Annotated in this window: 53 protein-coding genes (2 of these 53 cut by a window edge); 27 read left to right on the top strand and 26 right to left on the bottom strand. The window is 73.4% G+C overall.

What is annotated here, in order from left to right; all coding sequences use genetic code 11:
- Positions 1-226, top strand: the end of a protein-coding gene (locus tag O7546_RS13875) for an alpha/beta hydrolase (protein WP_281601043.1). The gene continues 656 nt to the left of window position 1, outside the view; only the last 226 of its 882 coding nucleotides appear in the window; the start codon falls outside the window, past its left edge; its stop codon occupies positions 224-226.
- A gap of 50 nt (positions 227-276) precedes the next feature.
- Here O7546_RS13875 and O7546_RS13880 read toward each other — a convergent pair whose 3' ends face one another.
- Positions 277-1,248: an ABC transporter permease subunit gene (locus O7546_RS13880; protein WP_269696929.1), complete on the bottom strand. Its 972-nt coding sequence runs from the start codon at positions 1,246-1,248 to the stop codon at positions 277-279.
- The gene (locus O7546_RS13885; RefSeq protein WP_281601044.1) at positions 1,245-2,078 is read right to left on the bottom strand and encodes an ABC transporter ATP-binding protein; all 834 of its coding nucleotides are present in this window, start codon (positions 2,076-2,078) and stop codon (positions 1,245-1,247) included. Before O7546_RS13885 ends, O7546_RS13880 begins: the two co-directional genes overlap by 4 nt.
- A gap of 119 nt (positions 2,079-2,197) precedes the next feature.
- Between O7546_RS13885 and O7546_RS13890 the strand changes: the two genes are divergently transcribed.
- The 4 genes from O7546_RS13890 (at position 2,198) to O7546_RS13905 (ending at position 5,803) form a co-directional block, all read left to right on the top strand.
- On the top strand, positions 2,198-3,316 hold the full coding sequence (locus O7546_RS13890) for a histidine kinase (protein ID WP_281601045.1): 1,119 nt from the start codon (positions 2,198-2,200) through the stop codon (positions 3,314-3,316).
- Positions 3,316-3,963, top strand: a complete 648-nt coding sequence (locus tag O7546_RS13895; RefSeq protein ID WP_281601046.1) for a response regulator transcription factor — start codon at positions 3,316-3,318, stop codon at positions 3,961-3,963. The genes O7546_RS13890 and O7546_RS13895 overlap by 1 nt, the downstream gene beginning before the upstream one ends.
- A gap of 65 nt (positions 3,964-4,028) precedes the next feature.
- Complete coding sequence (locus tag O7546_RS13900; protein ID WP_194802470.1) at positions 4,029-4,997, top strand: ATP-binding cassette domain-containing protein; 969 nt, start codon at positions 4,029-4,031, stop codon at positions 4,995-4,997.
- Positions 4,994-5,803: an ABC transporter permease gene (locus O7546_RS13905; RefSeq protein WP_269696933.1), complete on the top strand. Its 810-nt coding sequence runs from the start codon at positions 4,994-4,996 to the stop codon at positions 5,801-5,803. Before O7546_RS13900 ends, O7546_RS13905 begins: the two co-directional genes overlap by 4 nt.
- A gap of 43 nt (positions 5,804-5,846) precedes the next feature.
- On the opposite strand, the gene helR is transcribed toward O7546_RS13905, so the two are convergent.
- Positions 5,847-8,018, bottom strand: coding sequence for an RNA polymerase recycling motor ATPase HelR (gene helR, locus O7546_RS13910; protein WP_269696934.1), 2,172 nt, complete (start codon positions 8,016-8,018; stop codon positions 5,847-5,849).
- Between the two features lie 224 nt (positions 8,019-8,242).
- On the opposite strand from helR, the gene O7546_RS13915 reads away from it, so the two are divergent.
- The 5 genes from O7546_RS13915 (at position 8,243) to O7546_RS13935 (ending at position 11,405) form a co-directional block, all read left to right on the top strand.
- Positions 8,243-9,034, top strand: a complete 792-nt coding sequence (locus O7546_RS13915; RefSeq protein WP_194802473.1) for a TetR/AcrR family transcriptional regulator — start codon at positions 8,243-8,245, stop codon at positions 9,032-9,034.
- A 102-nt stretch (positions 9,035-9,136) separates the two neighbouring features.
- Positions 9,137-9,283, top strand: coding sequence for a hypothetical protein (locus tag O7546_RS13920; RefSeq protein WP_162959099.1), 147 nt, complete (start codon positions 9,137-9,139; stop codon positions 9,281-9,283).
- Positions 9,283-10,503, top strand: a complete 1,221-nt coding sequence (locus O7546_RS13925; RefSeq protein WP_281601047.1) for a putative sulfate exporter family transporter — start codon at positions 9,283-9,285, stop codon at positions 10,501-10,503. Before O7546_RS13920 ends, O7546_RS13925 begins: the two co-directional genes overlap by 1 nt.
- A 33-nt stretch (positions 10,504-10,536) precedes the next feature.
- On the top strand, positions 10,537-11,070 hold the full coding sequence (locus O7546_RS13930; protein ID WP_281601048.1) for a flavin reductase family protein: 534 nt from the start codon (positions 10,537-10,539) through the stop codon (positions 11,068-11,070).
- Positions 11,071-11,093: 23 nt separating this feature from the next.
- The gene (locus O7546_RS13935; RefSeq protein WP_269696937.1) at positions 11,094-11,405 is read left to right on the top strand and encodes an NIPSNAP family protein; all 312 of its coding nucleotides are present in this window, start codon (positions 11,094-11,096) and stop codon (positions 11,403-11,405) included.
- A 15-nt stretch (positions 11,406-11,420) separates the two neighbouring features.
- Here O7546_RS13935 and O7546_RS13940 read toward each other — a convergent pair whose 3' ends face one another.
- A complete protein-coding gene (locus O7546_RS13940; protein ID WP_332367420.1) occupies positions 11,421-12,416 on the bottom strand; it encodes a WYL domain-containing protein in 996 nt (331 codons plus the stop codon).
- Between the two features lie 95 nt (positions 12,417-12,511).
- Here O7546_RS13940 and O7546_RS13945 point away from each other — a divergent pair, with 95 nt between their 5' ends.
- Positions 12,512-13,090 (top strand): DinB family protein, encoded by a 579-nt coding sequence (locus tag O7546_RS13945; protein ID WP_269696939.1) that lies wholly within the window; start codon positions 12,512-12,514, stop codon positions 13,088-13,090.
- A 20-nt stretch (positions 13,091-13,110) separates the two neighbouring features.
- A complete protein-coding gene (locus O7546_RS13950; RefSeq protein WP_281601049.1) occupies positions 13,111-14,202 on the top strand; it encodes a winged helix DNA-binding domain-containing protein in 1,092 nt (363 codons plus the stop codon).
- An 8-nt stretch (positions 14,203-14,210) separates the two neighbouring features.
- Here O7546_RS13950 and O7546_RS13955 read toward each other — a convergent pair whose 3' ends face one another.
- A complete protein-coding gene (locus tag O7546_RS13955; RefSeq protein ID WP_281601050.1) occupies positions 14,211-15,422 on the bottom strand; it encodes an aminotransferase class I/II-fold pyridoxal phosphate-dependent enzyme in 1,212 nt (403 codons plus the stop codon).
- Between the two features lie 34 nt (positions 15,423-15,456).
- On the opposite strand from O7546_RS13955, the gene O7546_RS13960 reads away from it, so the two are divergent.
- Positions 15,457-16,026, top strand: a complete 570-nt coding sequence (locus O7546_RS13960; protein ID WP_281601051.1) for a GNAT family N-acetyltransferase — start codon at positions 15,457-15,459, stop codon at positions 16,024-16,026.
- On the opposite strand, the gene O7546_RS13965 is transcribed toward O7546_RS13960, so the two are convergent.
- From O7546_RS13965 to O7546_RS13975, 3 genes are read right to left on the bottom strand one after another with little or no spacing between them, the layout of a single operon-like run.
- Complete coding sequence (locus tag O7546_RS13965) at positions 16,013-16,789, bottom strand: PQQ-binding-like beta-propeller repeat protein (RefSeq protein ID WP_281601052.1); 777 nt, start codon at positions 16,787-16,789, stop codon at positions 16,013-16,015. The two genes, O7546_RS13960 and O7546_RS13965, sit on opposite strands and share 14 nt — an antisense overlap.
- Positions 16,790-16,833: 44 nt before the next feature.
- Positions 16,834-17,655 (bottom strand): MOSC N-terminal beta barrel domain-containing protein, encoded by an 822-nt coding sequence (locus tag O7546_RS13970; RefSeq protein WP_281601053.1) that lies wholly within the window; start codon positions 17,653-17,655, stop codon positions 16,834-16,836.
- Between the two features lie 10 nt (positions 17,656-17,665).
- Positions 17,666-19,294 (bottom strand): acyl-CoA dehydrogenase family protein, encoded by a 1,629-nt coding sequence (locus O7546_RS13975; RefSeq protein WP_281601054.1) that lies wholly within the window; start codon positions 19,292-19,294, stop codon positions 17,666-17,668.
- Between the two features lie 179 nt (positions 19,295-19,473).
- Between O7546_RS13975 and O7546_RS13980 the strand changes: the two genes are divergently transcribed.
- The 6 genes from O7546_RS13980 to O7546_RS14005 are packed head-to-tail and all read left to right on the top strand — an operon-like array spanning position 19,474 to position 26,695.
- Entirely contained in the window at positions 19,474-21,012 is a 1,539-nt protein-coding gene (locus O7546_RS13980) for an ABC transporter substrate-binding protein (RefSeq protein WP_194802485.1), read from the top strand.
- The gene (locus O7546_RS13985) at positions 21,012-21,956 is read left to right on the top strand and encodes an ABC transporter permease (RefSeq protein ID WP_269696946.1); all 945 of its coding nucleotides are present in this window, start codon (positions 21,012-21,014) and stop codon (positions 21,954-21,956) included. Before O7546_RS13980 ends, O7546_RS13985 begins: the two co-directional genes overlap by 1 nt.
- Positions 21,953-22,834: an ABC transporter permease gene (locus O7546_RS13990; RefSeq protein WP_269696947.1), complete on the top strand. Its 882-nt coding sequence runs from the start codon at positions 21,953-21,955 to the stop codon at positions 22,832-22,834. Before O7546_RS13985 ends, O7546_RS13990 begins: the two co-directional genes overlap by 4 nt.
- Positions 22,835-22,869: 35 nt before the next feature.
- Positions 22,870-23,865 (top strand): ABC transporter ATP-binding protein, encoded by a 996-nt coding sequence (locus O7546_RS13995; RefSeq protein ID WP_281601158.1) that lies wholly within the window; start codon positions 22,870-22,872, stop codon positions 23,863-23,865.
- Entirely contained in the window at positions 23,862-24,896 is a 1,035-nt protein-coding gene (locus O7546_RS14000; protein WP_281601055.1) for an ABC transporter ATP-binding protein, read from the top strand. Before O7546_RS13995 ends, O7546_RS14000 begins: the two co-directional genes overlap by 4 nt.
- An 11-nt stretch (positions 24,897-24,907) precedes the next feature.
- Positions 24,908-26,695, top strand: coding sequence for a gamma-glutamyltransferase family protein (locus O7546_RS14005; RefSeq protein WP_281601056.1), 1,788 nt, complete (start codon positions 24,908-24,910; stop codon positions 26,693-26,695).
- Positions 26,696-26,739: 44 nt separating this feature from the next.
- Here the strand turns inward: O7546_RS14005 and O7546_RS14010 are convergent, their stop codons facing one another.
- Positions 26,740-27,819, bottom strand: a complete 1,080-nt coding sequence (locus O7546_RS14010) for an IS110 family transposase (RefSeq protein WP_194802082.1) — start codon at positions 27,817-27,819, stop codon at positions 26,740-26,742.
- Between the two features lie 391 nt (positions 27,820-28,210).
- Positions 28,211-29,614, bottom strand: coding sequence for a Si-specific NAD(P)(+) transhydrogenase (gene sthA, locus O7546_RS14015; RefSeq protein ID WP_194802489.1), 1,404 nt, complete (start codon positions 29,612-29,614; stop codon positions 28,211-28,213).
- A gap of 82 nt (positions 29,615-29,696) precedes the next feature.
- Here sthA and O7546_RS14020 point away from each other — a divergent pair, with 82 nt between their 5' ends.
- Positions 29,697-31,175, top strand: coding sequence for a M1 family metallopeptidase (locus O7546_RS14020; RefSeq protein ID WP_281601057.1), 1,479 nt, complete (start codon positions 29,697-29,699; stop codon positions 31,173-31,175).
- A 44-nt stretch (positions 31,176-31,219) separates the two neighbouring features.
- Here O7546_RS14020 and O7546_RS14025 read toward each other — a convergent pair whose 3' ends face one another.
- Positions 31,220-32,581: a glycosyl hydrolase family 18 protein gene (locus O7546_RS14025; RefSeq protein ID WP_281601058.1), complete on the bottom strand. Its 1,362-nt coding sequence runs from the start codon at positions 32,579-32,581 to the stop codon at positions 31,220-31,222.
- A 142-nt stretch (positions 32,582-32,723) separates the two neighbouring features.
- Here O7546_RS14025 and O7546_RS14030 point away from each other — a divergent pair, with 142 nt between their 5' ends.
- Positions 32,724-33,968, top strand: a complete 1,245-nt coding sequence (locus O7546_RS14030; RefSeq protein WP_269696952.1) for an ROK family transcriptional regulator — start codon at positions 32,724-32,726, stop codon at positions 33,966-33,968.
- A gap of 25 nt (positions 33,969-33,993) precedes the next feature.
- Here the strand turns inward: O7546_RS14030 and O7546_RS14035 are convergent, their stop codons facing one another.
- From O7546_RS14035 to O7546_RS14100, 14 genes are all read right to left on the bottom strand, one after another.
- Positions 33,994-35,406, bottom strand: coding sequence for a GH1 family beta-glucosidase (locus O7546_RS14035; RefSeq protein ID WP_194802493.1), 1,413 nt, complete (start codon positions 35,404-35,406; stop codon positions 33,994-33,996).
- A gap of 39 nt (positions 35,407-35,445) precedes the next feature.
- Positions 35,446-36,453, bottom strand: a complete 1,008-nt coding sequence (locus O7546_RS14040; RefSeq protein ID WP_194802494.1) for an ABC transporter ATP-binding protein — start codon at positions 36,451-36,453, stop codon at positions 35,446-35,448.
- Entirely contained in the window at positions 36,450-37,496 is a 1,047-nt protein-coding gene (locus O7546_RS14045) for an ABC transporter permease (protein ID WP_194802495.1), read from the bottom strand. Before O7546_RS14045 ends, O7546_RS14040 begins: the two co-directional genes overlap by 4 nt.
- 3 nt (positions 37,497-37,499) lie before the next feature.
- Positions 37,500-38,477 (bottom strand): ABC transporter permease, encoded by a 978-nt coding sequence (locus tag O7546_RS14050; protein ID WP_269696953.1) that lies wholly within the window; start codon positions 38,475-38,477, stop codon positions 37,500-37,502.
- A complete protein-coding gene (locus O7546_RS14055) occupies positions 38,474-39,562 on the bottom strand; it encodes an ABC transporter ATP-binding protein (protein ID WP_269696954.1) in 1,089 nt (362 codons plus the stop codon). Before O7546_RS14055 ends, O7546_RS14050 begins: the two co-directional genes overlap by 4 nt.
- A gap of 87 nt (positions 39,563-39,649) precedes the next feature.
- Positions 39,650-41,326: an ABC transporter substrate-binding protein gene (locus O7546_RS14060; RefSeq protein ID WP_269696955.1), complete on the bottom strand. Its 1,677-nt coding sequence runs from the start codon at positions 41,324-41,326 to the stop codon at positions 39,650-39,652.
- Between the two features lie 117 nt (positions 41,327-41,443).
- The gene (locus tag O7546_RS14065; RefSeq protein ID WP_194802499.1) at positions 41,444-42,445 is read right to left on the bottom strand and encodes a LacI family DNA-binding transcriptional regulator; all 1,002 of its coding nucleotides are present in this window, start codon (positions 42,443-42,445) and stop codon (positions 41,444-41,446) included.
- Positions 42,446-42,673: 228 nt separating this feature from the next.
- Positions 42,674-43,396 (bottom strand): FkbM family methyltransferase, encoded by a 723-nt coding sequence (locus tag O7546_RS14070; RefSeq protein ID WP_269698098.1) that lies wholly within the window; start codon positions 43,394-43,396, stop codon positions 42,674-42,676.
- Between the two features lie 650 nt (positions 43,397-44,046).
- Positions 44,047-44,427: a YccF domain-containing protein gene (locus O7546_RS14075; RefSeq protein WP_175438877.1), complete on the bottom strand. Its 381-nt coding sequence runs from the start codon at positions 44,425-44,427 to the stop codon at positions 44,047-44,049.
- A gap of 41 nt (positions 44,428-44,468) precedes the next feature.
- Positions 44,469-47,273 (bottom strand): DUF5682 family protein, encoded by a 2,805-nt coding sequence (locus O7546_RS14080; RefSeq protein WP_281601059.1) that lies wholly within the window; start codon positions 47,271-47,273, stop codon positions 44,469-44,471.
- Positions 47,270-48,382 carry an AAA family ATPase gene (locus O7546_RS14085; protein WP_120569954.1) on the bottom strand — a complete coding sequence of 371 codons (1,113 nt, stop codon included), beginning with the start codon at positions 48,380-48,382 and terminating at the stop codon, positions 47,270-47,272. The genes O7546_RS14080 and O7546_RS14085 overlap by 4 nt, the downstream gene beginning before the upstream one ends.
- A gap of 13 nt (positions 48,383-48,395) precedes the next feature.
- Positions 48,396-49,718, bottom strand: a complete 1,323-nt coding sequence (locus O7546_RS14090) for a VWA domain-containing protein (protein ID WP_281601060.1) — start codon at positions 49,716-49,718, stop codon at positions 48,396-48,398.
- A complete protein-coding gene (locus tag O7546_RS14095) occupies positions 49,715-51,112 on the bottom strand; it encodes a hypothetical protein (RefSeq protein WP_281601061.1) in 1,398 nt (465 codons plus the stop codon). The genes O7546_RS14090 and O7546_RS14095 overlap by 4 nt, the downstream gene beginning before the upstream one ends.
- A complete protein-coding gene (locus tag O7546_RS14100; protein WP_281601159.1) occupies positions 51,112-51,582 on the bottom strand; it encodes a hypothetical protein in 471 nt (156 codons plus the stop codon). Before O7546_RS14100 ends, O7546_RS14095 begins: the two co-directional genes overlap by 1 nt.
- A gap of 225 nt (positions 51,583-51,807) precedes the next feature.
- On the opposite strand from O7546_RS14100, the gene O7546_RS14105 reads away from it, so the two are divergent.
- From O7546_RS14105 to O7546_RS14125, 5 genes are read left to right on the top strand one after another with little or no spacing between them, the layout of a single operon-like run.
- On the top strand, positions 51,808-52,968 hold the full coding sequence (locus tag O7546_RS14105; protein WP_269696959.1) for an FUSC family protein: 1,161 nt from the start codon (positions 51,808-51,810) through the stop codon (positions 52,966-52,968).
- Between the two features lie 10 nt (positions 52,969-52,978).
- A complete protein-coding gene (locus tag O7546_RS14110; protein ID WP_194802505.1) occupies positions 52,979-54,088 on the top strand; it encodes a Xaa-Pro peptidase family protein in 1,110 nt (369 codons plus the stop codon).
- A complete protein-coding gene (locus O7546_RS14115) occupies positions 54,085-55,227 on the top strand; it encodes an acyl-CoA dehydrogenase family protein (RefSeq protein WP_194802506.1) in 1,143 nt (380 codons plus the stop codon). The genes O7546_RS14110 and O7546_RS14115 overlap by 4 nt, the downstream gene beginning before the upstream one ends.
- 9 nt (positions 55,228-55,236) lie before the next feature.
- Positions 55,237-55,452 carry a DUF433 domain-containing protein gene (locus O7546_RS14120; RefSeq protein WP_013286269.1) on the top strand — a complete coding sequence of 72 codons (216 nt, stop codon included), beginning with the start codon at positions 55,237-55,239 and terminating at the stop codon, positions 55,450-55,452.
- Positions 55,453-55,511: 59 nt separating this feature from the next.
- Positions 55,512-56,015: an Lrp/AsnC family transcriptional regulator gene (locus O7546_RS14125; protein ID WP_128138189.1), complete on the top strand. Its 504-nt coding sequence runs from the start codon at positions 55,512-55,514 to the stop codon at positions 56,013-56,015.
- Here O7546_RS14125 and O7546_RS14130 read toward each other — a convergent pair.
- Positions 55,948-56,559 carry a histidine phosphatase family protein gene (locus tag O7546_RS14130; protein WP_194802507.1) on the bottom strand — a complete coding sequence of 204 codons (612 nt, stop codon included), beginning with the start codon at positions 56,557-56,559 and terminating at the stop codon, positions 55,948-55,950. The two genes, O7546_RS14125 and O7546_RS14130, sit on opposite strands and share 68 nt — an antisense overlap.
- A 160-nt stretch (positions 56,560-56,719) precedes the next feature.
- Here O7546_RS14130 and O7546_RS14135 point away from each other — a divergent pair, with 160 nt between their 5' ends.
- Positions 56,720-56,856 carry the 5' portion of a CsbD family protein gene (locus O7546_RS14135; protein WP_073829538.1) on the top strand. The gene runs 58 nt beyond the window's last position, so 137 of the gene's 195 nt are visible here — the first part of the coding sequence; it begins with the start codon at positions 56,720-56,722; the stop codon falls past the right edge of the window.

Genomic DNA, 56,856 nt, shown 5'->3' on the forward strand with positions numbered 1-56,856 from the left:
CGACGTGACGCACGACCGGGCGGACCGGGACGCCGGGCGGCAGCTGACCATGCCTACCACAGTCATCCAGCAGGACTGGGGCGCCGCGCTCGGCTACGACGCGGCGGCGGTGTGGCGGGCCTGGGCCCCGGACCTGGAGCATCGCACCACCACGGCCGGGCACTTCATGGCCGAGGAGGCGCCGGGCGAGATCGCCGAGGCGCTGCGCGCGTTGTTCAAGCGCTAGGTACGGCGGTCCGGGCGCGCGTGGCGCCCGGACCGTCCGCCCCCGTCCGCTCAGCCGGCCCGTCTCCGGACGTGCCACAGGCCGAGCGCCGCCAGCAGACCCGCCGCGCCGAGGTGGAGTGCCAGCTCGATCCACTGGAACGCCCAGAACCGGCGGTTCGGCTGGTACGCCAGGTCCACGTGCAGGCCGAGCTTGCCGAGGCAGACCGCGGTGTCGCCGAACGTGCCGGTGGCTCCGGTACGCGGCGGGTCACGGAAACAGGTGCCGAACGCCTCGTCGGAGAGCTGCCGCCCGTCGGCGGTCCGCAGCGGGCTGATGCCGGTGACCCACGCACCCGGCACGTCCAGCCCGCCGACGACCGGCGCGCCGGTGATGCTGCCCAGGTTGCGGGCCCGGTTGACGGTGTCGGCGGTCATCGGCACGGTGACCCGCTCCGGCGGCAGGTAGTGCGGGCGCAGCAGGTTCGGCACGGCGAGCTGCACCACGACCACGGCCAGGAACACCACTGCCATCGCCGGCAGGGTGCGGCGCAGCAGCAGCCCGGCGACCACGCCGAGGACGAGGCCGAACACGGCGTACCCGACCGGCGCGATCCCGCGCGCGCCGAACAGCACGGTGCTGAATCGGTCGCCGGCGACCCGGTCGACGGGCGCGGCCGCCCAGGTCAGCAGCGCGCCGAGCACACCGGCGACGAGCGCGGCGGCGGCCGACAGCACCGCCAGCTTGACCGCCAGCCAGCGGCGGCGCGGCACGCTCTGGTTCCACACCAGCCGGTGCGTGCCCTGCTCCAGCTCCCGGGCCACCAGCGGCGCGCCCCAGAACGCGCCGATCAGCGCGGGCACCAGCGCGAACCCGCCGGCGAGGAACAGCATCGTCTGCGCGTACCGGCCGGGCAGCCGGGCCGGATCGGGCACGGCCCGGATGTCCGCGCCGAGGCGCAGCAGGTAGGCGCCGGCCAGCACCAGCAGGACGGCGCCGACGAGCGCCGGGAGGCGGAACTGCCGCAGCGTCATCCGGATCATCTGGTCACCGCCGGGCGGGCGGCGGCCCGGGACAGGTACGCCAGGACCAGTTCCTCCAGCGTGACCGGCGCGTCGTCGCGTACCGCCGGGCCCCGGACCACGACGCGGCCGGGCTCGGCCCAGACCACCTCGGCCCCGGCGGGCGCGGCGGTGCTCCGGTGGTGTGTGGCGAGCAGGTCCGGGACCGGACCGGCCACCTGCACCCGGGCGGCACAGAGTACGACCAGGTGATCGCAGACCTGCGCCACGTCGCCGAGCAGGTGCGAGGAGAGCACCGCGCCCGCGCCGAGTTCCCGCACGAAACCGGCCAGCCCGTGCATGAACTCGCGGCGCGCGAGGGGGTCCAGCGCGGCGGCCGGCTCGTCGAGGATCAGCAGCTCGGGACGTTTCGCGGCGGCCAACGCGAGGGCCAGTTGCGCGCGCTGGCCGCCGGAGAGCCGGCCCGCCTTCTGCGCCGGATCGAGGCCGACCTCGTCGACGCGCCGCCGGGCCAGCGCCGCGTCCCAGGACGGGTTGAGCCAGGCGCCCATCCGCAGGTGCTCGGCGACGGTCAGGGAGGCGTAGACCGGTGTGTCCTGGGCGACGAAACCGACCCGGGCCAGGTGCGCGGCGTCGGCGGCCGGCGGTGAGCCGAGCACCGTCAACGTGCCCGACGTCGGCGCGATCAGGCCGCAGGCCAGTTGCAGCAGCGTGGACTTGCCGGCGCCGTTGGGGCCGACCAGGCCGACCACGTGCCCGCGCGGAACGCTCAGGTCGCAGTCGGCAAGCGCGGTGCGGCGGCCGTACCGTTTGGTCAGCCGCTCGGCGTGCAGGGCGAGTGGTGGATGCATGCGGCTCATCCTGGGCACGCCCGGACCGGCGGGCATCGGTCCGGAGCAGGGTCCGGCACTCGGGCGGCCCCTACTTTCGGCCGGTTCGCGACGGCCCGCGATCTCCTAACGTGCTGGGCATGGCTGGTGAACGGATCACCCGCGTGGCGGCGACGGCGGGGCTCGCCGTGGTGCTGCTCGCCGCGATCGGCGTCCAGGCGGTGGCGATCGCCGCGAGCTGGGGGCTGCCGTACTGGCTTCCCGGCGGCACGGCCGCCGTCGTGGTCGGCGTGCTGGCTCTGGTACGCGACAGGCAGCGCGTCGTCACCGCCACCGCCGGACTCGTCGTCGCCGGGTCGGCCGTCGCCGTCGCCCGGCTGTTCGACCTGCCCACCGAGCCGGGGCCGGCGCTGGCGCTCGCGTCGGCCGTCCTGGTCGGATCGGCGGTACGCGCGCTGCCGCCGCCGCCCGCCGGACTGATCGGCGCCGGTGGTCTCGTGGTGGCGGCCGGGGCGTGGCCGGCCGCCCGGCCGGGGGCGGGCGGGTCGGGGGTGGTCGCGCTCAACGGGCTGTGCTGGCTCGGCGGGGTCGCCGCCGGGCTCACGCTGCGGCTGCTCGACGAGCGGGCGAAGGTCACCGCCGAGCGGGTACGCCGCGACGAGCGGCTGGAACTGGCCCGGGAACTGCACGACGTGGTGGCCCACCACGTCACCGGCATCGTGGTGCAGGCACAGGCCGCCCACCTGGTCGGGCGCCGGGATCCGGCGCGCGCCACTGAGTCGCTGGCCGGCATCGAGGCAGCAGGCGGCGAGGCGATGCGGGCCATGCGCCGCCTGGTCGGGCTGCTGCGCGACACCGCGGACGCGCCGCCGGCCTCGGCCGGTACCGAGCAGATCGAGGAACTGGTCGAGCGGTTCCGCCGGCAGGGCCCGCCGGTGCGGCTGCGGCTGCCGGCGGAGACGGCCTGGCCGCCGGAGGTCACCAGCACCGTGCACCGGATCGTCCGGGAGGCGCTGACGAACGTGGCCCGCCACGCGCCGCACACCGGCCAGGTCACAGTCGACGTGGCGCAGGAGCCGGACGCGGTGGTGGTCGAGGTGACCGACGACGCGTCCGCCACGCCCGCCGAGTCCCGGGGCGGATACGGCCTGATCGGCCTGCGCGAGCGGGTCGAGGCCCTCGGCGGCACGCTGACCGCTGGTCCCTGCCCCGGCGCCGGATGGTCGGTCCGGGCCTCCGTGCCGTACGGGAGGCGGTGATGACGATCCGGGTGCTGCTCGCCGACGACCAGGCGATGGTTCGCGGCGGGCTGCGGCTGATCCTGGAGGACCAGCCGGACATCACAGTGGTCGCCGAGGCGTCCGACGGTGTCGACGCGGTCGCCCAGGCCCGCCGCCTGCGACCCGATGTCTGCCTGGTGGACATCCGGATGCCGCGGCTCGACGGGCTCCAGGTGACCCGGGCGCTCGCCGGGCCCGAGGTGGCCGACCCGCTGCGCGTCGTCGTGGTCACCACGTTCGACCTGGACGAGTACGTCTACGGCGCGCTGCGCGGGGGAGCGGCCGGGTTCCTGCTCAAGGACGCCGGACCGGCGCTTCTGGTGGAGGCGGTGCGGGCGGCGTGCCAGGGTGACGCGCTCGTGTCCCCGTCGGTGACGGTCCGGCTGCTGCGGCACCTGACCCCGCCCGCGCCGCCCCGCGACGAGCGCCGCCCGGCGTTGTCCGAGCGGGAGATCGAGGTGGTACGCGAGATCGCCCGGGGCCGGACCAACCTGGAGATCGGCGCGGAGTTGTTCATCTCGCTGAGCACCGTGAAGAGCCACGTCTCGACGGTGCAGACGAAGCTCGGCCTGCGGAACCGTACCGAGATCGCGGTCTGGGCGTGGGAGCACCGGATGATCGGCTGAATCATTGGCGGACGCCATACCGTACGTTGTACGTTAGTGCCCTCGTCGACGGAGGGGGAACAGACGTGGAACATGCGATCCTCGCGGAGGGCCTGCGCAAGCGGTACGGGGACACGGCCGCGCTGGACGGCTTCGACCTGCGGGTGCGACCGGGCACCGTGTGCGGGCTGCTCGGCCCGAACGGCGCCGGCAAGACCACAGCCGTCCGCATCCTGGCCACGCTGCTGCGCTTCGACGCCGGGCGGGCCGAGGTGGCCGGCTTCGACGTGGCCGGGCAGGCCGACCGGGTGCGCCACCGCATCGGCCTGGTCGGCCAGCACCCGGCGGTGGACGAGGCACTGAGCGGCCGGGAGAACCTGGTCATCTTCGGTCGCCTGTTCCACCTGGACCGGGCCGCTGCACGACGGCGGGCCACCGAGCTGCTCGACCGGTTCGGGCTCGCCGACGCGGGCGGGCGGCCGGTACGCACGTACTCCGGTGGCATGCGCCGCCGCCTCGACCTGGCCGCCGGGATGATCCTCGCGCCGTCGGTGCTGTTCCTCGACGAGCCGACCACGGCGCTGGACCCGCGCGGGCGCAACGAGGTGTGGGAGGCGGTACGCGATCTGGTGCGCGCCGGCACCACGGTGTTGCTGACCACGCAGTACCTGGACGAGGCCGACCAGCTCGCCGACCGCGTCTGCGTGCTCGACGCCGGGCGGGTGATCGCCGAGGGCACCCCCGATGCGCTCAAGTCCCGCCTCGGCGGCGACCGGATCGACCTGGTCGTTCGTGACGCCGCCGACCTGGCCACCGCCGCCGCGCGGCTGCGCGCCGTGGCCCGTACCGAACCGGCGCTCGATCCGGACCGGCGGGCGGTCAGCGCCCAGGTCGGCGACCGGGCCGGCGCGCTGACCGAGGTGCTGCGTGCGCTGGACGCCGACGGCGTGGACGTGGCCGACGTGGCGCTGCGGCGACCCACACTGGACGAGGTGTTCCTCCAGCTCACCGGCGGGCCGTCCGCCGACCGGACCGGCGTGGAGGTGACCGCGTGACCGCGACGGTGACCCCGGCCCGGCGCGCGTCGCTGGCCGGTGACGGCCTGACGCTGACCGGTCGTGCGCTGGCGCACTGGCGGCGTGAGCCCGGACCGCTGATCGGCTCGCTGGGCTTCGACATCCTGATGGTGCTGATGTTCGCGTACCTGTTCGGCGGCGCGCTCCAGGTACCGGGCGGCGGCAGCTACCGCGAGTTCCTGATGCCCGGCATGTTCGCCATGACGATGGTCTTCGGCATCAGCATGACCACCCTGGCGGTCTCGGCGGACCTGGAGCGTGGCGTCACCGACCGGCTGCGGTCGATGCCGGTGTCCCGGCTGGCCCCGCTGCTCGGCCGCGCTGTGGCCGACCTGATGTTCGCGGTGGTGACGCTCGCCGTCATGCTGCTCGTCGGCCTGGCGATCGGGTGGCGGGCACGCGGCGACCTCGGCGACACGCTCGCCGCGCTCGGGCTGATCCTGCTGCTGCGGTTCGCGCTGGTCTGGGTGGGCGTCTTCCTCGGCCTGACCGTGAAGGGGCAGAGCGCGGTGACGGCCGTGCAGACGCTGGAGTTCCCGCTGGGCTTCCTGTCCAGCGCGTTCGTGGCGCCGTCCACCATGCCCGCGTGGCTGGGCGCGGTCGCCGAGTGGAATCCGCTGTCCGCGACCGTCGGGGCCACTCGCGAGCTGTTCGGCAACCCCGGCTGGGGCGGCGACTCGTGGGTGGCCGCGCATCACCCGCTGCTGGCGGTGCTCTGGCCGCTGGTGCTGGTGGCGGTGTTCCTGCCGCTGTCGCTGCGCCGCTACCGGGCGCTCAGCCGCTGAGCCGGACCCCGGGGGCGGTCTGTGCGCCGCCCCCGGGGCCCGGTCACGGCCCGGTCAGCACGACCAGTTCGCCGGTGGCCCGGGTCATCGCGACGTACCGGTCCACCGCCCCGGCGACCCCGTCGCCGAACGCCTCCGGGTCGACAAGCACCACCAGATCGAACTCCAGCCCCTTGGCCAGCACCGGGCTCAGCGACCGGACCCGCTCCGAGGCCGGGAACGCCGGATCACCGATGACGCACACGACGCCCTCGCGGTGGGCGGTGAGCCAGCCGTCCACCACCGCGCGCAGCTCCGCGCGGGAGCCGTACCGCACCGGAGCGCCGTCGCGGATCGACGTGGGCACGTTGGCGTCGGGCAGCACGGCCCGGATCACCGGCTCGGCCGCCGCCATCACCTGCGCCGGAGTGCGGTAGTTGACGGACAGCGTCGCCACCTCGACGCGGTCGAACCCGGCCCGCGCCAGCCGCTGCGGCCACGACTCGGTGAACCCGTGCCGTGCCTGCGCCCGGTCACCGACCACCGTGAAGCTGCGCGACGGGCAGCGCGCCAGCAGCATCTGCCACTGCGCGTCGGTCAGCTCCTGCGCCTCGTCCACCACGACGTGCGCGAACGGCCCGGCCAGCAGGTCCGGATCGGCCACGCTCAACACGCTGGAGTCGACCAGGCTGGTGCGCATGTCCTCGCCGTACAGCATGGTCATCAGACCCTCGCCGTCGTCGTAGGCGTGCGACGCGATCAGCGCGTCGACCACCGTGTCCATCTCGGCGCGCTGCGCCGCCAGAACCCCCTCGTCGCGGCGCCGCCGCAGCGACGCCTCCGGGTCACCGACCCGCCGCCGGGCCGCGTCCAGCCACGGCAGGTCCGCCGCCGTCCAGGCTCGAGGGTCGGCCCGCCTCAGCGTACGGATCTCCTCGACGCTCAGCCAGGGCGCGCACCGGCGCAGGTAGGCCGGCACCGACCACAGGTCGGCCACCACGTCGAGCGGGTCGAGCAGCGGCCACGCCCGGCCGAACGCGGTGACCAGTTCCCGGTCGCGCCCCAGCGCGCGGCGGACCGCCTCCTCCGGCTCGTCGCCGCGGTACTTCTCCACCAGGATCGTGAGCAGTTCCTCCCACACCTCGTCGCGGGCCTCGTTGTGCGGGACGCCCGGCCCGGCCACCTCGAACGCCGTCGCCCAGTCGCCGGCGGTCAGCCGCACCTCGGCGTCCCCGACCCCGACAGTCATTGCGGTCGCGGGCGGCTCCTCGTAGAACCGGACCGCGGCGTCGACAACGCGCACCACGTCCCCGGACGCCTTCAGCCGCGCCACCTCCGGGTCGGTCTCCGGCGCCGCCGCCGCGCCCTCCGGCACCAGGTCGGCGAGCGTGCAGATCTGCACGTCCTCCTCGCCCAGGCTGGGCAGCACGTCGGAGACGTAGTTCAGGTACGGCTGGTGCGGCCCGACCACCAGCACCCCGCCCCGGCGCTCGCCCAGCCGCGGGTCGGCGTGCAGCAGGTACGCGGTGCGGTGCAGCGCCACCACGGTCTTGCCGGTGCCGGGGCCGCCGTCGACCACCAGCGCACCCCGCGACCCGGCCCGGATGATCGCGTCCTGATCGGCCTGGATGGTGCCGAGCACGTCGCGCATCCGCGCCGACCGGGTCGCGCCCAGGCTGGCGATGAACGCCGACTGGTCGTCCAGCGCGGCGTGCCCGGCCAGCCCGTCGGCGGTGAACACCTCGTCCCAGTAGTCGGTGATCCGGCCCGCGGTCCACCGGTACCGGCGGCGGCTGACCAGGCCCATCGGGTCGGCGTGGGTCGCGCCGAAGAACGGCTCGGCGGCGGGGGAGCGCCAGTCCAGCAGCAGCCGGCCGCCCGCGCCGTCGGTCAGGCCGAGGCGGCCCACGTACACCGGTTCGCCGCCGTCCGCGCCGACCATCCGGCCCAGGCACAGGTCCAGGCCGTAGCGGCGCAGCGTGCGCAGGCGCGCGCTCAACCGCCGGACCTCCTGGTCCCGGTCGACCGCCTGCCGGCCCCGGCCGCCCGCGGCCCGGCGCGTGGCGTCGAGCCGGTCGGTCAGGTCGGCGATCGAGCGGCGCAGGCTGTCCGCGATGGCGGCGAAGTGCCGCTCGTCGGCGGCGATCAGCTCGGGGTCGGCCTTCGCCGACAGTCGCTCGGGTAGATCGAAAACGCTCGTGGCAGGCAGGTTCAACTCGTCTCCGATCGCGGGCACGGCCGAGCCTCCGCTCTTCGCGGCTTTTCGAATGGCACGGCAATGGGTTACGGCCGGCAATTGTGCGCCGTCACCCCGGTCTTGCGGCAAGACCGGGGTTGCGCTATATGTTGGTAGTGGCGGGAGAACCCGCCATTCTTTTTGCCCGAACAATTCTCGGGCTCCCCTTTTCCGGCGTCCCGCCGACGGCTGGTGACCGGCCCGGCCGGTAGGATGACGGCACCATGTCGAAGGAGCGCCGGCGCAAGGCCGATCCCGCCCGCAGCCTGGCCCTTCTCTGGCGCACCCGGGAACCGGCCAGCCGCGGCGCAGGTCCCGGTCTCAGCGTCGACCGGATCGTGCGGACCGCGATCGAGATCGCCGACGCCGAAGGTATCGACGCGCTCACCATGCGCCGGGTCAGCGAGGCACTCGGCGTGGGCACCATGTCCGTCTACACGTACGTGCCGGGTAAGGCGGAACTGCTCGACGTCATGGTGGACGCCGTCCTCGGTGACCTGCCGCGCCCGGCCGACGTGCCGGGTGGCTGGCGGGGCCGGCTGGAACGCATCGCGCGGGACAACCTCGCCCTCTACCGGGCCCACCCGTGGCTGCTGCGCGCCGAGACGACCCGGCCGGTGCTCGGCCCGAACGTGCTCGCCAAGTACGACTACGAGCTGCACGCCGTGGCGGACATCGGGCTCGACGACGTGGAGATGGACGCGGTGCTCACGCTCGTGCTGGGGCACGCCAAGAACGCGGCCCGGGTCGCGCTGGACGTGGTCGAGCTGGAACGTGAGACCGGGATGACCGACGACCAGTGGTGGCGGACGCACGGGCCCTGGCTGGAGAAGTTCATGGCCGCCGGCAGCTTCCCGCTCGCCGCGCGGGTCGGCACCGCCGCGGGCATGGCGCACGGCGCGGCGTACGGGCCGGACCACGCCTTCGAGTTCGGTCTGCAGCGGGTGCTCGACGGCATCTCGGTGGTGGTGGCCGCCCGCGCCGCGGGTGAGCCGGAGCGCGGGAAGACCTTGTAATCCTACTAGTTAAGTAGGAAACTCTCACTGGGGTCGATGATCCCTGTCACCCCTCGCCTCCGGCTGCCCTCCGTCGCCCGCGCGTACCCGTAGGAGCCCCGCATGAGCAACGCGCCCACGCCACCCGAACCGCCCACCGCCGGCACGTCCCGGCTCGCCTTCAGCGAGGACTGGGCCGCCACCGTCCTCGGCCTCGCGCTGCTGCTCCTGGTGCTGGCCGGCGCCATCCCCGCCGGGCTGGTGCCGTGATGGCCGGCGCCCCGGAGCCCGCCACCCGGAGCACCGCCGCCGGGTCGTCCGCAGCCTCCACCGCGGACACCCCGGCCACCGCGACCTCAGTGGACCGACCCGCCGGTACGCCCGCTGTCGCTCCGCCCCGGGCCGACCTGCGCTCCGGCGCGTTCTGGGCGTGGACCGCCCTGGGCCTGCTGGTGGTGCTCGGTCTCGCCGCGCTCACCCGGTACCTCGAACAGAACGTGCCGGTCTGGGCCGAGGGCAGCGCGATCGAGGACGTGGCCGCCGCGATCGAGTACCCGGTCTACGCGATCCTGCTCGGCCTGCTCGGCAACCTGGTCGTCACCGTGACGGGTCTGCGGGACCGGATCTCCGCCGCGTTCCGTACCGAGTTCTTCATCAAGACCGGCCTGGTGCTGCTGGGCGCCTCGATCAACCTGGCAGTCATCGCGAGCGCCGCCGGTCCCGCCATCGCCCAGGCGCTGCTGCTGATCAGCGGCGTGTTCCTGTTCACCTGGTGGCTGGCCGGGCGGTTCGGTCTGGACGAGAAGCTGCGGGCGCTGCTCGCCTCGGCGGTGTCGATCTGCGGGGTGAGCGCCGCGATCGCCGCCGCCGGCGCGGTACGGGCACGCCGGGAACAGCTCGCGTACACGGCCAGCCTGGTCATCGCGTTCGCGCTGCCGTCGATCTTCCTGCTGCCGTGGCTGGCCGACGTGCTCGGCCTCTCCGACGCGGTCGCCGGCGCCTGGATCGGCGGCAACATCGACACCACCGCCGCCGTGACCGCTGCCGGCGCGCTCGCCGGTGAGGATGCGCTCCAGATCGCCAGCATCGTCAAGGTCACCCAGAACGCGCTGATGGGCGTGGTCGCGGTGGCGCTCACCGCGTACTTCGCGCTGCGGGTGGAGCGCCGCCCGGACGCCCCGCGCCCCGGGCTCGGCGAGCTGTGGCGCCGGTTCCCGAAGTTCGTCCTCGGGTTCGTCGCCGCCTCGGTGATCGCCACCTGGTACCTCGACGCCGCGGGCGCGGACGGCAAGACCACGATGGCGATCGTCACCGACCTGCGGGTCTGGTTCCTCATCCTGGCCTTCGTCAGCATCGGCCTGGAGGTCCGCGTGTCGTCGCTGCGCGAGGCCGGCTGGCGGCCGGTGACCGTGTTCGCCGCCGCCACCGTGTTCAACCTGGTGCTGGCCCTCGGGCTGGCGTCGGTGCTGTTCCACGGTTTCACGGTCTGACCGGTCCCGTCCCGTACACCTTGGAGGAACGCCGTGCCCGAGCCCGCCGACACCCCGGTCGACGCCGACGCCGACGCGCTGCGGACGCTGCTGCGGCACCAGGCCAGCACCGTCACAGTGGTCACCGCCGCCGGTCCGCCCGCGGCCGGGTTCACCGCCACCTCGTTCACCGCGGTGTCGCTGCGACCGCCGATCGTCTCGTTCTGCCTGGACCGGGGGTCGTCGAGCTGGCCGGTGGTGTCCCGGGCCCGGCACGTCGGGGTGCACCTGCTCGGGCACGGCCAGCACGAGCTGGCCCGGACGTTCGCCACCAGCGGGATCGACCGGTTCGCCGGGCCGACCCGCTGGCGGCCCGGCCCGGAAGGGGTACCGGTCCTCGACGACACGCTGGCCTGGCTGCTGTGCCGGGTGGTGGACCGGGTGGTCGTCGGGGACCACGCCGTGGTGCTTGCCGAACCGGAACTGCTCCGGCACGCCGACGTCGGCTCGCCGCTGCTCTACCACCGGGGGCGGTACGCGGGCCTGGCCGACACGACCGACCCCGGCGACCGCCGCTCCGCCGCCTGACCGGCCGCCGCTATCGTGGCCGCGTGATCACCTGCGTCGTGCACTACACGATCGACCCCGCACAGATCGAGGCGTTCGAGCGCTTCGCCCGCACCTGGATGCGGCTGGTGGCACGGCACGGCGGCGTGCACCACGGCTACTTCCTGCCCGCCGAGGGCGCCAGCGACCGGGCCGAGGCGCTGTTCAGCTTCTCCAGCCTGGCGGCGTACGAGCAGTACCGGGCCCGGTTCGGAGTGGACCCGGAGTTCGTCGCCGCCGACCGGATCCGCGAGGAGTCGGGCTGCGTCCTGCGGTACGAGCGCACGTTCATGCGCCCGCTCCTGCCCACCGACTGACGCCCCGGCCCGGGGCTACCGAGGCGTGTGCCGGCCCTCTGCCGCGGCGGCGTAACGGCGGGCCAGGCGGGCGAACGCCTCGCGCAGCTCCGGCGGCCCGACCACCTCGATGTCGGCGTCGTAGCGGCCGAGCACGGCGGCCAGCCCGGGCCACGACCAGGCGCCCAGCACCAGCCGGCAGCGGTCCGGGCCCAGCGCCTCGACGATCCCGTCGCGGGTCCACCCGGACACCACCCGGGCGGGCAGGTCGAGGATCACCTCCCCGCGGCAGGGCCAGTCACCCGGCCCGGTGGCGCCCTTGAACCGGCCGGCGACGTACGCGGCCACGTCCCCGCCGGGCAACTCGCGGGGCGTGAACCGGGGGCCGGTGGGCGTACGCGGGCTGATCCGGTCGACCCGGAACGTGCGCCAGTCGTCGCGGTCGAGGTCCCAGGCGACGAGGTACCAGCGGCCGCCCCAGGTGACCAGGTGATGCGGCTGCACCCGGCGCGGCGGCCGGTCCGGATCCGGTGGCGCGGCGGACACCGGCTCGTAGTCGAAGCGCAGCTCCTCGCGGGCGTGCACGGCGGCGCTCAACGTCATCAGCAGCGCCGGTTCCACCCGGTGCTGTGCCGGCGTGCCGGCGCGTTGCACGTCGACCACCCGCAGCGCGTCCACCCGGTGCCGCAGCCGCGCCGGCATCACCTGCCGCACCGTGGTCAGCGCCCGCGCGGCCGCCTCCTCGATGCCGGTCACCCCACCGGCGGCGGTCTGCAACGCCACGGTGAGGGCGACCGCCTGCTCGTCGTCGAAGAGCAGCGGCGGCAGCGCCGAGCCGGCGCCCAGCCGGTAGCCGCCGTCCGGCCCCTTGGCGCTCTCGATCGGATAGCCCAGCTCCCGCAGCCGGTCGACGTCGCGGCGCACCGTACGCGGGCTGACCCGCAGCCGTTCGGCGAGCAGCGATCCGGGCCAGTCGCGTCGCGCCTGCAACAGGGACAGCAGGGCGAGCAGTCGGGCGGAGGTCTTCGGCACGACACGCATTCTGCCGCGAGAAGAGGACACTTCCTGACCGCTATGCCTGCGAGGGTGGACCCGTACCCGATCAGGACCGGAAGGAACCGATGACGATGACCGGCACCACCACGACCCCTGCCACCCTGGACGCCGAGCGGACCGACCTGCTGGCCGAGCTCGCCGAGGCCCGGAACATGCTGATCAACACGGTCCGTGGCCTGACCGACGAGCAGGCCGGGCAGAAGCCGACCGTCAGCGCGCTCTGCCTGGGCGGCCTGATCAAGCACGTCGCGTCCACCGAGGAGGCGTGGCTGCGGTTCGTGGTCGAGGGCCCCTCGGCGATGTCCTTCGCCATGCCCGAGGGCGTCACCTGGGAGGACTTCATGTCCGGGCAGGCCCGCGAGCTGCCGCAGTGGGCGATCGAGCGGGGACGGGACTTCCAGATGCTGCCCGAGGACACGCTGCCGGCCATCCTCGACCGGTACGCCCGCGTCGCCGCCCGTACCGAGGAGATCGTGGCCGGCGTCGAGGACCTGTCGGCCACCTGGCCGGTCCCGGACGCGCCGTGGAACGAGCCCGGTTCGGTCCGCAGCGTCCGGCGGGTGCTGATCCACGTCATCGCCGAGACCACCCAGCACGCCGGGCACGCGGACATCCTGCGCGAGAGCATCGACGGCCAGACCACCACCTGAGCCGGCCGGAGAACGAAGCCGTGACAGTGCTCGACCGGCGTGCGCTCAACCGGGCGACGCTCGCCCGGCAACTGCTGCTCGACCGCGCCGACCTGCCGGTGACCGACGCGGTGGCGCACCTGTGCGGGTTGCAGGCCCAGGAGCCGCAGGAGCCGTACGTCGGGCTCTGGTCCCGGCTGCGGGCCTTCGACCCGGCGGTCCTGGCGGACCTGCTGGTGCGCCGCCGCCTGGTGCGTACCCACCTGATGCGCCGCACCGTGCACCTGCTCGCCGCGGACGACGTGCTGGCCTGGCGGTCCCGGCACGACGCGATGCTGCGGCAGCGGGTGCTGGGCGTCTACCGCGGCGAGTTCGACGGGGTCGACCTCGACGAACTCGCCGCGGCGGCCCGGAAGGTCCTGGCCGACGGCGAGCCCCGCACCACCGCCGAGATCGTGGCGGCGCTCTCCCCGCGCTGGCCGGCGACCGACCGGCGGGCGCTCGGCGAGATCGTGCTCGCGCTGGTGCCGGCCGTGCAGGCGCCGCCGCGCGGACTGTGGCGGACCACCGCCGGCGTCCGTACCGTCGCTCTGGCCCGGTGGCTGGGCCGCGACGCCGAACCGCCCGGCCCGGACGGCGACGACCCGGCCGGGCGGGCGCTGGTGCGGCGCTACCTGGCCGCGTTCGGGCCGGCCGCGTCGGCGGACCTGCGCGCCTGGTGCGGCCTCGCCGGGCTGCCCGCCGCGGTGGCCGCGGTCCGCGACGAGCTGGTGGCCTTCCGGGACGCGCGGGGCCGCACGCTGCTCGACCTGCCGGACGCGTCCCGGCCCGACCCGGACACCCCCGCGCCGGTACGGTTCCTGCCCGCCTTCGACAACGCCGTGCTCGGCTACCACGACCGCAGCCGGATCATCGACGACGCCCACCGCAACCTCTCCGTGGCCGGGGCCCGGTTCGTGCTCGTCGACGGCCGGGTCGCCGCCACCTGGACGGTCGACGCGGGCGTCGTGGTGGTCACGCCGCTGCGCGCGTTCACCCGCGTCGAACGCGCGGCCGTCACCGCCGAGGGCGGCGCCGTGGCGTCGTTCCTGTCCGAGGGTGACAACCAGGGGGTACGCGTCGTCGCCCGTTGAGCCGCACGTCAGGCGGTCGCCGCCGCCCGGCCCATCCGGGTGACCGCCTCGGTGAGCACGGCGGGGGAGGTGGCGAAGTTGAGCCGCACGAACCCGGCACCACCGGCGCCGAAGACGTGCCCGGAGCTGAGCGCCACCCGGGCCCGGTCGAGGAACATCCGCGCCGGACCGGCCAGGCCGCTCGCCACGCCCGGTCCGTCGCCCGCCTCGGTGGGTACGCCGAGGCGCCGGCAGTCCAGCCAGGCCAGGTACGTGCCCTCGGGCGGCTGCCACGACACGGTCGGCAGGTGCTCGGCCAGCAGTGACCCGAGCAGCGCCCGGTTCGCGTCCAGGCCGTCGAGCAGCCGGTCCAGCCACGGCCCGCCGGCTCGGAACGCGGCCGTGTGCGCGAGCACCCCGAGGTGGCTGGGGCCGTGACTGACCTCCTCCGGCATCCGGGCCAGGTCGTCCGCCGCGTCCGGCCCGGCGACCGCCAGCGCCGCCTTGAGCCCGGCCAGGTTCCACGCCTTCGATGCCGACAGCAGCGCGAACGCGTTCTCCGCACCCGGCACCGTCAGGTACGGGGTGAGCCGCGCGCCGGGCAGCGCCAGCGGTGAGTGGATCTCGTCGGCCACCACCCGTACGCCGTGCCGGGCGGCCAGCTCGGCGACGGCGGCCAGCTCGTCGGGCCGGTGCACCACACCGGTCGGGTTGTGCGGGTTGCAGAGCAGGAACGCCGGGCGGTCGCCGATCGCGCGGGCGCGGCGGAACGCCTCCTCCAGCGCGGCCGGGTCGAGCCGCAGGTCCGCGCCGAGCGGCGCCTCGAGGACCTGACGGCCGGCGTTCGTGACGAACGCGTAGAACGGCGGGTAGACCGGAGGAGTGACCACCACCGCGTCACCCGGGCCGGTGACCAGGCGCAGCACCTCGACCGTACCCATCATCACGTCCGGCACCAGCGAGGTCCGGCCGACCGGGAAGTCGGCCCAGCCCCACCGCTGCGCGGCGAACCCGCCGACCGCCTCGGCGTACCCGGTGCCGAACGCGTAGCCGGTGTCGCCCAGCTCGACCGCCCGGCGCAGCGCCTCGGCCACCGGCGGCGCCAGCGGTACGTCCTGCTCGGCCACCCACAGCGGCAGCACGTCCGGCGGGTAGAGCCGCCACTTCACGCTGGTGCGCTGCCGGAGCTGGTCGAGCGTGAGCCGGGTGAGCGGGTTGCCGTCGTCGGCGGAAACGACCATGCGGCCCACCCTAGGTTCCTCCTACCATCGCCGGATGACCCACCCGGCGTACCCGCTGCGCACGCCCCGGCTGCTGCTGCGCCCGGTCACCCTCGACGACCTCGACGACGTGCACGCCTGGCAACGCCGCCCGGACGTGGTCCGCTGGATGGCCGGCGCCGCGCCGCGTACCCGGGCGGAGTCCCTGGCGTCGGTGACCGCGATGGCCGGCGAGGACGCGCTGCGCGCGGAGGGCGACTGCCTGACGCTCGCCGTGGTCCGCGACGCGCGGGTGATCGGCGCGGTCGAGCTGGTGTGGCGCAGCGCCGCGGACCGCACCGCCGAACTGGGGTACGTCTTCCACCCCGACCACGGCGGCCGAGGGCTGGCCACGGAGGCGGCCGGCGCGCTGCTGGACTGGGGTTTCGCCGGGTTCGGGCTGCACCGGGTGGTGGCCCGCTGTCACGCGGACAACGAGCCGTCGGCGCGCCTGATGGCCCGGCTCGGCATGCGGCGGGAGGCGCGGCACGTGCGCAGCTACCGGTTCCGGGACGGCTGGGCCGACCAGCTCGTCCACGCGATCCTGGCCGACGAGTGGCGGTCCCGGCAGGTCAGGTCGGCCTGACCGCGCTCAGCCCACCCGCGCCGGCGAGCAGCACGGTGTCCGGGTCGAGGGCGTGCAGGGAGCCGATCCGGCGTAGCGCGGTGGCCCTCTCGTGGACGCCGTCGTCGTCCACGCGCAGGAGGACGCCGGACCGTCGCGCCGCGACGTGACAGTGGCCCGCCGCCACCACGCCGGAGACCGGCGGGTCACCCGCACCCACGCGCCGGCGGACACCGCCGGTGGTCAGGTCGACGGCGGTAAGGCCGCCCCGGTTGTCGCGTACCCAGGCCAGGGTGCCCGTGACGGAGGGCGCGTCCGGGGTGAGGTCGGCCTCGGCGCGGAAGAACTCCTCGCCGTCGCCGGATTCGAGGTGGACCCGCCGGATCGTGCGCGGGCCGCACCGGAGCAGCACGTGGTCGTCGTCGACGGTGACGAGGGCCGGCGAGTGGTCGCTGTCCGTCAGCGGCTCGGGCAGGGCGAGCCGGCGTACCTCGTCGCCGCTGTCGGCGTCGAGTATCCGCAGCTCGGACCCGCCGAGGGCGCCCACCACGACGACGCCACCGGCAACCGCGGGCCGGACCGTGGCCACCCGCGCCGTGGTGGCCCACCGCGTCGTCCCGGTCTCCCGGTCCAGCGCGCGCAGTGCGGTGTACCCGCGCCACCCGCCCACCAGCACGGTGTCCTCGTCCACCACGAGATGACCGGTGTACGGCGGCACCGGCGCGCGCCACACCAGCGATCCGGTGCGCAGGTCGAGGCAGTCCACCTCGTCCGGGCCACGCATGTGCGACGGTCTGCTCCACCGCACCGACACCGGCGCTACGCCTGTCACATCGCGTGGCATTCGTCGCCGACCCGGATCTCGCCGGTGGTCAGCGGGACCAGGCGGACACCGAACCAGGTCTTGCCGCCGTGACGCCGGTGCCGGGCCAGCGTGCGGATCGGCTCCTTCCCGCTGGCGAGGGTCTCCGGGTCGATGAGCGTCACCGAGCAGCGGTCGCAGCGTTCGGACAGCCGGAAGTCCACGGCGCCGATGCGCACCCGCGTCCAGCCGTCCTCGGCGAACGGTTCGATCGGCCCGTCCAGCACCACTGTCGGCCGGAACCGGGCCATCGCCAGCGGCTCCGGCGCGGGCTCGCCGCGTTCCAGCGCGCCCTCGACGATCCAGTCCCGCAGCCGCCGCAGCGACGGCACCGTGGCGACCAGCAGCGGTCCGGCGTCGGAGAGGTTCAGCGGATCACCGGGCCGGCCGCCGTGTTCGGTCGACATCGGCCGGCGGCGCGGATCGTCCAGCCAGGCCAGCCGTACGGGCCGGCCCAGCCGCGCGGAGAGCCAGTCGTGGGCCTCGTCGGCGGCGAGCCGGACCGTGTCCAGCCGCGACACGTCGGTCGGGACGGCCGGTCCGTCGACCGGTTCGGCGACTGCCAGCGTCGAGCCGTCGCGGGCGGTGAGCGTGATCGACTCGGGGCCGGGCGCGGCGGTCAGGCCGAGCAGCGCCGGCAGGGCGGTCGAGCCCACTTTGCCGCCGTCGGGGCGCAGCACCACCCAGCGGCGGTCGTGACGCAGGCCCCACGGCTGCACGTCGGCCCGGTCGACGTCGACTCCGCCGAGGGACTTGACCGGGTACAGGTGTATCGAGGCGAGCCGCATCACCACTCCCTCAGCCGATCTTGGGGGTGGCGCGGTCGATGATCGCGGCCAGGTCGAGCCCGCCCGGCAGCGTCCCGTACGCCTGCCCGTGGTCGCCGTCGAGCCGGGACGCGCAGAACGCGTCGGCGACCGCCGGGTGGCCGTGGCGCACCAGCAGCGCGCCCTGCAGCACCAGCGCCAGCCGCTCGACCACCCGCCGGGCCCGCAGCTCCAGGTCGGTGTGGTCGGCCAGCTCGTCGCGCACCCGGCGCACCGCGGCGTCCAGCCGGGCGTCCGCGCCGGCCGCGGCGGCCACCTCCGCCTCGTACGCGGCGAGCACCTGCGGTTCCCGGGTGAGCGCGCGCAGCACGTCCAGCGCGGCGACGTTGCCGGAGCCCTCCCAGATCGAGTTCAGCGGCGACTCGCGGAACAGCCGCGGCATGCCGGACTCCTCCACGTAGCCGTTGCCGCCCAGGCACTCCAGCGCCTCGGCGGCGTGCCCCGGCCAGCGCTTGCACACCCAGTACTTGCCGACGGCGAGCGCGAGGCGCTTGAACGCGGTCTCGCCGTCGTCGCCGCGCGCGGACCGGTCGGTCGCGCCCGCCAGCCGGACCATCAGGACGGTGGCAGCCTCGGACTCCACCGCCAGGTCGGCCAGCACGTTGCGCATCAGCGGCTGGTCGGCCAGGTAGGCGCCGAACGCCCGCCGGTGGGTGGCGTGGTGCACGGCGGTGGTCACGCCGTGGCGCATCCCGGCCGCGGCGCCGATCACGCAGTCCAGCCGGGTCAGGTTGACCATGTCGATGATGGTGCGTACGCCCCGGCCCTCGTCGCCGACGCGCCACGCCACCGCGTGCTCGTACTCGACCTCGGCGGAGGCGTTGGAGCGGTTGCCGAGCTTGTCCTTGAGCCGCATGAGCCGCATCGGGTTGCGGGTGCCGTCGGGCAGCACGCGGGGGACCAGGAAGCAGGTGAGGCCACCGGGCGCCTGGGCGAGCGTGAGGAACAGGTCGCACATGGGCGCCGAGGTGAACCACTTGTGCCCGACGAGCCGGTAGCTGCCGTCCGGCTCCGGCCGGGCCGTGGTGGTGTTGGCGCGCACGTCCGAGCCGCCCTGCTTCTCGGTCATCGACATGCCGGCGAGCAGGCCGCGCTTGGTCTGCGGCGGGCGCAGCCCGAAGTCGTACTCGCGGGCGGTGAGCAGCGGCTCGTAGCGGGCGGCCAGCTCCGGGCTGTGCCGCAGCGCGGGCACGGCCGCGTAGGTCATCGAGATCGGGCAGCCGTGCCCCGCGTCGGGCCGCCACAGGTAGAACCCGGCCGCGCGGGCCACGTGCGCGCCCGGCCGGTCGTCGGCCCACGGCGCGGCGTGCAGGCCGTGCCCGACGGCGGTACGCATCAGCTCGTGCCAGGACGGGTGGAACTCCACCTCGTCGACGCGGTGGCCGTACCGGTCGTGGGTGCGCAGCACCGGCTGATGCTCGTTGGCGAGCCGACCGTGCTCGGCGGCCTCCTCGCCACCGGCGAGCCGGCCCAGCTCGTGCAGGTCGGGCAGCGCCCAGCCGGCGCCCTCGCGGGCCACGCCGTCGCGCAGCGCCGGGTCGTCGGCGGTGTCGTGGCCGACCATCGGCGGGACCTGGTTGACGACCTCGTGTGTGGTCACGGCGGCAACTCCCAGCGCAGGTGGCGGATCAGGTCCGGGCCCGGATTGAACCACCGTTCACTCCGCACCGGCAAGCGCGCGACGACAAGTCAATTTGGCTGGATTCGTTTGACATCATCCGGCTCGGAGAGAAGACTCGCCGAAACTTTCTTTTGTCCGGGAAGTGGCTAGGGGGGCCTGTGTCCAGGAAGAAGCTCGGCGTGCTCGGCGCCGCACTCACACTGACCGTCGGCGTCCTGTCCGGATGCACCGGCGGCGAGGCGGTCGACGTCGGCGGCGGGGGGAACGCCGGCGGCTCCGGTGGAGTTCTCAACGCCGCGATCGGCGGCGAACCCGACCAGCTCGACCCGCACAAGACCTCGGCCTACTACAGCTTCCAGGTGCTGGAGAACGTCTACGACACGCTCGTCGAGCCGGACGCCGACCTGAAGATGGTGCCGTCGCTGGCGACGAAGTGGACCACCAGCGACGACCAGCTCACCTGGACGTTCACGCTGCGCGAGGGCGTCACGTTCTCCGACGGGTCGCCGCTGACCTCCGAGGACGTCGTCTACTCGTACGAGCGGATCATCAAGGAGAAGCTGAACAACGCGTACAAGTTCGCCACCGTCAAGTCGGTCACCGGGCCCGACCCGGCCACAGTGGTGGTGACGCTCAGCGCGCCCACGCCGAACCTGCTCGCCAACCTCGGCGGCTTCAAGGGCGTGGCGATCGTGGAGAAGTCAAACGTCGAGTCCGGCAAGGTCAAGACCGCGCCGGTCGGCAGTGGCCCGTTCAAGGTGGCCGGCTACACCTCCGGTGACAGCGTCAAGCTGGTGCGCAACGACTCGTACTGGGGGGACAAGCCGAAGCTGGACGGCGTCACGTTCACCTTCGTCAAGGACCCGACGGTGGCGCTGCAGAACCTGCGCAGCGGCCAGGTCCAGTGGACCGACAACCTGCCGCCCCAGCAGGTGAAGTCGTTGCAGGACGGCGACGACCCGGTGGTGAAGTCGGCGGCCTCTACCGACTACTGGTACGTGGCGCTCAACGAGGCCCGCAAGCCGTTCGACAACCCCGAGGTGCGGCGCGCCGTCGGGTACGCGCTGGACCGCGAGGCGATCACCAAGGCCGCGAAGTTCGGGTTGGCCACCGTCAACCAGACCGCCATCCCGAAGGCCAGCGCGTTCTACTACGACTACGCGCCCTACAGCCACGACCCGGGCAAGGCGAAGCAGATGCTCGGCCAGGCCGGCGTGAGCAACCTGACCATGGATCTGATGGTCACCAGCGAGTATCCGGAGACGGTCACCGCCGCGCAGGTCATCGCCGCGCAGCTCAAGGACGTCGGCATCACCGTCAAGATCCGTACGCTGGACTTCGCCCAGTGGCTGGACGAGCAGGCGAAGGGCAACTTCGACGGGTTCATGCTCGGCTGGCTCGGCAACATCGACCCGGACGAGTTCTACTACGCCCAGCACCACAGCGGCGGCACGTTCAACTTCCACAAGTACAAGAACCCGGCGGTCGACAAGCTGCTGGACGACGCGCGCACCCAGACCGACCAGGGCGCCCGCAAGCAGGCGTACGAGCAGGCGGCGAAGCAGATCGTCGACGACGCCAGCTACCTCTACCTCTACAACCCGGACGTGGTGCAGGGCTGGTCGAAGAAGGTCTCCGGCTACGAGGTGCGCACCGATCGGGCGATCCGGTTCCGGTCGGTCGCCCTGGCGAAGTGATGGCCCGCTTCGTCCTGCGGCGGGTCCTCCAGTCGGCGGTCGTGCTGGTCGGCGTGACCCTTGTGGTCTTCCTGCTGCTGCAACTGGTGCCGGGCGACCCGGTCCGGGTGGCGCTCGGCACCCGGTTCGACCCGCAGACGTACGATGCGCTGCGGGAACGGGCCGGCCTCGACCAGCCGCTGCCGGTGCAGTACGTCAGCTACCTCGGGCACGCGCTCACCGGTGACCTGGGGGTCAGCTTCCGCACCGGCCAGCCGGTGAGCCAGATCGTGCTGGAACGGCTGCCCGCCACGCTGTCGCTCGCCGTCACCGCCGTGGTGTTCGCGCTGCTCGTCGCGTTTCCGCTGGGCATCGTCGCGGCGGTACGCAGCGGCTCCGCCGTCGACCACGCCGCCCGCGTGTTCAGCCAGTTCGGCGTCTCCGTGCCGGACTTCTGGATGGGCATCATGGGCATCCTGCTGTTCGCCGGGGTGCTCGGCTGGCTGCCCCCGTCCGGCTATGTGGCGCTGACCGACGACCCCGGCCGGTGGGCCACCCACGTGGCGCTGCCGGCGGTCACCGTCGGCCTGGTCACCGCGTCGATCCTCACCCGGTTCATCCGCTCCTCCGTGCTGGAGGTGCTCTCCGCCGACTACGTGCGGACCGCCGAGGCGAAGGGGCTGCGCAACCGGGTGGTGATCATGCGGCACGTGCTGCGCAACGCGCTCATCCCGGTGGTCACCGTGGTCGCGGTGCAGCTCGCCAGCCTGCTCGGCGGCGTCATCGTGATCGAGGTGCTGTTCGCCTGGCCCGGTATCGGCCGGCTCACCTTCGACGCCGTGCAGGCCCGCGACTATCCCGTCCTGCAGGGCGCGGTGCTGCTCGTCGCGGCGCTGTTCCTGCTTGTCAACCTGCTGGTGGACATCCTCTACGCCCGCCTCGACCCGAGGATCACGGTCAAGTGAGCGCCACGACCGAGAGCACCGGACGCCGCGTCCTGGACGCGCTGCGCCGCGACCCGCTCGCCGTCGGCGGCACGATCGTGCTCGTGCTGCTCGTCGTGGTCGGCGTGGCCGGCCCGTGGCTCGCCCCGGCCGGCGTCAACGACGTCGACGTGGACCAGATGCTGCGACCGCCCAGCGGCGCGCACCCGTTCGGCACCGACGAGCTGGGCCGCGACGTGCTCAGCCGGGTGCTCGTCGCCGCCCGCGTGTCACTTCAGGTCGGCGCCGTCAGCGTCGGCATCGCGCTGGTCGCCGGCGTGACGCTCGGGCTGTTCGCCGGCTACTACCGGGGCTGGCTGGACAGCGTGCTCATGCGCTGCATGGACGTGCTGTTCGCGTTCCCGGTGCTGCTGCTGGCGGTCGCCATCGTGGCGGTGCTCGGCCCCGGCCTGCTCACCGCGATGGTCGCCATCGGCGTGGTCTACACACCCATCTTCGCCCGGATCACCCGCGCCGGCGTGCTCTCCGTACGCGAGCAGGTGTTCGTCCGGGCCGCCGTCTCCATCGGCGCGTCCGACCTGCGCATCATGCGCCGGCACGTGCTGCCGAACATCGCCGCGCCGCTGATCGTGCAGACGTCGCTGTCGCTGGCGTTCGCGATCCTCTCGGAGGCCGCGCTGTCCTTCCTCGGCCTCGGCATCCAGCCGCCCGCGCCGGCCTGGGGCCGGATGCTGTTCGACGGGCGCGGTTTCGTCACCGACGCGTGGTGGCTGGGTGTGTTCCCGGGCGCGGCGATCTTCCTCACCGTGCTGGCGTTCAACCTGGTCGGCGACGCGCTGCGCGACGTGCTCGACCCGCGCCAGCTCACCCTGGGCGAGGCCCGCAGGAGCACCGCATGAGCGAGCGCACCGAGCGGAGCGAGGGCCACGAGCGAATGCCCAGCCAGCGCAGCACGACCCTTTCGACAGTACTGTCCGTTGAGGACCTCACCGTGACCGTCGGCACCCGACGCGGCCCGGTCCGTGCCGTCGCCGGGGTGTCCTGGCAGGTGCGGCAGGGGGAGACGTTCGCACTGGTCGGCGAGTCCGGAAGCGGCAAGAGCATGACCCTGCTCGCCGCCACCGGCCTCGCGCCGCGCGCCGCCACGGTCACCGGCCGGGTGCGGCTGCTCGACACGGAACTGACCGCGCTGCCCGACGACCGCCGTCGCAAGGTCCGCGGCCGGCACGTCGGGTTCGTCTTCCAGGATCCGATGACCTCGCTCAACCCGGTGCTGCCGGTGGGGCGGCAGGTCACCGAGGCGGCCGAGGAGCACCTCGGCCTGACCCGGCGCGCCGCCCGCGACCGGGCGGTGGAGCTGCTGGAACTGGTGGGTATCCCGTCGGCCGCCCAGCGGGTCGACGCGTACCCGCACCAGTTCTCCGGCGGCATGCGCCAGCGTGTCGCCATCGCGATGGCGCTCGCCTGCGAGCCGGACCTGCTGATCGCCGACGAGCCGACCACAGCGCTCGACGTCACCACGCAGGCGCAGATCATCGAACTGGTCGCCGACCTGCAGGCACGGCTGGGCACCGCAGTCGTCTGGGTCACCCACGACCTGGGCGTGGTCGCCGGTATCGCGGACACCGTCGCAGTCATGTACGGCGGACGGATCGTCGAGCAGGGCCCCGTCGACGCGGTGTTCGACACGCCCACGCACCCGTACACCCGGGCGCTGCTGGCGGCCCGGCCGGACCCGTCCCGCCGCGGCGAGGACCTGGTGGCCATTCCCGGGTCGCCGCCGAGCCCGCTGGACCTGCCCCCCGGCTGCGCGTTCTGGCCGCGCTGCCCGGTCCGCGCCGATCCCCGCTGCGAGCACGAGCTGCCCCCGCTGACGCCGGTCGGCGACGGGCACACGGTCCGCACCTTCTACCGTGGAGAGGCCGGATGAGCGCCACCCCGGACGTGGTCGCCGAGCTGGACGACCTGAAGGTGCACTTCCCGACCTCGACCGGCACGGTCCGCGCGGTCGACGGCGTCAGTCTCGCCGTACGCCGGGGCGAGACGCTCGGGCTCGTCGGGGAGTCGGGCAGCGGCAAGTCCACAGCCGGTCTGGCGCTGCTGCGGCTCGTCGATCCGACCGGCGGACGGGTCCGGGTGGCGGGCGAGGACGTGACCCGCTGGTCACGCCGCCGCCTGCGCGCGACGCGCCGCCGCGTGGCGATGGTCTTCCAGGATCCGCAGGCGTCCCTCGACCCACGCCGGACGGTCGGTGACAGCATCGCCGAGCCGCTGGTCGTGCACCGGCTCGCCGCGTCCGCCGCCGCCCGGCGGGCCCGGGTCGCGGAGCTGCTGGACCTGGTCGGCCTGCGCGCCGACACCGCCGGCCGCTATCCGCACGAGCTGTCCGGCGGCCAGCGCCAGCGCGTCGGTGTGGCCCGGGCCCTGGCCGGGGAGCCGGACCTGATCGTCCTGGACGAGCCGATCGCCTCGCTGGACCTGAGCGTGCAGGCGCAGATCATGAACCTGCTCCGGCACCTGCAACGCGACCTCGGGCTGACCTACCTGTTCATCGCGCACGACCTGGCCGCCGTCGAGCACATGAGCGACCGGATCGCGGTGATGTACCTGGGCCGCATCGTCGAGACCGGCCCACCGGAGCGGATCTACCGGCACCCGGCCCACCCCTACACGGCGGCGCTGCTGTCCGCGGTGCCGGTAGCAGACCCCCGCGTCGAGCGGGAGCGCCGCCGGATCGTGCTCACCGGCGACATCCCCAGCCCGGTGGACCCGCCGAGCGGTTGCCGCTTCCGTACCCGATGCCCCCAGGCCCGACCCGCGTGCGCCGAGACCGATCCGACGCTCGCCGAGGTCGGCCCCGGCCACCACGCGGCGTGCCTGTTCCCGCTCGACGCCGAGCGCGACGGCGGCCCGGGGGAGGAGGGCGCGACGACCCGCGCGGACGCCGCCGGCACCGCGTAGGCTCACCGCCGATGACGTTCACCACCCGGCCGACGCTGCGCGGCACGTTCGGCATGGTCTCGTCCACGCACTGGCTGGCCAGCCAGTCCGCGATGGGTGTGCTGGAACGCGGCGGCAACGCCTTCGACGCCGCTGTCGCCGCCGGGTTCGTGCTGCACGTCGTGGAGCCGCACCTCAACGGCCCGGCCGGGGAGGTGCCCGCGATCCTCGCCACCGCGACCGACCCCACCCCGCGGGTGCTCTGCGGCCAGGGCCCCGCGCCGGCGGCCGCCACTGTGGCGCACTTCCGGTCGCTCGGCCTTGACCTCGTGCCGGGCGCCGGCCCGCTCGCCGCCGTCGTGCCGGGCGCCGTCGACGCCTGGCTGTTGCTGCTGCGCGACCACGGCACCCGCACGCTCGCCGAGGTGCTGGAACCGGCGATCGGCTACGCCGCCGCCGGCCACCCGCTGGTCGGCGCCGCCGGGCAGACCGTCGCGCGGGTCCGGTCGCTGTTCACCGACCACTGGCCGACCTCCGCGCGCCTCTGGCTCCGCGACGGCCGCCCACCAGCGCCGGGGGAGATGGTCACCAACCCGGCGTACGCGGACACGCTGCGCCGCCTCGTCCACGCGGGACGGGCCGCCGGTCCGGACCGCGAGGCGCAGATCGAGGCGGCCCGGCGCGCCTGGCGGGAGGGCTTCGTCGCCGAGGCGATCGACGCGTTCAGCCGGCTGCCGTTCCGTGACTCCAGCGGCCGCGCGCACGCCGGGCTGGTCACCGGCGACGACCTGGCCGGATGGTCGGCCACCTGGGAGGAACCGGTCACGCTGGACTGGCACGGGCACACGATCGCCAAGACCGGCTTCTGGGGCCAGGGCCCGGTGCTGCTCCAGACGCTCTCGATCCTGGACGCGCTCGACGACCCGGCCGTCTACGATCCGTCCAGCCTGCACGGCATCCACGCGCAGGCCGAGGCGCTGAAGCTCGCGTTCGCCGACCGCGAGGCGTGGTACGGCGACACCGACGTGCCGGGCCCAGCGCTGCTGTCGACGGAGTATGCCCGTGCGCGGGCCGGGCTGGTCGGTGACCGGGCGTCGGCCGGGTTGCGCCCCGGCAGCCCGGCGGGTGAGCCGCCCCGACTTCCGTCTCACCTGCACGCCGACGTGCGTCGCGGGGCCGTGCCGCAGGACCCGAGCACCGGCGAACCCACGGTCCGGGCCGACGGCGTGACCCGCGGCGACACCTGCCACGTCGACGTGGTGGACCGGTGGGGCAACATCATCTCCGCCACGCCCAGCGGCGGCTGGCTGCAGAGCTCGCCCACCATTCCGGAGCTGGGCTTCCCGCTCGGCAGCCGGTTGCAGATGTGCTGGCTGGAGGAGGGGCTCGCCTCGACGCTGCGGCCGGGGCGGCGCCCGCGTACCACGCTCAGCCCGACTCTCGTGCTCCGCGACGGCGAGCCGGTGATGGCCTGCGGCACGCCCGGCGGTGACCAACAGGACCAGTGGCAGCTGCTGTTCCTGCTGCGGCACCTGGCCGGCGGGCAGGAGTTGCAGGAGGCCATCGACGCCCCGACGTGGCACACCACGAGCTTTCCGGCGTCGTTCTATCCGCGCGAGGTCGAGCCGGGCGTGCTGGTGCTGGAGGACCGCATCGACCCGGATGTGCTGTCCGGCCTGCGCGCCCGCGGCCACACCGTCCGCCTGTCCGACCCGTGGAGCCTGGGCCGCATGTGCGCGGTGACCCGCGACCCGCGTACCGGGGTCCTGTCCGCCGCGGCCAATCCCCGAGGCGCCCAGGGCTACGCCACAGGCCGCTGACCCCCGCCCCGCCCCCTCTCCCCGTCGATCTGTGAGTGGGGTTGTCAAGTGGTGCGGTGGTGGTTGGTGATGGTGCGGTAGATCTGTCGGGCGATGTAGCGCTTGAGGCAGCGGGTGATTTCTTTGGTGGTGCGGCCTTCGGTGCGGCGGCGGGTGATGTAGTCGCGGGTTTCGGGGTGGATGCGGCGGCGGGTGAGGGCGATGGTGTGTAGGGCGCTGTTGAGGGTTCTGTCGCCGCCGCGGTTGAGGCGGTGTCGGTTGGTGCGGCCGCTGGCCACGGGGATGGGGGCGGTGCCGGCGAGGGTGGCGTAGGCGGCTTCTGATCGGACGCGGCCGGGGTGGGACCAGGCGGTGAGGGCGATCGCGGCGGTGACGGGTCCGATGCCGGGTTGGTCGAGCAGGGGTGGGCACAGTTCGGTGACGAGGGTGCGTAGGCGTTGGTGGTTGTCGGCGAGGGTGGCGTCGAGGGTCTGGATGTGCCGGGCGAGGGTGGTCAGTTCGCGGCGGCGGGTGTGTTCCTCGCAGGGCAGGTCGGTGTGCTCGGGTAGGTCGAGGGCGGCCAGGCGGGCGATCTGGGTGGTGGTGGATAGTCCGCGTAGCGCCTCGCGCAGGGTGTCGTCGGCGGTCAGGATCAACGCTTTGACCAGGTTGACTGCTGCGGTGCGGGCATCGGTGTGGTGTCGGCGGCAGATCAGCAGCAGACGCAGTGCCTCGCGTGGTCCGTCGCTTCGGGGCACGGCGATGCGCTCAGCGGGCAGGGCAAGCACCGTATGGGCGGCGGCGACCGCATCCAGGTGGTCGGACTTGCCGCCCCGACGACGGGACGCGGCGGGGGGTTTGGGTGCCTCGCAGACCGCTTCACCGGCAGCGTCCAGCACCCGGCACAGCCCTTGCCCGTGCGATCGGGTGCCTTCCACCGCCCACAACCGGCGCCCCTGCGGTGGGGTGTGCGCGACGGCGAAGGTCAGCAACCGGGCCAACCCGTCCGGGTCGGTGGGCACGGTGACCTGCGCCAACACGGCGCCGAGACGGTCGACCACGGCGGCGGTGTGCGTGTCGGTGTGGGTGTCGACCCCTACCACCACGTCGTAGCGATCCGCGACTCGCTCTACGATCCTTGTCATCTCGGATTGTTGCTCCTTTGCCAGCGACGACCGGGACAGTCGGCGTCGGCTCGGGAAGCAGTCACCTCGGCGGCAGATCTGTGATGGGCCACGTGTGCTCGCACGGGCAGGCTTCTGATCAGGCCAGCAGGGTGGGCCGGGCCGGCGCCGACGATCACCCGGGGACAGGTCTTGCACAAGGCACACCCACACCACGGGCAGCCGGATCAACGGAGAGTCACCCGAGTGATCACCAACGCCGAACCCTAACGGCAACCAGCCGAACCGATCACCACACACATAGAAGCGTCTTGCACTTGCTGCCCAGGCATAGCCGGCATAACGGGCGCGAACTGGGCTCAAAGTGCAAGATCAACGAAGGTGGGGCGGGACGGGCGGGGCGGGGGCGGGATCAGGTGTCGATGCGGGTGATGTTGCGGATCTTGTTGGCGGCGTCGAGGGCGGCCACCTTGTACGCCTCCGCAAGCGTCGGGTAGTTGAAGACGGCGTCGAGCAGGTAGTCGACGGTGCCGCCGCAGCCCATCACGGCCTGCCCGATGTGGACGATCTCGGTGGCGCCGGTGCCGAACACGTGCACCCCGAGCAGCCGCCCGTCCTCGGGTGAGACCAGCAGCTTCAGCATCCCGTACGAGTCACCGACGATCTGGCCCCGGGCCAGCTCCCGGTAGCGGGCGATGCCCACCTCGAACGGGACGGACGCCTCCGTCAGCTCCTCCTCGGTCTTCCCGACGAAGCTGATCTCCGGGATGGTGTAGATGCCGATCGGCTGCAGGTCCGACATGCCGCGCGCCGGTTCCCCGCAGGCGTGCTGGGCGGCCAGCCGGCCCTGTTCCATCGAGGTGGAGGCCAGCGCGGGGAAGCCGATCACGTCGCCGACGGCGTAGATGTTCTCGACGGTGGTGCGGTAGTCGGCGTCGACGGTGATCCGGCCCCTGTGGTCGGCGGTGAGCCCGGCCGCCTCCAGCGCGAGGTCGTCGGTCTGCCCCTGCCGGCCGGCGGAGTACATCACCGTGTCGGCGGCGATCTTCTTGCCGCTGCGCAGGACGCAGAGCGCGGCGCTGCGGTGCTTCTCCACGGCGGCCACCTCCTCGCCGAAGCGGAAGGTCACCGACAGGTCCCGCAGGTGGTACTTCAGGGATTCGACGATCTCCTCGTCGCAGAAGTCCAGCATCCGCGGGCGGCGCTCGACCACTGTCACCTTGGTGCCGAGCGCGGCGAACAGGGACGCGTACTCCATGCCGATCACCCCGGCGCCGACGACGACCATGCTGCGCGGGACGGCCTGGAGGTTGATGACGCCGTCGGAGTCGACGATCGTGCGGTCGTCGAAGTCGACGCTGTCCGGGCGGGCCGGGCGGGTGCCGGCGGCGATGACCGCCTTGTCGAAGCTGACCCGGGTCTCCCGGCCAGAACCGGCGTCGACCCAGACGGAGTGGGCGTCGGCGAACCGGCCGGTGCCGGTGATCAGCGAGACCTTGTTGCGGGCCAGCTGGTTGCGGATGACGTCGGTCTGCCGGGTGATCACGTGCTGGGTGCGGGCGGCCAGGTCGGCGACGGTGATGTCCTCCTTGACCCGGTAGCTGCTGCCGTAGAGGTCGCGCTGGCTCAGCCCGGTCAGGTAGAGGACGGCTTCGCGCAACGTCTTGGACGGCACGGTGCCGGTGTTTATGCACACCCCGCCGAGCATGTCGCGGCGGTCCACGATCGCGACGCGGCGGCCCAGCTTCGCCGCGGCGATCGCCGCCTTCTGTCCACTCGGTCCGGAGCCCAGCACCAGCAGGTCGTAGTCATACACGAGCGCCAGCCTCGCAGGGTCTCGCAACCTGTGCCAGCCGAGACGCCCCCACGAAGATCGAAAACTGCCGTAGGGTGCGCTGATGCGCCGCCCCGTAACCCTGATCATGGTCCTCGGACCGCTGCTCGTCGCCGGGTGCACCACCGCTCCCGCCGCCCCGGCCGCGACCCCCTCCGCCTCCACTCCGCCGAGCCCGGCCGCGCCCGCCGTCGACTACGCCGCCTGGCAGGCGGGGCGGTCGACGCCGGTGGCCGACCCGGTCTATCCGGCCCGGGGCACCGATGCGCTGGACGTCCTGCACTACGACCTCGCGCTGGAGTGGGCGCCGTCGACCACCACCCTCACCGGCACCGCCACGCTGCGGATCCGGCCGGTGAAGGACTCGCCGAACCTGGTTCTCGACTTCATGCCCTACCAGCTCGACAGCGTCACGATGAATGGCGCGACGGTTCCGAGCGTGGTGGCGAAGGAGAAGCTGACCGTGTCCGCCCCGGTGGTGGCGGACGAGCCGGTGACCCTGGTGGTCACCTACCACGGCCGGCCGAAGACGACCCCGATGCCGTCGCGCCGCAAGGACACCGAGGCCCTGGGTCTCACCGTCACCAAGGAGGGCGGCCTCTGGACCATGCAGGAGCCGTTCGGGGCGTTCACCTGGTATCCGGCGAACGACCAGCCGTCGGACGAGGCCCTCTACGACATCAAGGTGACAGTGCCGGCAGGCTGGTCCGCAATCGCCGGCGGCACGCCCGCCGGTCAGTCCGGCACCACGTTCAGCTACCGGAGCACCGACCCGGTCGCGACCTACCTGACCACGCTCGCGGTGGGGAAGTACCAGAAGCTGACCGCGGCGGGGCCGCGCGGCGTGCCGCTGGCCTACTGGTACCGCAAGGGCGCGGACGACAAGCTGCTGCCGTACCTGAAGAAGTCCCCGCAGTACCTGGCCTGGCTGGAGAAGAAGTTCGGCCCGTACCCGTTCCCCTCCGGCGGCGTCGTGGTGGTGGACTCGGCGTCGGGCATGGAGACCCAGCAGATGATCACGATGGGCCGGAAGATCGAGAACACCGCGGCCCGCCGGGACCGCTGGGGCAGCGACCTGCTGCACGAGTACGCCCACCAGTGGTTCGGCAACTCGGTCACGCCCACCACCTGGCGTGACCTGTGGCTCAACGAGGGCTGGGCGACGTACATCCAGGATCTGTACACCAAGGAGACGCTGAAGCTCAGCGAGGCCAGCCTGGACCGGTACCTGCGCGAGGGTGACGCCGCGCTGCGCAAGAAGCTGGGCCCGCCCGGCCGGCCCGACCCGAAGCGGTTCGCCGAGGGCAACGTCTACCTGTGCCCGGCGGCGATGCTGCGCGAGATCCACCGGACGGTCGGCGACAAGGCGTTCTTCGCGCTGGCCCGCGCCTGGGTCCAGGAGCAGCGCAACACGCCGCAGGACCGGGCCTCGTTCATCGCCTTCGTCAACAAGCAGACCGGCCGGGACTTCACCGCGCTGATCAACGCCTGGCTGGACTCGCCGACCACACCGAAGAAGATCACCCCGAAGAAGATCGCCTGACCCGGCGCGGGGCCCCGCCCGTCCGGCGGGCCCCGCGGCGCGTCTCAGCGGCCCTGGAGCGAGCGGACGTTGTCGGCGAACGTCCAGCCCTTCGACCCGTCCCAGTTGACCGACCAGGTCATCAGGCCCTTGAGGCGTCCCTGGTAGGTGTTCCACGCCTGGGCCACCAGCGCCGGGCTCAGGTAGCCGCCGCCGGCGCCGACCTGCGCGGGCAGCCCGGGGACCTGCCGGTCGAGCGGTACGCGGATGGTGGTGCCCTGCACGACCAGGCCGGTGTCGAGGCAGTTGGTCTGCGCGACGAAACCGGCGACGGTGCCGGCCGGGTACGAGTCACCGGCGCAGCCGTACATCGAGCCGTTGTAGTACTGCATGTTCAGCCACCACAGCCGCCCGTTGTCGGCGTACTTCTTGACGATCGGCAGGTACGCGCCCCAGATCGAGCCGTAGGTGACGCTGCCTCCGGTGACGTACGCGGTCTCCGGCGCCATGGTGAGCCCGAAGCCGGCCGGCATCTGGGCCAGCACCCCGTCGATGATCCGGATCAGGTTGGCCTGCGAGGGGGAGAGCTGGTTGATGTTCCCGCTGCCGGTCAGGCCGGTCTCGATGTCGATGTCGATGCCGTCGAAGTTGTGCCGCTTGAGGATCGGCACCACTGTGGCGACGAACCGGTCGGCGACCGCGCTGGAGCTGAGGTCGATGCCGGCGGTGGCGCCGCCGATGGACAGCAGCACGGTGAGCCCGGCGGCCTTGGCCTGGCACACCTGCGCGGGGGTGGGCACCTTGACGCCGGCGTCCATGCCGTTCTCCCAGAGCACTGTGCCGTCGGCGCGGATGACCGGGAACGCGGCGGTCACCACGTTGTAGCCGTGGCCGGTGATCCGGGAGTCGGTGATCGGGATCCAGCCGAGGCCGGGGTGCACGCCGTTCGCGGCGCCGTCCCAGTTCTCCCAGTAGCCCTGGAGCACCTTGCCGGTCGGCCGGGACCGCAGCGCGCAGGTGTCACCACCGGGCGTCGTCGGAGTCGGGGACGCAGTCGGCGTGGGGGAGACCGTCGGGGAGGCGGAGGCGGACGGGGAGGGCGACGGCGGCCGGGTGGTGGGGCTCGGCGACGGCGTGCCGCCGGTGCAGGCGCCGAGGTCGGTCCAGAGTGCCGGTACGGCAGCCGGGGTCCAGCCCGCGCCGGTCGGCGGGGTGTGCGTGACGAGCGCCTGGTAGAGCCGGCCGCCGTAGGTCACCCGGCTGCCGGCGGTCCAGGTGACGCCCTCGGCCCAGGCCGGCGCGTCACAGGCGACGAGCGCGCCGACGGTGCCGGTCGGTGTGGCGGCGGTGGCGGGCAGGGCGGCGGCGGTGGCGGCGAGCAGCGCGACGCCACCGAGCAGAGCGGTCATCCCACGTCCGAGTCGCATGACATACCTCCTCATCGATGCGCCGGAGGTTATCAGTTAACTTTGTTAAGTGTAAATGCGGCGTACCCTGTCACCACCCCGCTCAGGGCGTGACGCAGGAACGAAAGCCGCTCGCGGGCGGCCGGGAAGGACGGCGGCGGACGTGGACGCCAGACGCACCACGGTGCGCGACATGCGCCGGGCCAACAGGTCGGTCCTGCTGACCCGGATCTGGCTGGACGGCCCGCTCAGCCGGCACGAGCTGGGCCAGTCCACCGCACTGAGCCTGGCCAGCGTCAGCAACCTGGTCGGCGAGATGATCAACGAGGGCCTGGTCGAGGAGGCCGGCTCGGTCGAGTCCGACGGCGGCCGTCCCCGCGTGCTGCTGCGCGTCGCGCCCGGCTACGGCTACCTGGTCGGCGCCGACGTCGGCGAGACCCGCGTCCAGGTGGAGCTGTTCGACCTGAGCATGACCGCGCTGGCCAAGGCCGAGTACCCGATCGCCGCCGCCGACCCCGACCCCGAGCGGGTCGCCGCGCACCTGCGGCACGGCCTCGCCGCCGTCACCGAGCAGGCGGGCGTCGACCCGGCCGCGGTGCTCGGCTTCGGCGTCGCCGTCGCCGGAACGGTCGAGCGCGCCGCCGACGCCGTGGTGCACGCCCAGACGCTCGGCTGGGACGGCGTGCCGCTCGGCGCGATGCTGCGCGCCGGCACCGACGTACCGGTGCACGTGGACAACGGCGCGAAGACGCTCGGCCAGGCCGAGATGTGGTTCGGCGCCGGCCGCGGCGTCCGGCACGCGGTGGTCGCCCTGGTCGGCTCCGGCGTCGGCGCGAGCGTGGTCGCCGACGGCGTCGGCTACCGCGGCGCGCACAGCAGCGCCGGGGAGTGGGGCCACACCACCATCGTGTACGGGGGCCGCCGCTGCCGCTGCGGCAACCTCGGCTGCCTGGAGGCGTACGTGGGGGCGGAGGCGGTGCTGGACCGGTTCCGCCACGCCAACCGGGGCCGCCCGGCACCGGGCGCGGACGAGGAGACCGCCTTCGGTGAGCTGCTGCGCTCCACCGGCAGCACCGCCGCGAAGGTGATCGACGAGACGGTCGGCTACCTGGGCGCCGGGGTGGCGAACCTGGTCAACCTGTTCAACCCGGAGCGGGTGGTGCTCGGCGGCTGGGCCGGGCTGGCTCTGGGCGAACGGCACCTGCCCGCGATCCGCGCGGCCACCGCGCGGCACGCGCTGCGGCAGCCGTACGCGCAGACCTCGATCGAACTGTGCCGGCTCGGACCGGACGCGGTCGCGATGGGCGCGGCCACCCTGCCGATGACCCGGCTGCTGCGCGACGGCGGCGTGCCCCGCGACCCGGCCGCCCGCCCGGGCCCGGCGTGGGGGCCGGGCCGCCGTCACTGACCGGGCCCGGCCCCACGCGGCGGCGTCAGCGCCGCCCGCGGACCCGCCGCACGGTGTCCCGGTACCACAGCGCGCTGCGCTTGGGGGTGCGGCGCTGCGTGTCGTAGTCGACCCGGACGATGCCGAACCGCTTGTCGTAGCCGTACGCCCACTCGAAGTTGTCAAGCAGCGACCAGGCGAAGTAGCCGCGCACGTCGGCGCCGGCCACCCGGGCCCGGGCCACCGCCCGCAGGTGCTCGGTGAGGAAGCCGACCCGGTCGTCGTCGTTCACGAATCCGTCGGCGTCCGGCTCGTCGTCGAACGCGGCGCCGTTCTCGGTGATCACCATCGGGGTGCCCGGGTAGTCGCGGTGCAGCCGCACCAGCAGGTCGGTGAAGGACTCCGGCACGATCTCCCAGTCCATCGCGGTACGCGGCAGGTCGCGGCGGACCACCCGGCGCACCGGCCTGCCGTCGTCGTCGCGGTCCCGGCCCTGCTCGTCCACGCCGGAGTGCAGCTGCCCGAAGTAGTAGTTGACCCCGAGCACGTCGATCGGGGTGGCGATGACGTCCAGGTCGCCCTCCTCGACGGGGATGCGTACCCCCTCGGCGGCCAGGTCCGCGATCACGTCCTGCGGGTACTCCCCGCGCAGCACCGGGTCGAGGTAGAGCCGGTTGGCCAGCCCGTCGGCGGCCCGCGCCGCGTCCCGGTCCGCCGCGCTGTCGGTGGCCGGGTCGGCGGTGGACAGGTTCAGCGTCAGGCCCAGCTCGATCGGGGACCGGGCCGCCTCCCGCAGCCGCCGCGTGGCCAGCCCGTGCCCGAGCAGCAGGTGGTGCGCCGCGGCGATGCCGTCGCCAAGGTTCCGCCGGCCGGGGGCGTGGTCGCCGTAGGCGTACCCGAGCATCGCCGAGCACCACGGCTCGTTGAGCGTGGTCCAGGTGCGGACCCGGTCGCCGAGCGCGGCGAAGACCAGCTCCGCGTAGTCGGCGAACCGGTACGCGGTGTCCCGGTTCGGCCAGCCGCCCGCGTCCTCGAGCTCCTGCGGCAGGTCCCAGTGGTAGAGCGTCACCCACGGCTCGACGCCCCGGCCGAGCAGCTCGTCCACCAGCCGGTCGTAGAAGGCCAGCCCGGCCACGTTCGCCGGACCGCGCCCGCCCGGCTGCACCCGCGGCCAGGCCACCGAGAACCGGTACGTGTCCAGTCCCAGGTCCGCGATGAGCGCGACGTCCTGCGGCATCCGGTGGTAGTGGTCGCACGCCACGTCGCCGTTGTCGCCGTTCGCCACCGCGCCCGGCACCCGGCAGAACGTGTCCCAGATGGACGGGGTGCGGCCGTCGGAGGCCACCGCGCCCTCGATCTGGTATGACGACGTCGCCACCCCCCACCGGAAGGTCGGCGGCAGCGTGTCGATCGGGTCCGCGCCGGCGACCGGCGACGGGCGGGTGAGATCGGTGTCCATGGTTCTCCTCGCGGGTAGCGGGTGGTGGTGTCGGGCGGGTCAGCGGGACAGGGGCGCGACGGCCGGGTGCAGCCGGCACGCGACGGCCCGCGCCGGGTCGTCGACGCGCGGGGCGCCGAGCACCGGCACCTGCTCGTCGCACCCGTCGAACGCCTTCGGGCAGCGGGGATGGAACGCGCAGCCGGACGGCATGGCGCGCAGGTCCGGCGGGGAGCCGGGGATGCCGGTCAGTTCGCGGCGCGGTCCGTGCAGCGCCGGGAACGAGTGCAGCAACCCCTCGGTGTACGGGTGCAGCGGTTCGGCGTACAGCCGGGCGGCGGGCGCCTCCTCGACGATCCGGCCGCCGTACATGATCGCGATCCGGTCGGAGAACTCGACAAGCAGCGACAGGTCGTGGGTGATGAACAGGACCGCGAAGCCGAGGCGTTCGCGCAGCTCGGCGAGCTGGCCGAGGATCTGCCGCTGCATCACCACGTCCAGCGCGGTGGTCGGCTCGTCCATGATGACCACCTGCGGTTCCAGCGCCAGCGCCATCGCGATCATGACCCGTTGCCGCATGCCGCCGGAGAGCTGGTGCGGGTAGCTGTCCAGCCGGTCGGCGGAGATGCCGACCAGGCGCAGCAGATCCTTCGCGCGGGCCAGCCGTCCCGCCGCCGTGCTCTTCGGCTCGTGTGCCCGGATCACGTCGAGCAGCTGGGTGGAGACCTTGTGGACCGGGTTGAGCGAGTTCATCGCGCCCTGGAACACGATCGACGTCTCGGCCCAGCGGAACTCGCGCAGCTTCGCCGGGCTGAGCGTGAGCACGTCGACCGGCGGGCCGTCGGCGGGGTGGTAGATCACCTGGCCGCCGCTGACCACGCCGGGCGGGGGCAGCAGCCGGGTCAGCCCGTACGCGAGCGTGGACTTGCCGCTGCCGCTCTCCCCGGCCAGGCCGAGCACCTCGCCGCGGTGCAGCGTCAGGTCGACGTCGCGGACCGCGCGGACCGCGTCCGCACCGACGCCGTAGTCGACGCACAGCCCGCGGATCTCCAGCACCTGGTCGCTCATGCGCTCGCGTCCTCTCCGATGGGGTCCGCCGTCCGCTGCATCGGGACCGGCGCCGGGTTCGGTGCGAGCACCGGGGTGAATCCGACGCGCATCGCGACGGTGCGGCCGTCGGCGGTACGGATCCGGGTCCGGCCGCCGGTGCGCAGCCGCGGGCTGACGAACTCGTCGATGCCGAAGTTGATCAGCGCGAGCGCGGTGCCGAGCAGCGCGATGGCCAGCCCGGCCGGGACGAACCACCACCAGGCGCCCTGCGCCAGGGCCTGCTGTCCCTGCGCCCAGAACAGGATCGTGCCCCAGTTCCACGACGACACCGACGAGACACCGATGAACGCCAGGGTGATCTCCGACATCACCGCGAAGATGACGGTGCCGACGAAGCCGGAGGCGATGATCGCGGTCAGGTTGGGCAGGATCTCGAAGCCGATGATCCGCCAGGTCCGCTCGCCGGTGGCCCGTGCCGCCTCGACGTAGTCGCGGCGGCGCAGCGACAGCGTCTGGGCGCGCAGCACCCGGGCGCCCCACGCCCACGACGTGAGGCCGATGATGAGCGCCACGAGCGTGTCGCTGGCCTGGTCGACCAGGGACGTGACGATGATGATCAGCGGCAGCGCCGGGATCACCAGGAACACGTTCGACACCGCCGACAGGCCCTCGTCGGCTGCGCCGCCCAGGTAGCCGGCGGTCACGCCGATGAGGACGGACAGGATCGTGGCGAGCACGCCGGCGGTCAGGCCCACCACCATCACGCTGCGCGCGCCGACCAGGATCTGGCTGAAGATGTCCTGCCCGAGGTGGGTGGTGCCGAACCAGTGCCGGGCCGAGGGCGCCTGGAGCACGTCGGCGCTGCGCGCGTCCGGGTCGTACGGCGCGATCCACGGCCCGATCACCGCCAGGAGCACGTAAACCCCGAGGACGGCGAGGCCGGTCGCGGCCTTGGCGTTTGCGACGAAGCGGAACCGGCGGCGGCGGGCCCGGGCCGACGGCTGCGCCATCGCTCCCTGGCCGGGGATGACCTGCTCGATGCTGGACGGGGAGAGTGTCATCGCTCAGCTCTTTCGGGTCCGCGGGTCGAGAAGCAGGTACGCCACGTCGGCGAGCAGGTTCGCCACCAGCACGGAGATCGTGATGATCAGGAAGATGCCCTGCATCAGCGGGTAGTCCTTCGATCCCACCGCCTGGAAGAGCTGGAACCCCAGCCCCGGGTACGAGAAGACGATCTCCACGAGCAGCGTGCCGCCGACGATGAAACCCAGCGACAGCGCGAACCCGGACACGTTGGGCAGCAGCGCGTTGCGGGCGGCGTAGCTCAGCGCCACCCGGCGTTCGGACAGCCCCTTGGCGTGCGCCACGGTGATGTAGTCCTCGCTGGCGACGGTCACCATCATGTTGCGCATGCTGAGGATCCAGCCGCTCATCGACGACACCAGGATGGTCGCCGCGGGCAGGATGCTGTGCTGGATCGCGCTCGGCACGAAGTACGCGTCGAACGCCGGCACCAGGCCCGGCTCGTAGCCGCCGGAGGAGGGGAAGAAGCTGCCCGGCCCGGCGAACAGGGCGATCGCGACCAGGCCCAGCCAGAAGTACGGGATCGAGGACAGGAACGTGGTGGCCGGCAGCAGCCCGTCGATCCACGAGCCGCGCCGCCAGCCGGCGCCGACGCCGAGCGCGGTGCCGAGCAGGAAGCTGACGATCGTGGTGACGCCGACCAGGCCGACGGTCCACGGCAGGCTGCTCCCGATCACCTCCGACACCGGGGCGGGGAAGAACGTGAACGACAGGCCCAGGTCGCCGCGCAGGAGCTGTCCCCAGTAGGCGACGTACTGCTCCCACAGCGAACGGTCGGAGTCCAGCCCGAACAGCACCCGCAGCGACGCGATCGCGTCGGCGCTGATCCGCCCCTGGTTGCGAGAGATCAGCGACTGCACCGGGTCGCCCGGCACCATCCGCGGGATGAAGAAGTTGAGCGTGATCGCCGCCCAGGCGGTGAACAGGTAGAAGGCCACCCGTTGCAGCAGGAACCTCATCGGGCCGCCTCCGTTCCGGCCTTTTGCGTCGCGACGGTCTCGGCGTCGAACAGCCAGCACGCGGCCCAGTGGCCGGGCGCGTCGTCAACCGGGATCGGCGGCGGCAGGTCGGTGGCGCAGCGCGGCATGGCCGCCGGGCAGCGCGGGTGGAACCGGCACCCGGCCGGCGGGCGGATCAGGCTGGGCGGCTCGCCGTGCCCCCGCTCGCCCGCCGCCGCGCCGTCGCCGCCCGCGCCGGTGATCCGCTCCGGGTCCGGCGCCGACTCGATCAGCAACCGGGTGTACGGGTGGGCCGGGCGCTGGGTGACCGTCTCGCTGTCGCCGCCCTCGACCATCCGCCCGGCGTACATGACGATCGTCTCGTCGGCGAAGTAGCGGGCCGAGGCGATGTCGTGGGTGATGTAGAGGATCGCCAGGTCGAGCCGGCCCTTGAGGTCCTGGAGCAGGTTGAGCACGCCGAGGCGGATCGACACGTCGAGCATCGACACCGGCTCGTCGGCGAGCAGCACCTCGGGGTCGGCGCCGAGCGCCCGCGCGATCGCGACGCGCTGGCGCTGCCCGCCGGACAGTTCGTGCGGGAACGCGTCCAGGTAGCGCTCCGGCGGGGTGAGCGCGACCCGGGTCAGCAGGTCGGCGAGCGCCTTCTCCAGCCCGTCCGGCCCGGTCCCGGCGTTGCCGTGGATGCGCAGCGACCGGGTCAGGTGGTAGCGGACCGTGTGCACCGGGTTCAGCGAGGCGAACGGGTCCTGCAGGATCAGCTGCACCCGGCGCACGTACGCCCGGAACCGGCGCCCGCCGCGTACCCGGATCGATTCGCCGTGCAGCCGGATGTCGCCGGCGGTGCGCGGGTAGAGCTGGGCCAGCAGCCGGGCCACTGTGGACTTGCCCGAGCCGGACTCGCCGACGAGCGCTGTCACCCGGCCACGCCGCAGCGCGATCGATACGTCGTCGACGGCGTGCACCACCGCCGGGGTGCGGGAGAGGAGGTCACGCAACCGCCGGCGGACGGGGAAGTGCTTGGTCAGGCCGACGGCCTCCAGCACCACCTCGTCGGCCGGCGCCGGTGCGCTCTCGGTCAACGTCATGCCGCATTCCTGTCTGGGGTTGCCGGTAGCGAGGGGCGAGTGCCGCCGGCCCGGCCGGGCGATCGTGGCCGGGCCGGCGGCACCGGGTCAGCCGTTGGCCGGCTCGAGGTGCAGCACCACGTCCACCGCGTTGGGCTGGGTGGGCTGGAGCGCGCCGTACGGGTTCGAGTCGTCCGGCCAGCCGGTCCAGTTCTTCGTGCTGTACGCGCCGCCGATGTTGTCCGCGCCGACCGGGATCATCGGCATCTGCTCGACGAAGATCTTCTGCAGGGTGGCCAGCGCGGTGGTGCGGGTGGCGTCGTCGGTGGCGTTGGCGTACGACACCAGCGCGTCGGTGGCCTCCTTGCTCTGGAACCGGCCGAAGTTACCCGCCGGGGAGGCGGTGCCGATCGGCTTGAGCACGCGGCCGTCCATGACGGTCCGGTAGATGTCGTACGGCGTGGCGCCGCTCTCGGTCCACCGGAACGTGGCCTCGAAGTTGCCCTGCTCGACGTTGCGGAACCAGGCGTCCTGGTTGGCCTTGTCGACGGTGGCCGCGATGCCGATCTTCGCCAGGTTCCCCTTCACGATCTCCAGGCTGGTCTGGTAGTCGGACCAGCCGGCCGGGTCGGTGAGGCGGATCGTCACCGGCTTGCCGCTGCGGTCCTTCAGCGTGGTGCCGTCCAGCTTGTAGCCGGCGCCGGTGAGCAGCGCCTTGGCGCCCTCGACGTCGACCTTGTGCTCCTGGCCCTTGTACTCGGGCGCGATGAACGAGTCACCGGCGGGGCTGGGCAGGCCGGTCACGCTCTTGACCTCGGGGTGGAAGTAGCCGGCCTCGGCGGTGGTGAAGATGTCCGCCCGGTCGATGACCATGTTCATCGCCTTACGCAGCGTCGGGTCGTCGAACGGCTTCTTCGTGGTGTTCAGGTAGAGGCCGTGGATGCCCAGCACCGGCGGCGCCCACATCTTGTGGTTCTTCTGGTCCTTCGCCACGAACACGGTCTGGTAGTTCGGGATGAAGACGAAGCTCCACTCCGACTCGCCGTTGGCGAGCGCGGTGGTCTGCGCGCTGTTGTCGGTGTACGACGTGTACCGCAGCTCCTTGACCTTCGGCGCGTCCTGCCAGTAGCCGCTGTCGCGTACCGCGAGCGTCATGCTCGCCGGGGTGAACGACTTCAGCGTGTACGGGCCGCTGCCGACGGGCTGCTTCACCGGGTCGGTGGCCGGGTCGGCGATCTTCTCCCACAGGTGCTTCGGCACGATCGGCACCCGCCACAGCACCTTCTGCTGGTTGACGAACTGCGGGCTGGCCATCGAGATGGTGACCTCGTTGCCGCTGGCCACGGCGTCGGTGTACGGCACGCCCTGGTCGTTGAGGGCCGGGAACTTCTTCACCAGGTTGTAGGTGAACGCGACGTCCTCGGCGGTGACCTTCTGCCCGTCGGACCAGGTGGCGTTCTCCCGGACGGTCACCTTGACCGTCTTGTAGTCCGACGACCACTCGGCCTTGGTGGCCAGCCACGGCTTGAACGGCTCGGCCGGCTTGACCGGGTTCCACATCATCAGCGGCTCGTAGATCTGCCACCGGTAGCCCAGCGACGCGGCGGCCGAGGTGGTGAGGAACGGGTTGTTGTTCTCCGCCTGCGGGCCGTTGGGCATGCCGACGTTCAGCACTGTCGCGGCCTGGCCGCTCTTCTTGTTCGCGTTCGGGCTGTCGCCGCAGGCGGCGGCGCCGGTGACCATCGCGCCGGCCAGCGCGAGGGCGAGGAGTTGCCGTCTTCTCATGGAGGTCTCCCTCGGTGGTCCCGCAGTCCTCGGGCGGGATGTGGTGGATGGAGGGTGTGCGGTGGTGCCACCGGCGGGCGGGCCCGCCGGCGTGGTCGCCGGTACGGCGGGGTGGGGTCAGGTGACGCGGGTCGAGTCGCGGGCGGTGAAGCCGGTCGGGATGACGGTCGGGGTGTCCGGCAGCGGGGTGCCGGTGAGGTGGCCGATGAGCAGGCGGGCCGCTGCCGTACCCATCTCCCGCAGCGGCTGGCGCACGGAGCTCAGCGGAGGGTGGGTGTGCCCGGCCAGCGGAAGGTCGTCGAAGCCGACCACCGCCACGTCCTGCGGGACGCGCCGCCCGGCGTCGCGCAGCGCCTGCAACGCCCCGGCCGCCGACAGGTCGTTGTGGGCGAAGACGGCGTCGAACGGTACGCCGTCGGCGAGCAGCCGCCGCACCGCCGCGCGCCCGCACTCGAAGGTGAAGTCGCCCTCCACCACCCGGTCCGGGTCGACCGGTACGCCCGCGTCGGCATAGGCGCCGGCGAACCCGGCGAGCCGTTCCCGGGTGCAGCCGAACCGGCGCAGGCCGGTGACGACGAGCGGCCGTCGCCGGCCGAGTGCCAGCAGGTGCGTGGCGGCGGCCCGTGCGCCCGCCTCGTTCGTGGTCCGCACCGACGGGAAGCCGGGCTGGTGGCCCCGGTCGTCGATGAGGATCACCGGCAGGCCGCGCCGGTGCAGCTCGGTGATGTAGTCGAGCGTCCCCTCGGGTTCGACCACGAGCAGGCCGTCGAACGACTTGGCCGAGACCTGGGAGGCGAACCGGCGCATCGACTCGTCGCCGTGGGTGCAGGTGAACAGCAGCATGCCGTAGCCGGCGGCCTCGACCACGTCGGCCGCGCCCTGGAGCACCTCGCCCATCCAGGGCCAGGTCAGCGCCGGGACCAGCATCCCGACCACCCGGGTACGGCCCCGGGCCAGCCCGACCGCGCGGGCGCTCGGCACGTATCCGAGGTCGCTGATCACGGCGCGGACCCGGTCGGCGGTGCGCATGTGCACCTCGCCCTTGCCGTTCAGCACCCGGGAGACCGTCGTCTTGCTCACCCCGGCGCGGGTGGCGACGTCGGCGATGGTGATCGGCACGTGACGCTCCCGGGTCGCAGGGATGAGCGGGGTGTTTCGGAACCGGTTGCGGAAGCGGTTCCGTGGCAGTCAACCCAAGTGGCGCGGCTCACGTCAATCACAGATGAGTAACGATGCACTGCTAAGTTCGAGCCTTGAAAAAAGTGCCCGGGCTGCTACTCCGCCGATCACGGCGATGAGCAGGGTCGATGCCTTGTTTCCTCGTCTAGGACTGTCCGAAATGGACGCTCAGGGACGGGCGTACACGTCCCCTGAGTTGGCCTCGTCCGGCAGCGTGCGCAGGTACGCGGCCACAGCGGCGGCCTGACGCCAGCCGGGTAGCGCGAATTCCATCTCGTCACCGATCGCCACGGTGAACCGGGTGAAGCCGAGCGCGGTGAGCCGGTCCAGGCAGCGCGCCGCCGCCACCCGCGCGATGGTGGTGAACTCGAACGACAACGCGGGGACCGGCCGGCTCAGCCCGGCCAGCACGGCGTCCTCGAAGCCCTCCACGTCGATCTTCACGAACGCCGGTACGCCGTACGCGGCCACGAGCGCGTCCAGCGTGGTGCCGGGCACCTCGATCTGCGCGTCCCAGGTCTCGCCCGCCCAGCCGGGCGCCCCGTCGGCGGCGCGGACGAACCCGGGGGAGGCGGTGGAGACCGTCGGGTTGGCCGAGTTCACGTGCAGTCGCACCGGCCCGGCGGTACGCCCGCACGCCGCCTCCACCACTGTCACGCCGTCGTCGCCCGCGTACATCTCGCGCAGCACCCGGGCGCACAGCGGCTGCGGCTCGACCGCCACCACGCGCGCACCGAGGCGGCGGAAGCTGCCCAGCCGGTCGCCCACGTGCGCGCCCACGTCGAAGACCAGGTCGCCGGCGCGGACCAGCGGGGCGTAGAACGCGTCGAGGGCGGCCTCGCGTGCCGGGTCGCCGTGGTAGAAGTCCAGCGACCGGCGCAGACCGGACATCGCCGGGTCCGCCTTGAGCGCCTCGATCACTCCGTCTCGCACCCCCTCGACGCTAGCCAGCGCCGCGCTGGTGCGAGCCGCATTCGCATCCTTCCCGCCGCCGACGTTGCGAGATCACCCCACCCTCCTAGGATGCTCCAGAGGTGGTGAGGCCGCTCGCACGGTTAGCAACGCCGATCGCCCGCCGCGAACGGGGAGCTGGCCGCTGCGGTGAGGTGCCGGTCTCGCGGCGGCTGGGCCCTCGTCGCGGTCGGGGGGCCCGCGAGATCTTGGTACGAAACGGCCCTCAGAGGGGCCACTTCGTACCGAGATCTCGATGCCGTCCCGCATCGCAGGACACGGATCCTGGTTGCCGAGATGCTCGCGAGTGGTCCTCGGCCGCGAACGTCACGTCGCCGCGCGACTGTGGTGTGAGTGGAACGCCGTGGGTGTCAAACAGGGCGGGAGACACCCATGGCGTTCCAGTGGCCGGCGAATTCCCCGTGGCTGGGAAGGGTGGACGGCCGGGGCAGGGGATCGGCGGGCCGATCCGTCAGCCGCGCCGACTGGCGGCGACACCGCCGCCTGCCTGCAACTGGCGGTCGGCCCTTCGGCCGTGCCGGCCTATGCTGGTCAGTCGGCACGGTGAGGCGGGCGGCCCGACGGTGCGGTTACGGCGTTTCGACGACCTCCTGGCCGAGTGGCCACAGCGCCGCCGGGACCAGCTTGAAGTTCGCCACCCCGAAGGGGATGCCGATGATCGTCACGCAGAGCGCGATGCCGGCGAGGATGTGCGACAGGGCCAGCCACCAGCCGGCCAGCACCAGCCAGAGCACGTTCGCCAGTCCGGAGGGGAGCCCGGCACCCGGCTTCGACACGAGGGTGCGGCCGAACGGCCACAGCGAGTACGAGGCGAGCCGCAGCGAGGCGACGCCGAACGGGATGGTGACGACGAGGACGAAGCAGATCAGGGCGGCGATGCCGTAGCCGAGGGCCAGGACGAAGCCGCCGCCGAAGACGAGCCACAGGAGGTTCAGCAGAAAGCGGATCACCACTACATGGTCGCCTGCCCTCGCAAACCCGCCGACGTCGATCAGTCCGCCAGCAGCGCCGCCACCGCGTGAGCCGTCGCCGGGTGCGCGGCGAGCAGCACCGACGCCCCGTCATCCGGCGATGTGCCGTCGTCGGCGAGCGGCTGCCAGTCGCCGGAGCAGCCGAGCAGCGCCGCCACCGCGTCGACCGCCTCCGGGTAAGCGACCAGCAGACCGTGTACCGGACCGGTTCCCGGGGACGGCGCGGACGCGGCGGACGGGGTGGGCGCGGCCGCCCACGGCGGTGACCAGGCGTCCAGCGCGGGCAGTGTGGCGGGGAATGTGCGTTCCGCCTCGCGGACCAGCAGCGGCACCAGCTCCGGACCGTGTTCGCGCAGTGTGGTGATCAGCGTCGGCAGCCAGGGCAGCAGCACCGGGTCGGGCAGTCCGGCGAAGGCGGACGACATGGTCTCCACCACGAACGGCGCGAGCCCCGGCACCGGTTCGAGCGCGTGCACGAAGCCGGACAGGTACTGCGGGAACGCGGGCACCACGAGCGGATTGGCGAGCAGCTCGGCGCATTGTTCGCGCAGGCGCGCCAGCGGCAGCAGGCCGAGCTGGTGGCGGGCGGCCCAGAGCAGCGCGAGCTTGGCCGGCGCCTCCGGGTGGGCCTGCGCGACGGCCAGTTCGAGCTGGGTGCGGTCGCACCCGAGCGACAACGCGAGGCTCTCCATGCTGAACAGGAAGCCGAGCATCGCGCCGACCTGCCGTACGCCGGTGGACTCGTCCACGAACGCGGTGGGCAGCAGCGTGCAGTAGTGGGCGTATCCGGTGGTGACGAACGTCCGGCACCAGGCGGGCAGCACCGGTCCGGTGGTGCGGTGGTGGGCGAGCAGCCGCCGGATGCGGCGCAGCACCTCCGGTGCGTCGTCCACTGTGCGTTCGGCGGCGAGCAGCTCCACCGCCCGCGCGCCGAGTTCGTCGACCAGGCGCGGGCTGTCCAGCAGCCGGATGGCGTCCTCGACGGCGGCGAGCGCGCGGGCGGCTGTCGCGTCGGGGCCGCGTACCGCCCGCCGCAGCCGTTGTTCCAGCACCTGCTCGACGGTGACGCCCTCGTAGCCCAGCTCGATCAGGGCGCGCTGGTTGCGACCGAGCGCGAGGTCCCAGCTCTCCTGTTCGGAGCGGTGACCGAGGCGGCGCTCGCCCATGATCGGGCGGACCGCGTCGGCCGGCAGCAGGTGCCGCAGCATCCACAGCAGGTCGGAGCAGGGTGCCAGCGCCGGGTCGGCCCGCAGGTCGAGCAGCGCCCGCTGCACGGTGCGCCGTTCCAGGTCGAGGCCGAGGGGGCGCAGCCGGTCCAGGACGTCGCGGGCCAGCGGCGGCAGGGAGTCGTACCCGACCTGGCCGACGCGGTCGCCGCCGAGGAGGATCTCGCAGAGCCGGCGGACGTCGCGGCGGCCGGGCACCACGTCCTTCTCGATGCAGGTCACGGCGGCGTCGGCGAAGTCGTACGGCGTGGGCCGTGCGCGGTTGCGCATGGTGGCGAGCAGGATCGACGTCTCGAACACGGCGATCGCGTCGGCGGTGCTGGCGAGGTAGCCGTTGCGGCGGGCGAGCCGGACGATGTCGACGCACCAGCCGCGCAGTTCGGCCTCGTCCAACTCGTCGAGGACGGGCGGGGCGGCGAGGAACCCGCTGAGCCGGTCGGTGGCCGGGCCCGCCGGGACCGGTGCGGCGGCGCGGGAACGGCGGCCCTTCTTCTCGGTACGCTGCCCGGCCAGCCGGTACGGAGTGAGCCGGGTGCGGCCGACCGCTGCCGTCCAGTTGGCGGCGGCGATGGACACGGTGCCCGGGGCCAGCCCGAACTGCGCCTCGATGGCCGAGTGGCTGGACGGGATGAGGCCGTAGCGCCAGCGGGTGCCGGTGCGCGGGCTGATCGGGAAGTCCGGCGCGGTCGAGTCGAGGCCGAACTGTTCCACATGGCTGGCGGCGTGGAAGGCGCCGCAGACGTAGAGGCAGTCGGCCGGGTCGGCGCCGCTTTCGGTGAGGTGCTGCCGCATCCGGGTCCACATGTACCGTTCGCGGTCCTCGTCGCGTTCGTCGCGGGCGGACCGGGACGGGCGCAGCCGCCGGAACAGGCTGCCGATCAGCACCATGACCTGCCGGTAGGTGTCGTGGTCGGCGTCGGCGAGCGGCCGTTCGACGTACTGGTCCCACCATTCCGACCAATGGCGCACCTTGCCGTGGTGCAGCAGGTGGGCCTCCAGCTCGGCGAACCGGGGGCGCAGGTCGCCGATCTCCACGCCGACCGCGTCGCCGTGCAGTCCCGCGTCCTCATCCGAGGACGGAGCGCCGGAGCCCCACTCCGGGCCGGTGTCGTCGCGGTGCGTCCACTGGAACACGTGGTCGGTGGAGCGGTCCACGAGCACCAGCTCCACGCCGGGGGTGTCCAGGGCGTACGCGATGGCCTGGTATTCGGCGGACGCCTCGGTGACCGGCGCGACAACGCTCAGTGGGCTCCACTCGGCGGGGAAGCCGTCGAGTTCGGTGGCGAACGCCTGCACCGCGACCGGCAGGCGGCAGTTGCGCAGCTCGTCGAGCAGCGGTCGCAGGTCCTCGCACAGCTCCAGGTAGATCACCTTGGGTGGCCGGGCGCGCAGCCGTCGCGCCATGGCCAGCGCCGAGGCGGGGGAGTGGTGGCAGACCGGGAAGATCTCCAGCCGTTCGCGGAGCGCCCGGTCGACGTCGTTGACCATCCCGGCGAGGATGCCGGCGAGCGCGTCCGGGGAGCCGGCGAACGCGGCGGCTGCTTCGGTGAGCTGCTCGCGCAGCGGGCCGAACAGTCCGGTGGGTGCGGGCGCGGTCATGACAGCGACGCGATCGCCTGGCGGCCGCCGTCGAGGAAGCCCTCCCAGTCGCCACCGTCGGCCTTGGCGCGGGGTTCGACCACGCCGTGCAGGTACTTGTTGAGGATGGCCAGGTCCTCCGGGGCGCGGCGGGCCAGTGAGCCCATCAGCGAACCGGCGAGCGTCTGGGCGCGCAGGGTGCGGTCGCCGAAGAACTGGCTGTGCAGGATCGCGTCCTCCAGCACGCCGATCTGCTCGGCGGTGGACAGCGCCGACTCCAGCTTCTCGTCGTCGCTGGTGGCGGCGGACGCGGCGGCGCGCAGGTCGGCGAAGCTCTGGAGCAGGATGTCGAGCAGGGTGGGCGGCACGTCGAGTTCGATGCGGTGCCGGCGCAGGAGTTCCTCGGTGCGGAAGCGGACGATCTCGGCTTCGCTGCGCTTGTTGGTGACCACCGGGATGCGGACGAAGTTGAACCGCCGCTTCAGCGCGGAGGAGAGGTCGTTGACGCCCCGGTCGCGGCTGTTGGCGGTGGCGATGATCGAGAAGCCGGGCTTGGCGAAGACGATGTTGTCGTGGTCCAGCTCGGGGATGGAGACGTACTTCTCGGACAGGATCGAGATGAGTGCGTCCTGGACGTCGCTGGTGGAGCGGGTCAGCTCCTCGAACCGGCCGATCACGCCCTGCTCCATCGCGGTCATGATGGGGGAGGGGATCATCGAGTCGCGGGACTGGCCGCGGGCGATGACCATGGAGACGTTCCACGAGTACTTGATGTGGTCCTCGGTGGTGCCGGCGGTGCCCTGCACGACGAGCGTGGAGTTGCGGCAGATCGCGGCGGCGAGCAGCTCGGCGAGCCAGCTCTTGCCGGTGCCCGGGTCGCCGATGAGCAGAAGGCCGCGGTCGGAGGCGAGCGTGACGATGCTGCGTTCGACGAAGCTGCGGTCGCCGAACCACTTCTGCGGGATCTCCCGGTCGAGGCCGTCGGCGCGTTCGGAGCCGAGCACGAACAGCCGGACCATGCGAGGGCTCAGTCGCCAGGAGAACGGCTTCGGCCCGGTGTCGACCGATTCCAGGTAGGCGAGCTCGTCGGCGTACTTGACCTCGGCCGGGGCGCGGAGCATGTCGGACATCAGGGGTGCTCTCCTAGGTGAGGAAGTTCTTCAGCTCGGCGACGAGCTTGCGGATGTGGCCGGAGATGACGGGGGTGCCGAGGTCGGAGAAGCGCTGCCGGAACCAGGGGTTGACGCTCTGGTTGCCGGAGCTGTTGACCGAGCCGACCGGGATGAACTTCACCCCGGAGCGGTGCACGGCCTCGATGCCGTCGAACAGCGGCTGGGACCTGTCGAACTCGTAGAAGTCGGAGATCCAGACCATGACCGTGTTGCGCGGCTCGACGATCTTGGGGCGGGCCAGGGCCATGGCGACCGGGCCGTCGTTGCCGCCGCCGAGGTTGGTGCGCAGCAGCACCTCGAACGGGTCGTGCACCCACGGGGTGAGGTCCAGCGCCCGGGTGTCGTACGCGATCAGGTGCACGTCGACCTTGGGCAGGCCGGCGAAGATCGAGGCGAGGATGGTGCAGTTGACCATCGAGTCGACCATCGAGCCGGACTGGTCGACCACCACGATCAGCCGCGACGGGGTGGTCCGCCGGGCGGTCTGCCGGTAGTAGAGCCGGTCGACGTAGAGGCGCTCGTCGTCCGGGCTCCAGTTGGTGAGGTTCTGCCAGATGGTGCGGTCCAGGTCGAGGTTGCGGAAGACCCGCTTGGGCGGCACGGACCGGTCGACGGCCCCGACGGTGGCCTGCGCGACCTGGGTACGCAGCACCTCGGCGACCTGGTCGACGTAGCGGCGGATCAGCGACTTGGCGTTCGCGAGCGCCACTCCGGACAGGTTGGACTTGTCCCGCAGGAGCTGCTCGATCAGGGACATGCTCGGGGTCAGCCGGGCGGCCAGCGCCGGATCGGCGAGCACCTCGCGCAGCCGCATCCGGGCCACCATGTCCCCCTCCAGCCCGGCGAGGGTGGCACCCAGGCCGGTGCCCCCGCGGCGCAGCTCACCGGCCTGCGCGCCGCACGCCTGCTCGAACCAGCCGGCGTCGGCCTGCCAGCGGGCGAGCTGCCCGGCGCTGACCTCACCGCCGCCGGTGGCGAAGACGTTGAGCAGCAGCTTGGACGCCAGCGCGGCGCGGCGTACCTCGGTCTCGGCCGGCTGGAACGGCCCGGCGGCGGTGGTGTCGTCGCCGGGGGTGAGCAGGCCGCGCAGCTCGTCGGCGAGGGCCGGGAAGCGCTGGACGACGGTGTCGACGGAGACGGCCGGGTCGAGCAGCGCGGCGGGCAGGCCGAGGTCGTCGACGACGGCGACGCTCGCCGACTCCAGCCCGGGCTGCTCGTCGGGGCTGAACAGGCGGGCGAGCAGCCGCCAGTAGAGCACCTGGCGGCGGTTGGCGTGGGTGCGGTCGTCGGTCATCGGCGCAGCAACCGTCCCGCGCGTTCGCGCAGCACTGCCACGGCGTCGCCCGCCTTGGCCTCGGCCTTCGCCGTCTTCGGGTCGGTGACGCCGCACGCCCAGTCGCCGTTGTGCGCCTCGACGGTCTGCTTCCTGACGGTGGCCCGGACCGCGAGGGGTTGCAGCAGCCAGCGGCCGTCGTCCCAGCGGAGCAGGCCGAGGCAGGCGGTGGAGGCGGCGACGAGCGCCGGGGTGAGCGGCCCGGCGGCGGGCAGCCGGCCGGTGGCCAGGCGCAGGGACCGGCCGTCGAGGTCGAGCGCCGGGGCGCCGTCGTCGTCGCGGACAATGTAGCCCTCGACCAGGACCGGTTCGGCGATGGCGGCGGGATGGCGCAGCAGCGGTGCTGTCGCCGCGGCGGTGGCGCCGGTGAGCAGCACCCGGGCGGTGGCGAACGGGTCGGCCGGCTCGCCGAGCGTGGCCCGCTCCTCGGCCCAGCGCAGGTCCGCGCCGTGGGCGGTCAGGTCGGTGACGGTGATCGACCGCCGCTGGGCCAGGGCGGTGAGCAGGATCGGGTACGCCTCCAGCAACCGCCAGCCGGCCGGACCGACGATGGTGGCGACCTTCGCCGCGACCACTGTGACCCGGACCAGCCGGACGGTGCCGCCGCCGGCCGGTTCGAGCAGCGCGTGCACCTGTGCCTGGAACGCGGTGTCGTGCTCGTGCACGTCGACGCCGAGGGGGAGCAGCCGTCCGGAGACCGGCTCGCCGGGCGCGGTCTCGCCGTGCGCACCGTGGCTGAGCAGGACGGCGCGGGTCCACAGGTCGGCCCACCGGCGGGTGGGCACCTGCGGCAGGGCCGCCACCGGCAGGGCGGCGCGCAGCTCGGCGGCGAGGCCGTCGAGCAGCACCGCGATGCGGCGCAGTGCCGGTTCGGCGAGCGCGGCTTCGACCGGCGCGGCGGCGCCGGAGAGCAGCTCGTGGTCGGCGCCGCGCCAGCCGGCGAGTGCCAGCTCGTGCAGCCAGGCTTGTGCGCCGGCCAGGGTGGGAGGAGGCGCCGCCGGGGCCTCGGGCGCGGCGGCCCACGGGGCGCGGAGCCGGCCGAGCGCCGTGTCGAGGCGGTCGAGCAGGGCGTCGTGTGCCGCGCCGAGCAGTGCGGCGCGGGCCCCGGCGAGGGCGGCCAGGTGGTCCTCGGTGAGCGCGCCGGTGCGCACCGCGCCGGCCGCCTCGGTGACGCGGGCGCCCAGCGGCGTGCCGCCGACCACGCCGGCCAGTGCGGCCCAGGCGGCGGCGCCCGGCTCGTCGAGGCGGGCCAGGCCGGCGGTGAGTGTGTCGTCGGCACCGTCGACGACGGCGAGCGTCTCGGCCAGCGCGGGGATCGTCCCGTCGTGGAGCTGCGTGAGCTGTGCGGCGAGCATCAGCGCACCGCCGCAGTGGCCGGGAACCAGTGCAGCTCCGGCACCGCTGCCGTGTCGGCGGGTATCTCGAGGTGGGCCAGGTGGCGCAGGAAGCGGCTGAACACCACGGCGGCCGGGCCCGGCTCGTGCCGTGCGTCGGTGCGGGCCAGCAGGGCGGTGCCGCTGTCGACGCCGTCGCCCACGTCCACCCGCAGGTAGCGGGCGACCTGCTCGGCGCCGTACTGGAGGACCGCCTCGTCGGCCAGCGCGTGCAGGTGCTTGCAGAGCATGGTGCCGCGCAGGCCGCCGCAGGGCCGGTTGTTGTTGGTGCTGCAGTTGACCGCGTGCGTGCCGGCGGTCACCGAGGAGACGTAGACCCGTTCCACGTCGGAGCCGCTGGACACCACCCCCTGCAACCGCCCGTCGGCCAGCTCCACGAAGGGCACCTTGGCCAGCTTGCGGGCCCGCGCGGGCGGCGCCACCCGCAGCACGCTGCGCCGTCGCCACGAGGCGTCAGTCGCCTCCGTCATCTTCCCGACCTCCCCGCCGGCCGGCCGCCGCCGGGCACGCCGGGACGCCGTCGCCGGCCGTGATCCGTGCCGCTGTGACGACAAGGATCATGGACCACGGGTACGACAGGAGCGCCGTCGCGGGCGGCGCCGGGAATACCGTGCGGCCCGGCGGGTAGAGGGGGGCGTGATCGAGCCGGAGCCGTCGTGCCTGTGGCGCCCGGGCAGGCGGGTGGTGCGGTGACCCCGGTGGCTCCGGCGGCGCGCCGCGAGGTCCGGGAGGCGTACGAGCGGCTGCGCCGGTACTTCATCGTGGCTCTCCAGGCCGGTCTGGCCGCCGGTCTGGCCTGGTACGTGGCGAGCACGCTGCTCAAGAACCCGCAGCCGCTGTTCGCGCCGGCGGCTGCGGTGGGCACCATCGCGGCGGCGATCGGCAACCGGATCCGCCGTACCGCCGAACTGCTCGGCGGTGTGATCGTCGGCGTGCTGGTCGGCGACCTGATCATCAAGCTGATCGGGGCCGGTCCGGTGCAGACCGGCCTGGTGGTCGCGCTCGCCATCTCGCTGGCGGTGGTGATCCGGGGCAACGGCGCCGTGATGGTACAGGCCGGCAGCACCGCTGTGCTGCTGGGCACCGTGGAGCCCAACGCGCCCGACCTGGCCGTGCCGCGTACCGCGAACGCGCTGGTGGGCGGCGCGGTGGCGGTGGTGGTGGCGCTGCTGCTGTTGCCGCTGAACCCGGTCCGGGTGGTGCACCGCGCGGCCGGGCCCACGCTGGACCTGTTCGCCAACGAGCTGACGGCCACGGCGGACGCGCTCACCGCCCGGGACGCCGGGGCGGCCGAGGCGGCTCTGGGCCGGCTGGAGGCGGCCGAGGCCGAGCGGAAGCAGACCACCGAGATCGTCGCGGCGGCCCGGGAGGTGACGTCGCTGTCACCGTGGCGGTGGCGGCGACGGGCCCAGTTGCGCCGCTACGAGAACGCGGGCGCCCACCTGGAGCTGGCGTACACGAACAGCCGCAACATGGTGCGCCGGGTGGTGGCGTTGCTGGAGGCCGGGGAGCCGGTTCCGGCGGCCCTGCCGGCCGGGGTCGAGGCGTTCGGGCAGTCGCTGCGGCTGCTGCACCGGGACTTCCTCGCCGGGCGGCCGCCGGACATCGCGCGGGCGCGGGCGCGGGACGCCGCGCGGGACGCCGGCCGGGCGCGTGCCGCCGGTCTGGGTTTCTCCGGCACGATCGTGGCCTCGCAGCTGTTCATCGTGGTCGGCGAGTTGCTCCAGGCATCGGGCATGACCAAGATCGAGGCGGACCGGCTGGCCGGCGTCTGCGGGCATCGTCCGGACTCCCGCCCGGACCCAAACGACCGTTAAGCTTCGGGGTGTGGGAATCGAGGAACTGTACCCCGCCGGGCGTCTCGTCGCGGCCCAGCGCGCCACCGCCGCGGCGGGCCTGGACGCGCTGCTGCTCACCCCGGGTTCCGACCTGCGCTACCTGACCGGCTACGACGCCCGCGAGGGTGAGCGGCTGACCTGCCTGGTGCTGCCCGCCGAGGGGCAGCCGACGCTGATCGTGCCGGTGCTGGAGCGGCCGGACGCCGAGGCCGCGCCCGGCACCGGGTACCGGATCGTCGACCACGCCGACGGCACCGACCCGTGGCCGCTGGTGCGCGCGGCGCTGCCCGGCCCGGTCCGCGCCGTCGGGCTGGCCGACCGGATGTGGGCGCAGCAGGTCCTCGCGCTGCGCGACGCGCTGCCCGGTACGGCCCAGCGGCTCGCCTCCGACGTGCTGCGGGAGATGCGGATCCGCAAGTCGCCGGCCGAGGTGGCGGCGCTGGCCGAGGCGGGCGCCGCGATCGACGCGGTGCACCTGCGGATGGGGGAATGGCTGCGCCCCGGCCGCACCGAGCGCGAGGTCGCCGCCGACCTCGCCGCCGCGATCCGGGCGGCCGGGCACGCCGCCGTCGACTTCGTCATCGTCGCGGCCGGGCCGAACGGCGCGAGCCCGCACCACGGCACCTCGGACCGCCCGATCGGCGCCGGCGAGCCGGTGGTGGTCGACATCGGCGGCACCATGCCGTCGGGCTACCGCTCCGACTGCACCCGCACGTACGTCGCCGGCGGCCCCGCCCCGGCCGAGTTCGTGGACTACTACGCGGTGCTGCGGGAGGCGCAGCGCGCCGCCGTGGCCGCCGTCGCGCCGGGCGTGACAGCCGAGGCCCTCGACGCGGTCGCCCGCGACGTCATCGGTGCCGCCGGATTCGGCGACGCCTTCCTGCACCGCACCGGTCACGGCATCGGCCTCGACGGCCACGAGGAGCCGTACGTGGTGACCGGCAACCCCCGGCCGCTTCAGGCCGGCATGGCTTTCTCGGTCGAACCCGGGATCTACCTCGCCGGGCGGCACGGAGCCCGGATCGAGGACATCGTCGTCTGCACGACGGACGGCGGGCAACGGCTCAACACCACCCCCACGGAGCTCATCGCGCTATGAACGTCGACCGGATCCTGCCCACCGACGAGGCCCACGACCTGCTGGACCTCGCCACCGAACTCGCCGACCGGGAGCTGGCCCCGGCCGCCGCCGGTTTCGAGGCCCGCGCCGAGTTCCCCCGGGAGGTGCTGCGCACCCTGGGCCGGGCCGGCCTGCTCGGCCTGCCGTACGCGGAGGAGCACGGCGGGGCCGCCCAGCCGTACGAGGTGTACCTCCAGGTGCTGGAGATCCTCGCCAGCCGGTGGCTGGCAGTGGCCGAGGCGGTCAGCGTGCACACGCTGTCCTGCTACCCGCTGGCCCAGTTCGGCACCGACGAGCAGCGCAAACTGCTGCCGGACATGATCGGCGGGGAACTGCTCGGAGCGTACTGTCTCTCCGAGCCGCAGGGTGGCTCGGACGCGGCGGCCCTGACCACGCGGGCGGTACGCGACGGCGACGCGTACGTGGTCACCGGCACCAAGGCGTGGATCACACACGCCCGGGTGGCCGACTTCTACAACATCTTCTGCCGCACCGGCGGCCCCGGCCCGAAGGGCATCTCCTGCCTGCTGGCCGACCGGTCCACGCAGGGCATCCACCCGCAGGCCGCCGAGCGCACGATGGGCCTGCACGCCTCGCCGATCGCGCAGATCGCCTTCGACGACGCCCGGGTGCCGGCGGAGCGGCTGATCGGCGGCGAGGGCGCCGGGTTCACCATCGCGATGTCCGCGCTGGACTCCGGCCGCCTGGGCATCGCCGCGTGCGCTGTGGGCCTGGCGCAGGGCGCGCTGGACTACGCGGTCGGCTACGCCCGGGAGCGCCGCCAGTTCGGCCGGGCGATCATCGACTTCCAGGGGCTCGGGTTCAACCTGGCCGACGCCGCCACCCAGATCTCCGCCGCGCGGGCGCTCACGCTCGCCGCCGCGCGGCTGCGCGACGCCGGACGCCCGTACTCGATCGAGGCGGCCAAGGCGAAGCTGTTCGCCACGGACGTGGCGATGCGGGTGACCACCGACGCGGTGCAGGTGCTCGGCGGCGCCGGGTACGTCGCCGACCACCCGGTCGAGCGGTACATGCGGGAGGCCAAGGTGCTCCAGATCGTCGAGGGCACCAACCAGATCCAGCGGCTGGTCATCTCCCGCGCGCTGGCGAAGGGCTAGCCTGTCGCGGTGACCTTCCCCCGGATCACCGTGGACCCCGACGTCATGGGGGGTGCGCCCTGCGTACGGCAGTCGCGCATCCCCGTGGCCACCCTGCTGGCCATGATGGCCGAGGGCATGTCCGTCACGGACATCCTCACCGATCTGCCGTTCCTGGACGAGGAGGACATGGCGGAGGTGCTGAACTACGCGGCGGACGCGGTGCGCGACCGGACGGCGCGCTGAGCGTCACCGCGGCGGGCCGGGTACGGCGTGGGAGCGCTTTTCCGGCTACTGTGCAGCGCGTGGAGGAGATCGACCGTGCCATCGTCGCCGCGCTGACCGGGGACGGTCGGCTGTCGTACACGGATCTGGCCGAGCGGGTGGGCCTGTCGGTGTCGGCCGTGCACCAGCGGGTCCGCCGGCTGGAGCAACGCGGGGTGATCAAGGGGTACGCCGCGCGGGTGTCGTTCGAGGCGCTGGACCTGCCGCTGACCGCGTTCGTGGCGATCCGGCCGTTCGACCCGTCGCAGCCGGACGACGCACCGGAGCGGCTGGCGCACCTGCCCGAGATCGACTCGTGCTACTCGGTGGCGGGGGAGGACTTCTATCTCCTGCTGGTGCGGGTGGCCGGCCCGGCCGACCTGGAGCGGGTGCTGCAGGAGATCCGTACCGCCGCGAACGTCACCACGCGCACGACAGTGGTGTTGTCCACGCCGTACGAGAACCGGCCGCCGAAGATCAGTGGCGAGCTGACCGGCCGGGGGCGTCCCCGCCCGTCGGCGGAGCCGGCAGGTTCCACCGCCTGAGCACCCGTCGGCCGTGCTCGTGCCCGAGCACGCTGAGCGTGGCGGTGTCCAGCCGCAGCAGCGCCCCGGCCGAGGGCGGCAACCCGATCCAGCGCGCCCCGAGCACGCGCAGGCTGTGCCCGTGTCCGACGAGCGCGACGTCGCCCTGCTCCAGCAGCGGCGCGATCCGGTCCAGCACGCCGTCCAGGCGGGTGCCCACCTGCTCCGGTGACTCGCCGCCGGGGCCGCCGTCGGCCCAGATCGACCAGCCGGGCCGGTCGGCCTGGATGTCCGCGGTGGTGCGGCCCTCGTACTCGCCGTAGTTCCACTCGGCCAGGTCGGGCTCGATGGCGTCCACGGTGAGCCCGGCCAGGGCGGCGGTGCGGGTGGCGCGCTGCCGGGGGCTGGACAGCACCCGGGCGAATCGCCGGCCGACGAGCAGCGGGGCCAGCGCGCCGGCCTGCCGCTCGCCGTCGGGGGTCAGCTCCAGATCGGTGTACGAGGTGTGCCGGTGCGCGGCGCTCCAGGTGGTCTCGCCGTGCCGGATCAGCAGGATCTCGTTCACCGGCTCAGTCAACCACGCCGGGGACTTCCCGACCGGGCGAGGATTCTCCAACCTATTATCCTAGGACGCCCTACGCGATGTGCGCCGGTCAACAGCGTTTGACCCGACAGTCACCGGGGACGCGACAAGGGCAAGGCGTAGCCGGACGAGGGAGGGCGACATGAGCTTCACCGACAAGGCGAAGAACAAGGCCCAGGAGATGAGCGGCATGGCCAAGGAGCGGATCGGCGACGTGACCGACAACGAGCGGTTGCGGGCCGAGGGCGCCTCCGAGCAGAGCACGGCGCGCGCCCGGCA

This window comes from Micromonospora sp. WMMA1976 (assembly GCF_027497335.1).
Lineage (GTDB): Bacteria > Actinomycetota > Actinomycetes > Mycobacteriales > Micromonosporaceae > Micromonospora > Micromonospora aurantiaca.

Bases quoted from the DNA above. Each gene is read 5' to 3' on its own strand.
- O7546_RS14115 (WP_194802506.1), top strand. From the start codon at position 54,085: ATGAACGTCGACCGGATCCTGCCCACCGACGAGGCCCACGACCTGCTG.
- O7546_RS14070 (WP_269698098.1), bottom strand. From the start codon at position 43,396: ATGTCCGGTCTGCGCCGGTCGCTGGACTTCTACCACGGCGACCCGGCA.
- O7546_RS14000 (WP_281601055.1), top strand. From the start codon at position 23,862: ATGAGCGCCACCCCGGACGTGGTCGCCGAGCTGGACGACCTGAAGGTG.
- O7546_RS14060 (WP_269696955.1), bottom strand. From the start codon at position 41,326: ATGAGAAGACGGCAACTCCTCGCCCTCGCGCTGGCCGGCGCGATGGTC.
- O7546_RS13985 (WP_269696946.1), top strand. From the start codon at position 21,012: ATGGCCCGCTTCGTCCTGCGGCGGGTCCTCCAGTCGGCGGTCGTGCTG.
- O7546_RS13955 (WP_281601050.1), bottom strand. From the start codon at position 15,422: ATGGTCGTTTCCGCCGACGACGGCAACCCGCTCACCCGGCTCACGCTC.
- O7546_RS14045 (WP_194802495.1), bottom strand. From the start codon at position 37,496: ATGACACTCTCCCCGTCCAGCATCGAGCAGGTCATCCCCGGCCAGGGA.
- O7546_RS13960 (WP_281601051.1), top strand. From the start codon at position 15,457: ATGACCCACCCGGCGTACCCGCTGCGCACGCCCCGGCTGCTGCTGCGC.
- O7546_RS13925 (WP_281601047.1), top strand. From the start codon at position 9,283: ATGGCCGGCGCCCCGGAGCCCGCCACCCGGAGCACCGCCGCCGGGTCG.
- O7546_RS14085 (WP_120569954.1), bottom strand. From the start codon at position 48,382: ATGTCCGACATGCTCCGCGCCCCGGCCGAGGTCAAGTACGCCGACGAG.
- O7546_RS13915 (WP_194802473.1), top strand. From the start codon at position 8,243: ATGTCGAAGGAGCGCCGGCGCAAGGCCGATCCCGCCCGCAGCCTGGCC.
- O7546_RS14005 (WP_281601056.1), top strand. From the start codon at position 24,908: ATGACGTTCACCACCCGGCCGACGCTGCGCGGCACGTTCGGCATGGTC.
- O7546_RS14050 (WP_269696953.1), bottom strand. From the start codon at position 38,477: ATGAGGTTCCTGCTGCAACGGGTGGCCTTCTACCTGTTCACCGCCTGG.
- O7546_RS14010 (WP_194802082.1), bottom strand. From the start codon at position 27,819: ATGACAAGGATCGTAGAGCGAGTCGCGGATCGCTACGACGTGGTGGTA.
- O7546_RS13895 (WP_281601046.1), top strand. From the start codon at position 3,316: ATGACGATCCGGGTGCTGCTCGCCGACGACCAGGCGATGGTTCGCGGC.
- O7546_RS14040 (WP_194802494.1), bottom strand. From the start codon at position 36,453: ATGAGCGACCAGGTGCTGGAGATCCGCGGGCTGTGCGTCGACTACGGC.
- O7546_RS14090 (WP_281601060.1), bottom strand. From the start codon at position 49,718: ATGACCGACGACCGCACCCACGCCAACCGCCGCCAGGTGCTCTACTGG.
- O7546_RS13970 (WP_281601053.1), bottom strand. From the start codon at position 17,655: ATGCGGCTCGCCTCGATACACCTGTACCCGGTCAAGTCCCTCGGCGGA.
- O7546_RS13920 (WP_162959099.1), top strand. From the start codon at position 9,137: ATGAGCAACGCGCCCACGCCACCCGAACCGCCCACCGCCGGCACGTCC.
- O7546_RS14035 (WP_194802493.1), bottom strand. From the start codon at position 35,406: ATGGACACCGATCTCACCCGCCCGTCGCCGGTCGCCGGCGCGGACCCG.
- O7546_RS14095 (WP_281601061.1), bottom strand. From the start codon at position 51,112: ATGCTCGCCGCACAGCTCACGCAGCTCCACGACGGGACGATCCCCGCG.
- O7546_RS14020 (WP_281601057.1), top strand. From the start codon at position 29,697: ATGCGCCGCCCCGTAACCCTGATCATGGTCCTCGGACCGCTGCTCGTC.
- O7546_RS13880 (WP_269696929.1), bottom strand. From the start codon at position 1,248: ATGATCCGGATGACGCTGCGGCAGTTCCGCCTCCCGGCGCTCGTCGGC.
- O7546_RS13995 (WP_281601158.1), top strand. From the start codon at position 22,870: ATGCCCAGCCAGCGCAGCACGACCCTTTCGACAGTACTGTCCGTTGAG.
- O7546_RS13885 (WP_281601044.1), bottom strand. From the start codon at position 2,078: ATGCATCCACCACTCGCCCTGCACGCCGAGCGGCTGACCAAACGGTAC.
- O7546_RS14025 (WP_281601058.1), bottom strand. From the start codon at position 32,581: ATGCGACTCGGACGTGGGATGACCGCTCTGCTCGGTGGCGTCGCGCTG.
- O7546_RS13965 (WP_281601052.1), bottom strand. From the start codon at position 16,789: ATGCGTGGCCCGGACGAGGTGGACTGCCTCGACCTGCGCACCGGATCG.
- O7546_RS13890 (WP_281601045.1), top strand. From the start codon at position 2,198: ATGGCTGGTGAACGGATCACCCGCGTGGCGGCGACGGCGGGGCTCGCC.
- O7546_RS14055 (WP_269696954.1), bottom strand. From the start codon at position 39,562: ATGACGTTGACCGAGAGCGCACCGGCGCCGGCCGACGAGGTGGTGCTG.
- O7546_RS14080 (WP_281601059.1), bottom strand. From the start codon at position 47,273: ATGACCGCGCCCGCACCCACCGGACTGTTCGGCCCGCTGCGCGAGCAG.
- O7546_RS13945 (WP_269696939.1), top strand. From the start codon at position 12,512: ATGACCGGCACCACCACGACCCCTGCCACCCTGGACGCCGAGCGGACC.